Annotated in this window: 55 protein-coding genes (1 of these 55 only partly in view); 26 read left to right on the forward strand and 29 right to left on the reverse strand. The window is 65.9% G+C overall.

Annotation, left to right across the window (positions count from 1 at the left end):
- Positions 1-37: 37 nt before the first annotated feature.
- From OIN59_RS18100 to OIN59_RS18140, 9 genes are all read left to right on the forward strand, one after another.
- Complete coding sequence (locus tag OIN59_RS18100) at positions 38-901, forward strand: segregation and condensation protein A (RefSeq protein WP_407655119.1); 864 nt, start codon at positions 38-40, stop codon at positions 899-901.
- Positions 902-967: 66 nt separating this feature from the next.
- Positions 968-2557, forward strand: coding sequence for an L-aspartate oxidase (gene nadB / locus OIN59_RS18105; RefSeq protein ID WP_274112458.1), 1590 nt, complete (start codon positions 968-970; stop codon positions 2555-2557).
- Positions 2554-3189, forward strand: a complete 636-nt coding sequence (gene queE / locus OIN59_RS18110) for a 7-carboxy-7-deazaguanine synthase (RefSeq protein ID WP_274112459.1) — start codon at positions 2554-2556, stop codon at positions 3187-3189. The genes nadB and queE overlap by 4 nt, the downstream gene beginning before the upstream one ends.
- Before the next feature lie 23 nt (positions 3190-3212).
- Positions 3213-3587 carry a 6-pyruvoyl trahydropterin synthase family protein gene (locus tag OIN59_RS18115; protein WP_274112460.1) on the forward strand — a complete coding sequence of 125 codons (375 nt, stop codon included), beginning with the start codon at positions 3213-3215 and terminating at the stop codon, positions 3585-3587.
- A 64-nt stretch (positions 3588-3651) separates the two neighbouring features.
- Positions 3652-4032, forward strand: coding sequence for an aspartate 1-decarboxylase (gene panD / locus OIN59_RS18120; RefSeq protein ID WP_274112461.1), 381 nt, complete (start codon positions 3652-3654; stop codon positions 4030-4032).
- A gap of 5 nt (positions 4033-4037) precedes the next feature.
- Positions 4038-5366, forward strand: coding sequence for an adenosylmethionine--8-amino-7-oxononanoate transaminase (gene bioA, locus OIN59_RS18125; protein WP_274112462.1), 1329 nt, complete (start codon positions 4038-4040; stop codon positions 5364-5366).
- A complete protein-coding gene (gene bioD / locus OIN59_RS18130) occupies positions 5363-6034 on the forward strand; it encodes a dethiobiotin synthase (protein ID WP_274112463.1) in 672 nt (223 codons plus the stop codon). Before bioA ends, bioD begins: the two co-directional genes overlap by 4 nt.
- Positions 6031-7251 carry an 8-amino-7-oxononanoate synthase gene (gene bioF / locus OIN59_RS18135; RefSeq protein ID WP_274112464.1) on the forward strand — a complete coding sequence of 407 codons (1221 nt, stop codon included), beginning with the start codon at positions 6031-6033 and terminating at the stop codon, positions 7249-7251. The genes bioD and bioF overlap by 4 nt, the downstream gene beginning before the upstream one ends.
- A 76-nt stretch (positions 7252-7327) precedes the next feature.
- The gene (locus OIN59_RS18140) at positions 7328-7687 is read left to right on the forward strand and encodes a 5-carboxymethyl-2-hydroxymuconate Delta-isomerase (RefSeq protein WP_274112465.1); all 360 of its coding nucleotides are present in this window, start codon (positions 7328-7330) and stop codon (positions 7685-7687) included.
- Positions 7688-7752: 65 nt separating this feature from the next.
- Here the strand turns inward: OIN59_RS18140 and OIN59_RS18145 are convergent, their stop codons facing one another.
- From OIN59_RS18145 to nadC, 3 genes are all read right to left on the reverse strand, one after another.
- Complete coding sequence (locus OIN59_RS18145) at positions 7753-9558, reverse strand: chorismate-binding protein (RefSeq protein WP_274112466.1); 1806 nt, start codon at positions 9556-9558, stop codon at positions 7753-7755.
- Between the two features lie 74 nt (positions 9559-9632).
- Complete coding sequence (gene nadA, locus OIN59_RS18150) at positions 9633-10766, reverse strand: quinolinate synthase NadA (RefSeq protein ID WP_274112467.1); 1134 nt, start codon at positions 10764-10766, stop codon at positions 9633-9635.
- Positions 10763-11611: a carboxylating nicotinate-nucleotide diphosphorylase gene (nadC, locus tag OIN59_RS18155; RefSeq protein WP_274112468.1), complete on the reverse strand. Its 849-nt coding sequence runs from the start codon at positions 11609-11611 to the stop codon at positions 10763-10765. The genes nadA and nadC overlap by 4 nt, the downstream gene beginning before the upstream one ends.
- 165 nt (positions 11612-11776) lie before the next feature.
- On the opposite strand from nadC, the gene panB reads away from it, so the two are divergent.
- A complete protein-coding gene (panB, locus tag OIN59_RS18160; RefSeq protein WP_274112469.1) occupies positions 11777-12658 on the forward strand; it encodes a 3-methyl-2-oxobutanoate hydroxymethyltransferase in 882 nt (293 codons plus the stop codon).
- A gap of 38 nt (positions 12659-12696) precedes the next feature.
- Entirely contained in the window at positions 12697-13536 is an 840-nt protein-coding gene (panC, locus tag OIN59_RS18165) for a pantoate--beta-alanine ligase (protein ID WP_274112470.1), read from the forward strand.
- Positions 13537-13606: 70 nt separating this feature from the next.
- Here panC and OIN59_RS18170 read toward each other — a convergent pair whose 3' ends face one another.
- Positions 13607-14329: an alpha/beta fold hydrolase gene (locus OIN59_RS18170; protein ID WP_274112471.1), complete on the reverse strand. Its 723-nt coding sequence runs from the start codon at positions 14327-14329 to the stop codon at positions 13607-13609.
- A 191-nt stretch (positions 14330-14520) separates the two neighbouring features.
- Between OIN59_RS18170 and OIN59_RS18175 the strand changes: the two genes are divergently transcribed.
- The 3 genes from OIN59_RS18175 (at position 14521) to OIN59_RS18185 (ending at position 21810) form a co-directional block, all read left to right on the forward strand.
- Positions 14521-18018 (forward strand): transglutaminase family protein, encoded by a 3498-nt coding sequence (locus OIN59_RS18175; protein WP_274112472.1) that lies wholly within the window; start codon positions 14521-14523, stop codon positions 18016-18018.
- 166 nt (positions 18019-18184) lie between these two features.
- The gene (locus tag OIN59_RS18180; RefSeq protein ID WP_274112473.1) at positions 18185-20830 is read left to right on the forward strand and encodes a circularly permuted type 2 ATP-grasp protein; all 2646 of its coding nucleotides are present in this window, start codon (positions 18185-18187) and stop codon (positions 20828-20830) included.
- A gap of 2 nt (positions 20831-20832) precedes the next feature.
- A complete protein-coding gene (locus tag OIN59_RS18185) occupies positions 20833-21810 on the forward strand; it encodes a transglutaminase family protein (RefSeq protein WP_274112474.1) in 978 nt (325 codons plus the stop codon).
- Here the strand turns inward: OIN59_RS18185 and OIN59_RS18190 are convergent.
- The 6 genes from OIN59_RS18190 to OIN59_RS18215 all read right to left on the reverse strand — a co-directional run bounded on the left by OIN59_RS18190 (position 21776) and on the right by OIN59_RS18215 (position 27122).
- Complete coding sequence (locus tag OIN59_RS18190) at positions 21776-22735, reverse strand: alpha-E domain-containing protein (protein WP_274112475.1); 960 nt, start codon at positions 22733-22735, stop codon at positions 21776-21778. The two genes, OIN59_RS18185 and OIN59_RS18190, sit on opposite strands and share 35 nt — an antisense overlap.
- 143 nt (positions 22736-22878) lie before the next feature.
- Positions 22879-24054: a zinc-binding metallopeptidase family protein gene (locus tag OIN59_RS18195; RefSeq protein WP_274112476.1), complete on the reverse strand. Its 1176-nt coding sequence runs from the start codon at positions 24052-24054 to the stop codon at positions 22879-22881.
- Between the two features lie 171 nt (positions 24055-24225).
- The gene (locus OIN59_RS18200; RefSeq protein WP_274112477.1) at positions 24226-24543 is read right to left on the reverse strand and encodes a BON domain-containing protein; all 318 of its coding nucleotides are present in this window, start codon (positions 24541-24543) and stop codon (positions 24226-24228) included.
- 176 nt (positions 24544-24719) lie between these two features.
- The gene (locus tag OIN59_RS18205; RefSeq protein ID WP_274112478.1) at positions 24720-25121 is read right to left on the reverse strand and encodes a hypothetical protein; all 402 of its coding nucleotides are present in this window, start codon (positions 25119-25121) and stop codon (positions 24720-24722) included.
- A gap of 78 nt (positions 25122-25199) precedes the next feature.
- Positions 25200-25364 (reverse strand): DUF1328 domain-containing protein, encoded by a 165-nt coding sequence (locus tag OIN59_RS18210; RefSeq protein WP_010463174.1) that lies wholly within the window; start codon positions 25362-25364, stop codon positions 25200-25202.
- Positions 25365-25715: 351 nt separating this feature from the next.
- Positions 25716-27122, reverse strand: coding sequence for a sensor histidine kinase (locus OIN59_RS18215; protein WP_274112479.1), 1407 nt, complete (start codon positions 27120-27122; stop codon positions 25716-25718).
- Positions 27123-27244: 122 nt separating this feature from the next.
- Here OIN59_RS18215 and OIN59_RS18220 point away from each other — a divergent pair, with 122 nt between their 5' ends.
- Positions 27245-27877: a response regulator gene (locus tag OIN59_RS18220; RefSeq protein WP_056065924.1), complete on the forward strand. Its 633-nt coding sequence runs from the start codon at positions 27245-27247 to the stop codon at positions 27875-27877.
- Between the two features lie 131 nt (positions 27878-28008).
- Here the strand turns inward: OIN59_RS18220 and OIN59_RS18225 are convergent, their stop codons facing one another.
- The 4 genes from OIN59_RS18225 to gpmA form a co-directional block, all read right to left on the reverse strand.
- Positions 28009-28446: a response regulator gene (locus OIN59_RS18225; protein WP_274112538.1), complete on the reverse strand. Its 438-nt coding sequence runs from the start codon at positions 28444-28446 to the stop codon at positions 28009-28011.
- A gap of 112 nt (positions 28447-28558) precedes the next feature.
- A complete protein-coding gene (locus OIN59_RS18230; protein ID WP_274112480.1) occupies positions 28559-29308 on the reverse strand; it encodes a HesA/MoeB/ThiF family protein in 750 nt (249 codons plus the stop codon).
- Positions 29309-29413: 105 nt separating this feature from the next.
- Positions 29414-30850 carry a S41 family peptidase gene (locus tag OIN59_RS18235; protein WP_274112481.1) on the reverse strand — a complete coding sequence of 479 codons (1437 nt, stop codon included), beginning with the start codon at positions 30848-30850 and terminating at the stop codon, positions 29414-29416.
- A 123-nt stretch (positions 30851-30973) separates the two neighbouring features.
- Positions 30974-31717: a 2,3-diphosphoglycerate-dependent phosphoglycerate mutase gene (gpmA, locus tag OIN59_RS18240; protein ID WP_274112482.1), complete on the reverse strand. Its 744-nt coding sequence runs from the start codon at positions 31715-31717 to the stop codon at positions 30974-30976.
- 87 nt (positions 31718-31804) lie between these two features.
- Between gpmA and OIN59_RS18245 the strand changes: the two genes are divergently transcribed.
- From OIN59_RS18245 to OIN59_RS18260, 4 genes are all read left to right on the forward strand, one after another.
- Positions 31805-32212, forward strand: coding sequence for a rhodanese-like domain-containing protein (locus OIN59_RS18245; protein WP_274112483.1), 408 nt, complete (start codon positions 31805-31807; stop codon positions 32210-32212).
- 78 nt (positions 32213-32290) lie between these two features.
- Positions 32291-32548 carry a glutaredoxin 3 gene (gene grxC / locus OIN59_RS18250; protein WP_274112484.1) on the forward strand — a complete coding sequence of 86 codons (258 nt, stop codon included), beginning with the start codon at positions 32291-32293 and terminating at the stop codon, positions 32546-32548.
- Positions 32549-32656: 108 nt separating this feature from the next.
- Positions 32657-33115 carry a protein-export chaperone SecB gene (secB, locus tag OIN59_RS18255; protein WP_060985051.1) on the forward strand — a complete coding sequence of 153 codons (459 nt, stop codon included), beginning with the start codon at positions 32657-32659 and terminating at the stop codon, positions 33113-33115.
- Between the two features lie 52 nt (positions 33116-33167).
- The gene (locus OIN59_RS18260; RefSeq protein WP_274112485.1) at positions 33168-34181 is read left to right on the forward strand and encodes an NAD(P)H-dependent glycerol-3-phosphate dehydrogenase; all 1014 of its coding nucleotides are present in this window, start codon (positions 33168-33170) and stop codon (positions 34179-34181) included.
- A gap of 329 nt (positions 34182-34510) precedes the next feature.
- On the opposite strand, the gene lysA is transcribed toward OIN59_RS18260, so the two are convergent.
- Positions 34511-35755, reverse strand: a complete 1245-nt coding sequence (lysA, locus tag OIN59_RS18265) for a diaminopimelate decarboxylase (protein WP_274112486.1) — start codon at positions 35753-35755, stop codon at positions 34511-34513.
- 112 nt (positions 35756-35867) lie between these two features.
- Here lysA and OIN59_RS18270 point away from each other — a divergent pair, with 112 nt between their 5' ends.
- Complete coding sequence (locus tag OIN59_RS18270; protein ID WP_274112487.1) at positions 35868-36806, forward strand: LysR family transcriptional regulator; 939 nt, start codon at positions 35868-35870, stop codon at positions 36804-36806.
- A gap of 116 nt (positions 36807-36922) precedes the next feature.
- Here OIN59_RS18270 and coaD read toward each other — a convergent pair whose 3' ends face one another.
- The 4 genes from coaD to OIN59_RS18290 form a co-directional block, all read right to left on the reverse strand.
- Positions 36923-37429, reverse strand: coding sequence for a pantetheine-phosphate adenylyltransferase (coaD, locus tag OIN59_RS18275; RefSeq protein ID WP_274112488.1), 507 nt, complete (start codon positions 37427-37429; stop codon positions 36923-36925).
- 132 nt (positions 37430-37561) lie between these two features.
- On the reverse strand, positions 37562-38269 hold the full coding sequence (gene rsmD, locus OIN59_RS18280) for a 16S rRNA (guanine(966)-N(2))-methyltransferase RsmD (RefSeq protein ID WP_274112489.1): 708 nt from the start codon (positions 38267-38269) through the stop codon (positions 37562-37564).
- The gene (locus OIN59_RS18285; RefSeq protein WP_274112490.1) at positions 38266-39624 is read right to left on the reverse strand and encodes a M16 family metallopeptidase; all 1359 of its coding nucleotides are present in this window, start codon (positions 39622-39624) and stop codon (positions 38266-38268) included. Before OIN59_RS18285 ends, rsmD begins: the two co-directional genes overlap by 4 nt.
- Positions 39625-39646: 22 nt before the next feature.
- The gene (locus OIN59_RS18290; RefSeq protein WP_274112491.1) at positions 39647-41080 is read right to left on the reverse strand and encodes a M16 family metallopeptidase; all 1434 of its coding nucleotides are present in this window, start codon (positions 41078-41080) and stop codon (positions 39647-39649) included.
- Positions 41081-41108: 28 nt separating this feature from the next.
- Between OIN59_RS18290 and ftsY the strand changes: the two genes are divergently transcribed.
- The 5 genes from ftsY (at position 41109) to OIN59_RS18315 (ending at position 48808) form a co-directional block, all read left to right on the forward strand.
- Positions 41109-42554: a signal recognition particle-docking protein FtsY gene (gene ftsY, locus OIN59_RS18295; RefSeq protein WP_274112492.1), complete on the forward strand. Its 1446-nt coding sequence runs from the start codon at positions 41109-41111 to the stop codon at positions 42552-42554.
- A gap of 112 nt (positions 42555-42666) precedes the next feature.
- The gene (locus tag OIN59_RS18300; RefSeq protein ID WP_274112493.1) at positions 42667-45315 is read left to right on the forward strand and encodes an EAL domain-containing protein; all 2649 of its coding nucleotides are present in this window, start codon (positions 42667-42669) and stop codon (positions 45313-45315) included.
- Between the two features lie 129 nt (positions 45316-45444).
- Positions 45445-46527 (forward strand): hypothetical protein, encoded by a 1083-nt coding sequence (locus OIN59_RS18305; RefSeq protein WP_274112494.1) that lies wholly within the window; start codon positions 45445-45447, stop codon positions 46525-46527.
- A gap of 186 nt (positions 46528-46713) precedes the next feature.
- Positions 46714-47655 carry an RNA polymerase sigma factor RpoH gene (rpoH, locus tag OIN59_RS18310; protein WP_274112495.1) on the forward strand — a complete coding sequence of 314 codons (942 nt, stop codon included), beginning with the start codon at positions 46714-46716 and terminating at the stop codon, positions 47653-47655.
- A gap of 115 nt (positions 47656-47770) precedes the next feature.
- A complete protein-coding gene (locus tag OIN59_RS18315) occupies positions 47771-48808 on the forward strand; it encodes a Bug family tripartite tricarboxylate transporter substrate binding protein (protein ID WP_274112496.1) in 1038 nt (345 codons plus the stop codon).
- Positions 48809-48861: 53 nt separating this feature from the next.
- On the opposite strand, the gene OIN59_RS18320 is transcribed toward OIN59_RS18315, so the two are convergent.
- Genes OIN59_RS18320 through OIN59_RS18340 form a run of 5 tightly spaced genes read right to left on the reverse strand, consistent with a single transcriptional unit; the run spans position 48862 to position 53044 of the window.
- Positions 48862-49476, reverse strand: a complete 615-nt coding sequence (locus tag OIN59_RS18320; protein ID WP_274112497.1) for an SCO family protein — start codon at positions 49474-49476, stop codon at positions 48862-48864.
- A 5-nt stretch (positions 49477-49481) separates the two neighbouring features.
- Entirely contained in the window at positions 49482-50384 is a 903-nt protein-coding gene (gene cyoE, locus OIN59_RS18325; protein WP_274112498.1) for a heme o synthase, read from the reverse strand.
- Entirely contained in the window at positions 50381-51562 is a 1182-nt protein-coding gene (locus OIN59_RS18330; RefSeq protein ID WP_274112499.1) for a COX15/CtaA family protein, read from the reverse strand. The genes cyoE and OIN59_RS18330 overlap by 4 nt, the downstream gene beginning before the upstream one ends.
- On the reverse strand, positions 51559-52314 hold the full coding sequence (locus OIN59_RS18335; protein ID WP_274112500.1) for a hypothetical protein: 756 nt from the start codon (positions 52312-52314) through the stop codon (positions 51559-51561). Before OIN59_RS18335 ends, OIN59_RS18330 begins: the two co-directional genes overlap by 4 nt.
- Positions 52256-53044, reverse strand: coding sequence for an SURF1 family protein (locus tag OIN59_RS18340; RefSeq protein ID WP_274112501.1), 789 nt, complete (start codon positions 53042-53044; stop codon positions 52256-52258). The genes OIN59_RS18335 and OIN59_RS18340 overlap by 59 nt, the downstream gene beginning before the upstream one ends.
- Before the next feature lie 15 nt (positions 53045-53059).
- On the opposite strand from OIN59_RS18340, the gene OIN59_RS18345 reads away from it, so the two are divergent.
- Positions 53060-53281, forward strand: a complete 222-nt coding sequence (locus OIN59_RS18345) for a twin transmembrane helix small protein (RefSeq protein ID WP_015015500.1) — start codon at positions 53060-53062, stop codon at positions 53279-53281.
- Positions 53282-53405: 124 nt separating this feature from the next.
- Here the strand turns inward: OIN59_RS18345 and OIN59_RS18350 are convergent, their stop codons facing one another.
- The 5 genes from OIN59_RS18350 to ctaD form a co-directional block, all read right to left on the reverse strand.
- On the reverse strand, positions 53406-54287 hold the full coding sequence (locus OIN59_RS18350; RefSeq protein WP_274112502.1) for a cytochrome c oxidase subunit 3: 882 nt from the start codon (positions 54285-54287) through the stop codon (positions 53406-53408).
- 118 nt (positions 54288-54405) lie between these two features.
- Positions 54406-54633: a DUF2970 domain-containing protein gene (locus tag OIN59_RS18355; RefSeq protein WP_274112503.1), complete on the reverse strand. Its 228-nt coding sequence runs from the start codon at positions 54631-54633 to the stop codon at positions 54406-54408.
- The gene (locus OIN59_RS18360; protein WP_274112504.1) at positions 54630-55265 is read right to left on the reverse strand and encodes a cytochrome c oxidase assembly protein; all 636 of its coding nucleotides are present in this window, start codon (positions 55263-55265) and stop codon (positions 54630-54632) included. The genes OIN59_RS18355 and OIN59_RS18360 overlap by 4 nt, the downstream gene beginning before the upstream one ends.
- A gap of 17 nt (positions 55266-55282) precedes the next feature.
- The gene (locus OIN59_RS18365) at positions 55283-55393 is read right to left on the reverse strand and encodes a cytochrome oxidase small assembly protein (RefSeq protein WP_274112540.1); all 111 of its coding nucleotides are present in this window, start codon (positions 55391-55393) and stop codon (positions 55283-55285) included.
- Between the two features lie 11 nt (positions 55394-55404).
- Positions 55405-56438, reverse strand: the 3' portion of a protein-coding gene (gene ctaD / locus OIN59_RS18370; RefSeq protein WP_274112506.1) for a cytochrome c oxidase subunit I. 598 nt of this gene lie beyond the right edge of the window; the window shows 1034 of its 1632 coding nt (coding positions 599-1632); its start codon lies off the right edge, out of view — the gene reads right to left on this strand; the stop codon is at positions 55405-55407.

The raw sequence follows: 56438 nt of genomic DNA on the forward strand, positions 1-56438 counted from the left end.
CATAAAGCGCTATTAGCTCATTTTTTAATAGCAAACAATGACCACTGCGAAAGCAGCCAACGTGGCCGATTCGCCTGACCTGTCCGCGCTGGATGCGGCGGGCATGCCCGTGGTGGTCGATCAGGTGGCGCTGGCGCGCCTGTACGGCGAGCCGCTGTTTGCGCTGCCCACCGACCTGTACATTCCGCCCGACGCGCTCGAAGTCTTCCTCGAAGCCTTTGAAGGCCCGCTCGATTTGCTGCTGTACCTGATCCGCAAGCAGAACTTCAACATCCTCGACATCCCCATGGTGGGGGTGACCAAGCAGTACCTGGCGTATGTGGACGAGATCCGCAGCCGCAACCTGGAGCTGGCGGCCGAGTATTTGCTGATGGCGGCGATGCTCATCGAGATCAAGTCGCGCATGCTGCTGCCGCCCAAAAAGCAGGCCGAGGGCGAGGAGCCCGAAGACCCGCGCGCCGAGCTGGTGCGCCGCCTGCTCGAATACGAGCAGATGAAGATGGCCGCTGCCCGCCTGGGGCAGTTGCCGCAATACGGGCGCGACTTTTTGAAGGCCCAGGTCTATATCGAGCAAAGCCTGCAGCCGCGCTTCCCGGACGTACATGTCGTGGAGCTGCAGGACGCGTGGCGCGATATCTTGAAGCGCGCCAAGCTTGTGCAGCACCACCGGATCACCCGCGAAGAGCTGAGCGTGCGCGAATACATGAGCATGGTGCTCAAGACCCTGCAGGGCCGCCGCTTTGTGGAGTTTGAAGAACTCTTCGAGCCCGAAAAAGGCAGCACCGTGCTGGTGGTGACCTTCATCGCCCTGCTGGAACTGGCCAAAGAGACGCTGATCGAGATCACGCAGGCCGAGGCGTTTGCGCCCATCTACGTGCGCCTCGCTTACACGCCGGTCTAGGTCGGCCCCGCTGTTCACCGCCCTGGCCGGTGGCCTTGGCTCACACCCTTTCCTCACCCGCAAGCCATGGCATCCCACGACTTCGACGTTCTCATCGTAGGCAGCGGCCTCGCAGGCCTCTCGGCCGCCCTTCACCTGGCGCCCACGCACCGCGTGGCCGTCATCACCAAGCGCACGCTGCAAGATGGATCGAGCGGCTGGGCCCAGGGCGGCATTGCCGCCGTGCTAGCCGACGATGACAGCTTTGCCGCCCACATTGAAGACACGCTGGTGGCAGGTGCAGGCCTGTGCGACCTGGCCACCACACGCTTTGTGGTGGAGAACGCCCCCGCATCGATCGCCTGGCTGCGCGAGCTGGGTGTGCCCTTCACGCTCGAAGGCGACCAGCTGCACCTGACGCGCGAAGGCGGCCACAGCGCGCGTCGCATTGCCCATGTGACCGACGCTACCGGTGCGGCGGTGCAGCGCACGCTGATCGACGTGGTGCGCGCCACGCCCGGCATCACGCTGTTCGAGCAGCACACGCTGGTGGACCTGATCACCACGCGCAAGCTGGGTTTGCCCGGTAACCGCTGCCTGGGCCTGTACGCGCTGGACAGCGACACGGACGAGGTCGTCACCTTCCGCGCACCGCAAACCATTTTGGCCACGGGCGGCGCGGGCAAGGTGTACCTGTACACCACCAACCCCGACACCGCCACGGGCGACGGCATTGCCGCCGCCTGGCGCGCGGGCTGCCGCGTGGCGAACATGGAGTTCATCCAGTTCCACCCCACGGGCCTGTACCACCCGCACGAAAAGTCTTTCCTCATCAGCGAGGCGGTGCGGGGCGAAGGCGGGCAACTCAAGCTGCCTCCTTCAGCCGGTGGCACGCGCTTCATGCTGGACCACGACCCGCGCGCCGAGTTGGCCCCGCGCGATGTGGTGGCCCGCGCCATCGACTTCGAGATGAAAAAGCACGGGCTGGACTGCGTGCACCTGGACATCTCGCACCAAAGCCCTGCGTTTTTGCAAGAACACTTTCCCAACATCCTCGCGCACTGCGCATCTTTGGGCATCGACATCACGAAGGAGCCTATCCCTGTGGTGCCCACCGCGCACTTCACCTGCGGCGGCGTGCTGACCGACCTGGCCGGCCGCACCGACTTGCCAGGCCTGTACGCCGTGGGCGAGGTGGCCTGCACCGGCCTGCACGGCGCCAACCGGCTGGCCAGCAACTCGCTGCTCGAATGCATGGTGTTTGCGCGCGCCGCAGCACAGGCTATCGCAGCAGCCCCGACCACAGAACTGCCCGCCGTGCCCGCGTGGGACGACAGCCGCGTGACCGATGCCGACGAGTCCGTCGTCATCTCGCACAACTGGGACGAGCTGCGCCGCTTCATGTGGGACTACGTGGGCATCGTGCGCACCAACAAGCGGCTGGAACGCGCCGCCCACCGCATTGCCATGCTGCAGGGCGAGATCAACGAGTTCTACGCCCACTTCCACGTCACACGCGACCTGCTGGAGCTGCGCAATCTGGTGCAGGTGGCCGACCTGATCGTAAAAAGCGCGCAACTGCGACGCGAAAGCCGGGGCCTGCACTACAGCCGCGACTATCCCGACATGGCCGCCCCGGCTGCCCCTACCCTTCTCGTACCACCGGTGCCCCGATGACCTACAGCGTCAAAGAAATTTTCTACACCCTGCAAGGCGAAGGCGGCCAGGCGGGCACACCCGCTGTGTTCTGCCGCTTTGCGGGCTGCAACCTCTGGACGGGCCGCGAACAAGACCGAGCGCAGGCCATCTGCCAGTTCTGCGACACCGACTTTGTGGGCACCGACGGCACGTTAGGCGGCAAGTTTGAGACGGCTGCCGCGCTGGCCGAATTGATCGCCGCGCAGTGGCCTGCAGGCGCGGGCCACCGGCTGGTGGTATTGACGGGCGGCGAGCCCCTGCTGCAGGTCGATGCAGCACTCATCGACGCACTGCACGCCCACCAGTTCCGCATCGCGGTGGAAAGCAACGGCACCGTGGCTGCGCCCGAGGGCATCGACTGGCTGTGCATCAGCCCCAAGGCGGGCGCCCCCTGGGTGCAACGCAGCGGGCAGGAGTTGAAGCTCGTCTGGCCCCAGCCTGGGTTTGACCTGCAGGCGCTGGAGCAGGACACCCAGTTCACCCACCGCTTTCTGCAGCCCATGGACGGTCTGCTGCAGCGCCAGAACACCGCCACCTGCATTGACGCCTGCCTGGCCCACCCCGCATGGCGATTGAGCCTGCAAACCCACAAGCTCACCGGCATCCGGTGAGCCGTTTTCCTTCTGGTCCCCGTATGTTGTTCACCATTTCCCAGCGTTTCTTTTTCGACGCTGCCCACACCCTGCGCCGCGAGATCGAGGCCGAAGGCAGCCGCCGTGTGCACGGCCACACCTACCACGCCGAAGTGTTCTTGACCGGCCCGCGCAACCCCGCCACCGGCATGGTGCTGGACCTGGGCCTGCTGCGCCAAGGCCTGGCCGTGGTGCGCGAGCAGCTGGACCACCACATGCTCGACGAAGTGCCCGGCCTGGGCACGCCCACACTGGAGAACCTGTGCGTCTTCATCGCCCACGCGCTGCCTGCCGACCTGCGCGCCAGCGTGAGCCGCGTGCGCGTGTGGCGCGAGGCGCTGGGCGACAGCTGCGTGCTGGACTTTCCACAGCCCTGACCGGCCCTGACCCTGCCACCGGCAGGCCCCCCCAAAGTTCACAGACTTCATCCAAGGAAGCCCGATGTTCCGCACCCTGCTCAAATCCAAGATCCACCGCGTGGCCGTGACCCAGTGCGAGCTGCACTACGAAGGCTCCTGCGCCATCGACGAAGACCTGCTCGATGCCGCCAACATTGCTGAGAACGAGCAGATCCACATCTGGAACATCAACAACGGCGAGCGCTTCATCACCTACGCCATCAAGGGCCAGCGCGGCAGCGGCATGATCTCGGTCAACGGATCGGCAGCACGCCGTGCCGCTGTGGGCGACCTCATCATCATCGCGGCCTTCGCCCAGGTGCATGAAGACCAGGTGCCCACCCACCAGCCCCAACTGGTGTTTGTGGACGATCACAACCGCCAGACCGAACTGCGCCACGCGGTGCCCACCCAGGCCCTGTGACGAACATGCAGCCCCCACACGACGGCCTGGCCGCCCGCAGCCTCGCCAGCGTCTGGCACCCCTGCACGCAGATGAAGCGGCACGAGGCCCAGCCGCCCGTGGCGATTGCCCGCGCACAAGGCCCGTGGCTGTATGGCACGGACGGCCAGCGTTATCTGGACGGCATCAGCTCATGGTGGGTCAACCTGTTTGGCCACAGCCACCCCCACATCCAGGCCGCGCTGGTGGACCAGTTGGGCCAACTGGACCATGTGATGCTGGCGGGCTTCACGCACGCGCCCGTGGTGGAACTGTCGGAGCGCCTGGCCGCGCTCACCGGCTTGGGCCATGCGTTCTATGGCAGCGACGGTGCGGCAGCCACCGAGATCGCGCTCAAGATGAGCGCGCATTACTGGCGCAACACCGGTCGCCCCGCCAAGAGCCGCTTTGTGGGCCTGGCCGGGGGCTACCACGGCGAAACCGTGGGCGCACTGGCCGTGACCGACATCGCCATCTTCCGCGAGGCCTATGCCCCACTGGTGCGCCTGGCCGATACCGTGCCCAGCCCCGATGCACGCGGCGCCCGGCCTGGCGAGACGGCGGAAGACGTGGCCCGCCGTGCCGCTGCAGCGCTGGAAAGCTGGCTGCAGGAGCACCACACCACCACGGCGGCCTTCATCGTCGAGCCGCTGGTGCAGTGCGCTGCTGGCATGGCCATGCACGACCCCGAATACCTGCGACTGGCCCGCGCGCTGTGCAGCCGCTACGAGGTGCACCTGGTGGTGGACGAGATCGCGGTGGGCTTTGGCCGCACGGGCACGATGTTCGCGCACCAGCTGGCGGGCATCCAGCCGGACTTCATTTGTCTTTCGAAGGGCCTCACGGGCGGCACGCTGCCCCTGTCGGCGGTGCTGACCACCGACACGGTGTACGCCGCGTTCTACGACGACGATGTGGCGCGTGGCTTTTTGCACTCGCACTCGTACACCGGCAACCCACTGGCCTGCCGCGCGGCATTGGCCACGCTGGAGCTGTTTGAGCAGCTGGATGCCCTGAACGCGAACACTGCGCTGGCGCTGCGCATCGACGCGGCCTGCGCGCCACTGGCCCACCACCCCCGCGTGCGCCACGCAAGGCGGCTGGGAATGATCTGGGCCTGGGACATAGACACCACCCTGCCCGACTTTGCGCGCCGCTACCACCAGCACGCCATGGCGCGCTCTCTGGTGCTGCGTCCTATCGGCCACACGCTGTACGCCATGCCGCCCTACGTGCTCGACGACGAAGCGGTGCAGTGCCTGGCCAGCGGCGCGCTCGACGCACTGAACGCCACGCTGCAAGAGGAGACCCCATGATTGGATGTTTTGTGACCGGCACCGACACAAGCGTCGGCAAAACGCTGGTGTCTGCGGGCCTGCTGCGCGCATTGGCAGCCCACCATCCCCGCGTGGTGGGCATGAAGCCCGTGTCGGCGGGCGTGGTGCCCTGGGGGGACGATTGGGCCAGCGAGGACGCGATTGCGCTGCGCTCCGCATCCACCCTGGCGGTGCCCCCCGAGCTGGACAACCCCGTGCTGCTGCTCGACCCGCTCTCGCCCCACATCGCGGCAGAGCGGGCCGGAGTGCAGATCGACATTGCCGCCATCGTGCGCAGCTACCACGCACTGGCCGCCCAGGCCGACGCGGTGGTGGTCGAGGGTGCGGGCGGCTTTCATGTGCCACTCACCGACACCCAGACAGGTGCCGACCTCGCCCAAGCCCTGGCCCTGCCCGTGGTGCTGGTGGTGGGGTTGCGGCTGGGCTGCCTGAACCATGCGCTGCTGACGGCAGAGGCCATCCGCGCACGGGGCCTCACGCTGGTCGGCTGGGTGGCCAACCGTGTGGACCCCGACATGGAGGCGGTGGAGGACAACATCGCCTACCTGCGCGCACGGCTGGGTGCACCGCTGCTGGCCGATGTGCCGTACCAGGAGCTGCCTGAACCCGGCAGCCTGGTGTTTGATTTGCCGAAGGACTGGCGATGACAGGCGCTACCCCCCCGCAGACGTCATGGCTCGACGAGATCCCCGCGCGCCTGGCCGACATCGAACGCGCCCACCTGCTGCGCCGCCGCCGCGTGGTGCAACCCGCTGGCGGTGCACGCCTGCTGGTGGACGGCCAGCCCATGCTGGCCTTTTGCAGCAATGACTACCTGGGCCTGGCCAGCCACCCCGCGCTGGCCGAGGCCGCACGGGAGGCCACGCGCACCTTTGGCGTGGGTTCTGGAGGCTCGCCGCTGGTCAGCGGCCACAGCGCCGCCAACGACGCGCTGGAGCACGAGCTGGCCGCCTATGTGCAACTGCCCCGCGCGTTGTACTTCTATGCGGGCTACGCCACCAACACCGGCATCATCCCCGCGCTGGTGGGCGATGGCGATGCGCTGTTCTCCGACGCGCTCAACCATGCCTGCCTGATCGACGGCGCCCGCCTATCGCGTGCCACCATCCACCGCTACCCCCACACCGACCTGGCCACACTGGAAGCACAGCTCGCTGCCAGCCCCGCACGGCGCAAGCTGGTCATCAGCGATGCGGTGTTCAGCATGGACGGCGACCTCATCGACATCCCTGCGCTGCTGGCGCTGTGCGAGCGCTACGACGCACTGCTGTTGCTGGACGACGCCCACGGTTTTGGCGTGCTCGGCCCCCAAGGGCGCGGCAGCCTGGCGCAGGCGGGGCTGACGGGCGCCAACGCATCGCGCCGCGTGCTCTACATGGCCACGCTGGGCAAGGCGGCGGGCGTGGCGGGCGCCTTTGTGGCGGGTGATGCCGCCCTCGTCGAATGGCTGCTGCAAAAAACGCGCACCTACATCTTTGCCACCGCAGCCCCGCCGCTGCTGGCCAGCGCGCTGCGGCAGAGCCTGCAGCTCATGGCGGCCGCCGATGACCGGCGCGCGCACCTCGCGGCCCTCATCGCCCAATTGCGTACCGGGTTGGCCAACCTGCCCGAGGCCCTGGGCTGGCACCTGCTGCCATCGCACACGCCTGTGCAGGCCCTGGTGATCGGCAGCAACGAAGCCGCACTGCACGTGATGGATGGCCTGCGCGCCCAAGGCCTGTGGGTGCCCGCCATCCGCCCGCCCACCGTGCCAGCGGGCACGGCACGGCTGCGCATTGCGCTGTCGGCCGCGCACACCACCGACGACGTAGCGCAGTTGTTGGCCGCGCTGCATGCGCTGGCAACGCCGTTGGCATGCCCTTGATGGGCCGCAGTACCATGCACAGCCCAGGCGACCTGCCCGCGCAGGCCCTCCCCCATCCTTTCAGCGAGACGATTCCATGCCCCACCTCACCATCGAATACTCGGCCAATCTGCCCCACTACCCCGAGGCCGAAACGCTGACCGCCCTGAACGCCACCCTGTGCGCCCACCCCCAGGTGCAGGACGAGGCGGACCTGAAGACCCGCTTCATCGTGGCGGACAGTTTCGAGATCGGTATCGCGCCCGCCAACCGCGCCTTTGTGCATGCCCAACTGCGCCTGCTGTCAGGCCGCACGCCCGAGGCCAAGAAGGAGCTGTCCGACCGCATCGCCGCCGTGCTGCGCGAGCGCACGCCGCGCCCCCAGGGCGTGCTGGTGCAGTTGAGCGTGGAGATCGTGGACATGGACCGGGGTTCGTACGCCAAAGAGCGGCTGTAAACCGGCGATGAACCCGGCGCCTGCCCCACAACATGCGGGGCGCTGGCGCATGGTCAGGTGCGCGGTCAGGTGTCCAGCGTGGCCGTCAACCAGCCCCGCAGGCTGTTGATGAACGCCCAGCCCTGCACGCGGGGCACATCGGCCACGCGCAGCACGGCCTCTACCACGCGGCCCTCGCGCAGCGCCACGGCGCGGCCCACGCCGGGCAGCAGGCCGCAGGACAGGGGCGGCGTCACCCACCGGCCGTCGATGAGCGCCGCGATGTTGCCGAAAGTGCCCTCGGTGATCTCGCCCGCCTCGTTCCACAGCACCGTGTCGAACACACCGGGCGTGGTGGGGGCAAACGCTGCGTAGTGCGCGCGGCGCGTGGTCTTGTAGCGCACAAACTCGCTGCGGGCCGCCGTAAAGGCCCGCGTGGCCAGTTGCAGGCGCACGGGCTTGGCCGTGGGCTGCAGGGCAAAGGCCTCGGCCCGGGGCGTGCCCGTGGCGTCCAGCAGCAGGCGCACGCGCCATGCGCCTTCGGCATGGTCTGCCGCCAGTGCCTGCAGGCGCTGCGATACCACCGCCCCATCCCAGGGCACGCCAAAGTGTGCTGCCGCCGACTGCAGGCGCGCCAGGTGCTCGTCCCGGTGCCGAAAGCGGCCCTCCTGCAACGCCAGGGTTTCGAGCAGGTCAAACGGCTGGCTCGCACGCTCGACAAATGCGCGCTTGTGCTGCCACTCGCTCCACTCAGCATCGGCCTGAGCGCCCGAGGTGATGCCACTGCCAATGCCACAGGTGGCGCGGGTCAGCCCCCCCTCGGCGCGCAGCACCACGGTGCGGATGGGCACATTGAAGGTCGCAGCCACGGCATGGTGGCCCTGCGCGTCGGGCGGGCCCGCCGGGCGCACCACGCCCACGGCGCCACAGTACACGCCGCGTGGCGTGGGCTCCAGCGCGCGGATCATCTGCATGGCGCGCACCTTGGGCGCACCCGTGACGGAGCCGCAGGGGAACAGCGCCGCAAACACATCCGTCAGCGTGGTGCCGGGCCGCGTGCGCGCTGTCACGTCCGAGGTCATCTGCCACACCGTGGGCAAGGCCTGCGTGGCAAACAGTGCAGGCACCTGCACGCTGTGCGGCAGCGCAATGCGCGACATGTCGTTGCGCAACAGGTCCACGATCATCACGTTCTCGGCACGCTCCTTGGGGGCCGTGCGCAGATGCTCGGCCTGCTGCGCGTCCTGCTCAGGGGTAGCGCCGCGTGGGGCCGTGCCTTTCATGGGCCGGGCCAGCAGGGTGCCGCCCTCCGGGACATCTTTCCAGTCAAAGAACAGCTCGGGAGACACCGACAGCACCTGCTCGTCTCCGGCCTGAAGGTGTGCGGCATACCCCCCGGGCTGGGCGCGCAGCAGCGCGGCAAACAAGGCCTGCGGCGGGCCCTGCAGGGTGCCGCGAAAGGGCGCGGTGTAGTTGACCTGGTACAGCTCGCCCGCCGCAATCGCCTGCTGGATCTGCGCCAGTGCGGTGTCGAACTTATCGCGCTCGGGGCTGTCATCCCACACCACCTGGGCGGGGGCTGCCGCTGCCCCGGCATCCTCAGCGTCGTCGGTCCAGGGCAGGGGGGCGTCATACACGGCAAACCAGGCCAGCGGGCCGTCGGCCGCATGGGTCTGCAACGCCGCATCGAAGGCAGCGGCCGCCTCGTAACGCACATGGCCCACGCACCAGCGGCCTTGCTGTGCGGCAGCAAACACGGCGTCGAGCACGCCGCGCACCTCATGCAGCGCATGGGCCACCAGCACCTCGCGCGGCGCCTCGAACCGGTGGCGCAAGCGCGCAGCGCCCGTACTCAGCGGCTGGGTGAAGTCGATGCAGCAATTATTGGTCAAAATAGGCAGTAGCGCAGGTGGACTATGCGCCAATAGCTATCAAAATATGAGCAAATAAGGAATACCGAGCACGCTCAGGCGGCACCCAGGTGCGGCACCAGTGCGCCCGTGGGCTGGCCATTCTTGAGCGCCGCCGTGAAGGCCAGCATGCGATCAATCGGCTGGCGTGCACGCGGGATCAGCGCCGGGTTCACATGGATCGCGTTGGCGCCGGTTTCCAGCACCCGCGCCACGTCGGCCAGGCCGTTCATCGCCATCCAGGGGCAGTGTGCGCAGCTCTTGCAGGTGGCGCTGTTGCCTGCGGTGGGCGCTTCGTAAAACGTCTTGCCGGGGTTGAGCGTGCGCAGCTTGTGCATCATGCCGTTGTCGGTGGCCACGATGAACTCGGTGGCGTCCATCTCGCGCGCGGCCTTGAGGATGGCGCTGGTGGAGCCCACGGCGTCGGCCAGGGCCACCACGTCGGCGGGGCTTTCGGGGTGCACCAGCACCTTGGCGTGGGGGTGCTGTTTTTTGAGCAGCTCCAGCTCCAGCGCCTTGAACTCGTCGTGCACGATGCAGGCGCCGTTCCAGAACACCATGTCGGCGTCCGTCTCGCGCTGGATGTAGGCGCCCAGGTGGCGATCGGGCGCCCACAGGATCTTTTGCCCTGCAGCCTTGAGCGCTCCAACGATGTCGAGTGCGCAACTCGATGTCACCAACCAGTCCGCGCGCGCCTTCACGGCTGCGCTGGTGTTGGCATAGACAACCACGGTGCGGTCGGGATGCTGGTCGCAGAACGCGCTGAATTCGTCGATGGGGCAGCCCAGGTCCAGGCTGCAGGTAGCGTCCAGGTCAGGCATGAGCACGGTCTTTTCCGGGCTCAGGATCTTGGCGGTTTCGCCCATGAAGCGCACGCCGCTCACCACCAGGGTCTGCGCCGCATGGTCGCGGCCAAAGCGGGCCATCTCCAGCGAGTCGCTCACCAGGCCACCGGTTTCTTCGGCCAGGTCCTGCAGGTCCGGATGCACGTAGTAGTGCGACACCATCACCGCATTTTTTTCTTTCAGCAGGCGGCGAATCTTGTCCTTGAGCGCCGCGCGCTCGGCCTGTGAAGGCTCGGGCGGCACGCGGGCCCAGGCGTGTTTGGTGGAGCAGACAGCGCCTGTTGCAGCCTCGTCGGGCTGCTCGTACTCCACGTCAATGCGGTTCAACACGGCGATAGTGCTCATGACAGCTCCTGCAGGCGCATCGAAAAATCGGTGGCCTTTACGTCCTTGGTCAGTGTGCCGATGGAGATGCGGTCCACGCCGGTGTCGGCCAGTTCGCGCAGCCCATCGAGCGTGACGCCGCCGGAGATTTCCAGAACGGCGCGACCGGCATTGATACGCACGGCTTCGCGCAGCATGGGCAGAGGCATGTTGTCCAGCAACACCATCTTGGCACCGGCATCCAGCGCCTCGGCCAGTTGCTCCAGCGTCTCCACTTCGATCTCGATGAATTGGGCCTGCGACGCTACCTTCTCGGCGGCACGCAGCACGGCGGTCACACCACCCGCTGCGGCAATGTGGTTCTCTTTGATGAGCACGGCATCGTGCAGGCCAATGCGGTGGTTGGTGCCGCCACCCACGCGCACGGCGTATTTTTGCGCCAGGCGCAGGCCGGGGATGGTCTTGCGCGTGTCCACGATGTGGGCGCGGGTGCCAGCCACCACATCCACATAGGTGCGGGTCTTGGTGGCCACAGCCGACAGCAGTTGCAGAAAGTTGAGCGCCGTGCGCTCGGCGCTGAGCAGTGCGCGGGCATTGCCCGTGAGCTCCAGCACCACCTGGTCTGGGGCGCAACGCTGGCCCTCTTGCACATGCCAGGTCATCTGCACGGTGGGGTCCAGCGCACGCAAGGCGGCTTCGGCCCAAGGGGCGCCGCAGATGACGGCGGACTCGCGCGCCAGGATGCGTGCGCGGGCGCGGCGGGTGGGGTCAATCAGCCCGGCCGTGAGGTCGCCAGCGCCTACGTCTTCGGCCAGGGCGCGGGCCACGTCGGCCTGGGCCAGGGCCATTACTTCGGTGTCTCTCATGGGGGTGTTCGCGGGGTGTAACGCTGCAGTCATGGGCCGCGAGCATACCGGGAACGCAAAGGCCACTGCGCCAGCGCAGGCCACTTCTCCCCAGGCTGAAAACCAATAAGTACACCCAGTATTGGTCGCATAGACTCGCGGCAATTTTTTGCCCATGGAGGCCCGATGACCGCCGCCAGCACCGCCACCGCCACGCCTTACGGCACCCTGCCCCCCGCATCGCCCCTGCCCCAGCGCCGCCCCGTGAGTCTGCCGCGCCTGGCGCAGATGCGCGCGGCGGGCGAGAAGATCACCATGCTCACCGCCTACGACGCCACCTTTGCCGCTGTGGCCGATGCGGCGGGGGTGGAATGTATTTTGGTGGGGGATTCGCTGGGCATGGTGTGCCAGGGCCTGCCCAGCACCGTGGGCGTGACGCTGGACACCATGGCCTACCACACGGCCAGCGTGGCGCGGGGCCTGCACCGCGTGCAAGGCACGGCCTGGCTGGTGGCCGACCTGCCTTATGGCACCTATGCCGAAAGCCGCGAGCAGGCGCTGCGCAGCGCCTGCGTGCTGATGCAGGCGGGTGCGCACATGGTCAAGCTCGAAGGTGGGGGCTGGACGGCGCCCACGGTCGATTTTTTGGTGCAGCGCGGCGTGCCGGTGTGCGCCCACCTGGGCCTCACGCCGCAAACGGTGCACGCGCTGGGCGGCTACCGCGTGCAGGGCAAGACCGACGATGACGCCCGCACCCTGAGCAAAGAGGCGCATGAGCTGCAGGACGCAGGCGCCGCCATGCTGGTGCTGGAGATGGTGCCCGCCGTGCTGGCCGCCGACCTGACAGCCGAGCTTCTGCACTGCCACACCATCGGCATCGGCGCAGGCAACGGCACCGCCGGCCAGGTGCTGGTGTTGCACGACATGCTGGGCATGAACCTCGGGAAGATGCCGAAGTTCGTGCACAACTTCATGCAAGACGCGGGCAGCGTGCGCGGCGCCATGAAGGCCTATGTGCAGGCCGTCAAGCAAGGGCGCTTTCCGGACAACGCCCAACACGCCTGGTAAGCCCTTCCACCGATTTCTCTTCGACTCTTTCCCGCCCCATGCTGATTGCCCACTCCATTGCCGACCTGCGCCAGGCCCTGGCCCCCTACCGCCGCCCAGCCTTTGTGCCCACCATGGGCAACCTGCACGACGGGCACATTGCCCTGGTGCGCCAGGCCAAGCCCCTAGGCGATGTGACGGTGGCCAGCATCTTTGTGAACCGCCTGCAGTTTCTGCCGCACGAAGACTTTGACAGCTACCCGCGCACCTGGGAGGCCGACTGTGCACAGCTGCAGGCCGCAGGCTGCGACGTGTTGTTTGCGCCGCGCGAGACAGACCTCTACCCCGAGCCACAGACCTTCAAGGTGCACCCCGACCCGGCACTGGCCGACATGCTGGAAGGCCACTTTCGCCCCGGCTTTTTTGTGGGCGTGAGCACGGTGGTGATGAAGCTGTTTGCCTGCGTGCTGGGCCAGACCGGCGGCACAGCAGTGTTTGGCAAGAAGGACTACCAGCAGTTGATGGTGATTCGCCACATGGTGCGGCAGTTTGCGCTGCCCATCGAGATCGTGGCGGGCGAGACCTGCCGCGCGGCCGATGGCCTGGCGCTGAGTTCGCGCAACGGCTACCTGGGCCTGGAAGAGCGCCAGGAGGCCGTAGCCCTGTCGCAGGCCCTGAAGCGGCTGGCGCAGCAGTGGCTGGACGCCAGTGACCACAGCACGCTGGAGGCCCAGGCGCAAGACGCACTGCGCGCGCGGGGCTGGGCGCCCGACTACCTCACGGTGCGCCGCCGGGCCGACCTGCTGCCCGCCACGGCCGACGATGCGGCAGGCTCGCTGGTGGCGCTGGGCGCTGCGCGGCTGGGAAACACGCGGTTGATTGACAACCTGGAGTTCTGATTAGCTATTATTTTCATAGCTACCAAGGCATATCCAACAAGCACCATCTGCCAAAAACCATCCAATCTTTTCAAATCCATCCGTTGCGGGCCAGCCACGGCACCAGCAAGCGGGTCACCACCTCGGGCTGCTCCATGGTCAGCATGTGGCCGCTGTCCGGCAGCAAGTAGTGCTCGGCAGCGGGCACCAGCGCCGCAATCTCCGCAGAACATTCGGGCGGCGTGAGCCGGTCGGCCGCGCCACACACCACCAGCACGGGGCAGGCCACCTGCGGCAGATGCACCCGCGCATCGGGCCGATGGATCACGGCGCGGTTCTGGCGCACCAGGTGGTCGGGGCCAGCGTCCAGCACAAAGTCCAGGTAGGCCTGCACCAGCTCCGCCTTGGCGGCGTTCACGGGGTGGAAGGCCAGGGCCACGTTGGGCTCGATGACCTCGCGCGCCCGGCCCTGTTCAAACAGCTCGATGGCCCCTTCGCGCAGCGCCCGCATGTCGGGCGTCTCGGGCCGCGCGGTGGTGCCCAGCAGCGCGAGCCCTGCGACCCGTTCCGGCGCCTGGCGCGCGGCCTCCATGGCGACCATGCCGCCCATCGACGCGCCCGCCAGCACCAGTGGCCCCGCGTGCTGCTCCAGCAGGCGTGCGGCAAAGTCCTCGATGCGGTGCAGGTTCACATCCTGGTGGGCGGTGGCGACCTCGGGGCGCAGCGCGGCGGGCAGCAGCGGCAGCACGCCGCGCCACATGCGTTCATCGGCGGCCAGGCCGGGCAAGAGCAGAAGTTGGGGGGAGTGAGACATGTTCAACAGGGGTGACAAGGGCATCACCAAGATGGTGCACGATCAGAAGACTGCAGACAGCCCCAGCTGCGGGGCACGAGCGGTGCACAAGCGGGACACAAACCACACATTGTGAACAGCCGATGACCCGTTGTCATCGCCCCCGGAATTGTTGCCCACGATGGCTCAGGACTTGCTAGCATGCCCTGCATATGCCCATCCACGCCGCGCTCCACCACGTCACGCATTACCAATACGACCGGCTGGTAGGCCTCGGGCCACAGACCATCCGATTGCGGCCCGCGCCCCATTGCCGCAGCAACGTCATTTCGTACTCGCTCAAGGTCGAGCCTGCGCAGCACTTCATCAACTGGCAGCAGGACCCGTTTGCCAACTACCAGGCGCGGCTGGTCTTCCCCGAGAAGACGCGCGAGTTCAAGGTCACGGTGGACCTGGTGGTGGAAATGGCGGTGTACAACCCCTTCGACTTCTTTCTGGAGCCCGAGGCCGAGAACATCCCGTTCAACTACAGCAGCGATGTGCAGCAGGAGCTGGCACCGTACCTGGCCACCGACCCGATGACACCGCTGGTGCAGGCCTATCTGGACAAGGTGGACCGCAGCAAGCAACGCACCATCGATTTCCTGGTCAAGCTCAACCAGCAGGTATCACAAGACATCCGCTACCTCATCCGCCTGGAGCCCGGCGTGCAGACACCCGAAGAGACGCTGCAAAAGGCCAGCGGCTCGTGCCGCGACTCGGGCTGGCTGCTGGTGCAGCTACTGCGCCACCTGGGGCTGGCGGCGCGGTTTGTGTCGGGCTACCTGATCCAGCTCACGCCCGATGTCAAGGCGCTCGATGGCCCCAGCGGCACCGACCACGACTTCACCGACCTGCACGCCTGGTGCGAGGTCTACCTGCCCGGCGCAGGCTGGATCGGCCTCGATGCCACCAGCGGCCTGATGGCGGGCGAGGGCCACATACCGCTGGCCTGCACACCACAGCCCTCCGGCGCCGCGCCCATCGAGGGCGGCGTGGACAAGGCCGAGGTGGAGTTCAGCCACGAGATGCGCGTCACGCGCATCTACGAATCACCCCGCGTGACCAAGCCCTACACCGAAGACCAGTGGCAGGCCGTGCTGGCGCTGGGCGAGCAGGTGGACGCTGACCTGGTGACGGGCGACGTGCGGCTGACGATGGGTGGCGAGCCCACCTTTGTGGCCGTGGGCGACCGCGACGCTGCCGAGTGGAACACCGACGCCCTGGGCCCCACCAAACGCGGCTTTGCCACCGAACTCACGCACAAGCTGCGCGCCGAATACGGCCAGGGCGGCTTTCTGCACTTTGGCCAGGGCAAGTGGTACCCGGGCGAGCAGCTGCCGCGCTGGGCGCTGTCGATCTGCTGGCGCGCCGACGGCCAGCCCGCGTGGCAGAACCCCGCGTTGTTTGCCGACGAACGCGACCCCTCGCACTACACCAGCGCCGACGCCGAGCGTTTTGTGCGCCACCTCACGCGCAAGCTGGGCGTGACGGACCGCTACATCCAGCCCGGTTACGAAGACACCTTCTACTACCTGTGGCGCGAGCGGCGCCTGCCGGTCAACGTGGACCCGTTTGATGCGCGCCTGGACGATGAGCTGGAGCGCGCACGCCTGCGCCGCGTGTTCGAGCAAAAACTCGACAGCGTGGTGGGCTATGTGCTGCCGCTGCAGGCAGGCGTAGGCGCGGGCACGCTGGCAGGCAGCGTGTGGAGCACGGGGCCATGGTTCTTCCGCGACGACCGCATGCTGCTGATCCCCGGTGATTCGCCCATGGGCTACCGCCTGCCGCTGGATGCCTTACCTTGGGTGAAGGCATCGGACGCCGAGCACCTCGTTCCACAAGACCCCACCGCGCCCCAGGGCCCGCTGGCTGCCGCCGCCACGCTGCGCGCACGGTATTCGGTTCCATCCGGCCCCGTCACCGGCGACCGCGACCTGCCCTACCTGGCGGGCGCCACCGCCCCTGGCGAGGCACGGCGCATGACGCAGAGCACTGCGGGTGGTGATAACGCGCGCCTGTCCGGTCAGCCCGACCCGCATGCGGGCGTGCAGCCCCCGGGCAAGTTCCAATCGGCCGCAGGCCTGTCGCGCACGGCCCTGTGCGTGGAGGTGCGCGACCCGCGCCGCGCCAGCGGCCCCAAGGCCGAGAAGGTGGGCGAGAAATACGGCGTTTTGTACGTCTTCATGCCGCCCCTGGCGCGCCTGGACGACTACCTGGATTTGCTGGCCGCCATCGAGGCCACGGCCGAAGAGCTGGGCATGAAGATCGTGCTGGAAGGCTACCCGCCGCCGCGCGACGCGCGCCTGAAGGTGCTGGCGGTCACGCCCGACCCGGGCGTGATCGAAGTGAACATCCACCCCGCCAGCCATTGGAAGGAGCTGGTGCAGCACACCGAGTTTCTGTACCAAGCCGCGTGGGAGACGCGCCTGTCGGCCGAGAAGTTCATGACCGATGGCCGCCACACCGGCACCGGTGGCGGCAACCACTTTGTGATGGGCGGCGCCACACCGGCCGACTCGCCGTTCTTGCGCAAGCCTGAGCTGCTGGCCAGCCTGCTGCTCTACTGGCACAACCACCCCAGCCTGAGCTATCTGTTCAGCGGCCTGTTCATCGGCCCCACCAGCCAGTCGCCGCGCGTGGACGAGGCGCGCAACGACCAGTTGTATGAGCTGGAAATCGCGCTGCGCGAGATCGAAACCAACCGCGCGACCTACGGCCAGGACATGCCGCCCTGGCTGGTGGACCGCACACTGCGCAACATCCTGGTGGACGTGACGGGCAACACGCACCGCAGCGAATTCAGCATCGACAAGATGTTCTCGCCCGACAGCAGCACCGGCCGCCTGGGCCTGCTGGAGCTGCGCGCGTTCGAGATGCCGCCCCATGCCCACATGAGCGTGGTGCAGCAGCTGCTGCTGCGCGCCTTGATCGCTCGCTTCTGGAAGACGCCCTACCGCGCGCCCGCCGCCCGCTGGGGCACCGAGCTGCACGACCGCTGGATGCTGCCCACCTTCATCCAGCAGGACATGCACGATGTGGTGGCCGAGATGAACGCCGCTGGCTATGCGTTTGACGCGGCCTGGTTTGCACCGCAGTTCGAGTTCCGCTTCCCCATGGTCGGCACGGTGAAGTCGATGGGCGTGGAACTGACGCTGCGCAACGCGCTGGAGCCCTGGCATGTGATGGGCGAGGAAGGCTCTGCGGGTGGCACCGTGCGCTATGTGGACTCGTCGCTGGAGCGCATCGAAGTGCGCGTGACGGGCATGAACGAAAGCCGCCATGTGGTCACCGTCAATGGCCAGCCGCTGCCGCTGCAAAGCACCGGCACCACCGGCGAATTTGTGGCGGGCGTGCGCTACAAGGCCTGGAACCCGCCCTCGGCCCTGCACCCCACCATTGGCGCCCATGCGCCGCTCACGTTCGACATCGTGGACACCTGGATGAACCGCTCACTCGGCGGCTGCCAGTACCACGTGGCGCACCCGGGCGGGCGCAACTACGACACCTTCCCGGTCAACGCCTATGAGGCCGAAAGCCGCCGCCTGGCGCGCTTCTCGCGCATGGGGCACACGCCGGGCAGGCTGGCGGTGCCGCCTGCGACCATCGAATTGCCGGGCAGCCGGGAGTTTCCGTTCACGCTGGATCTGCGGCGCAAGATGCGGCCGTAGGAAAGCCACCCCCTGAGTCGCCTGCGGCGCCTTCCCCCTTGAAGGGGGACGACGCCCTTGCTGCGGGGCGGCCCTTGCTTGGCGTCTCTGGCATCGGCCCCGCCAGTTTCGACGGTGCGGGTTACCCGCAGAGTGTTGTCGACCAAATGCCCGAAAATCGAGCGCAGTGAACCACCTCAACGACAGCCTCCCCACCCCCGACCCTTCCGACAGCGCGGCCCAATTGGCGGCTGCACTGGCGCCTGCTGCGGCGGCCGGGCATTTTGACGAGTTGCGGGGTGCCAGCGTGGCGGACGCCCCCGGCGCTGCCACTGCACCAGTCACTCCCAAATCAATAGCAAACAAGCCAGATATCACTGGCGCCTGGGGCCAATTCTTTGATCAATTGGGGCCCGAGGGCTTCCAGGACCTGGACCGGCGCATGCAGAGCCTGCAGCGGCAGGTGCGCGACAACGGCATCACCTACAACGTGTATGCCGACGCCGACGGCCCGCAGCGGCCCTGGTCGGTGGACCTGTTCCCGCTGATCCTTTCGCAGGGCGACTGGGCGCACATCGAGCGCGGCGTGCTGCAACGCGCGCGCCTGCTCAACCGCGTGATGGCTGACGTGTATGGCCCGCAGGAGCTGCTGCGCAAAGGCCTGCTGCCCAGCGCGCTGGTGCAGGGCCACCCGGGCTACCTGCGCGCCATGCACGGCATTCAACCCGTGGGCGGCACGCACCTGCACATCGCGGCGTTCGACATGGCGCGCGATGCGCAGGGCGACTGGTGGGTGGTCACACAGCGCACGCAGGCGCCGTCGGGCCTGGGCTACCTGCTGGAGAACCGGCTGCTCATCTCGCGCCTGTTCCCCGAGGCCTTCAGCCAGATGCATGTGCAGCGCCTGGCCGCCACCTACCGCGCGCTGCTCGACGGGCTGCGGCAGATGAGCCCGGGGGGGGCGGATGCGCGCATCGTGCTGCTCACGCCCGGCCCGTACAACGAGACCTACTTCGAGCATGCCTACCTGGCGCGATACCTCGGTCTCACGCTGGTGGAGGGCAACGACCTCACGGTGCGGGATGCACGCCTGTACCTCAAGACGCTGCACGGTCTGCAGCCGGTGCACGGCATCTTGAAGCGCCTGGACGACGAGTTTCTGGACCCGCTGGAGCTGCGCAGCGACTCGCGCCTGGGCGTACCCGGCCTGCTGCAGGCCATCCGCGCGGGCAACGTGCTGGTGGCCAATGCGCCGGGCTCGGCGTTCCTCGAATCGTCGGCGCTGCTGGGCTTCATGCCCGCGCTGTCACGCCACCTGCTGGGCGAAGAGCTGGCCCTGCCGTCGCTGCCCACCTGGTGGTGTGGCGAGCGCTCGGCCATGCAGGCGGTGCTGCCGCAACTCGCGCACAGCGTGATCCGCCCCACCTGGCCCATGGCGCAGCGCGTGCCCGTGCTGGGCGGTGCGCTGTCGGCGCAAGACCTGGCGCAATGGTCCGCGCGCATCGAAGCCCAGGGAGACGAATACACCGTGCAGGCCCACCTGCCGCTGTCGCAAATGCCCACCTGGCGTAGTGAAGCCGCTGAGGGTGCGGGCCAGGGCGGCAGCCCCATCGCCCCCCGCTCGGTGATGCTGCGGGTGTTTGCGGTGTGCGACGGACCCGGCTCGTGGCGCGTGTTGCCGGGCGGGCTGGCCCGCCTGGCCCAGGGCGACAGCGGCATCACATCCATGCAGCGCGGCGGCAGCAGCGCCGATGTGTGGGTGCAGACCGATGGCCCCGTGGACACCACCACGCTGCTGGCCCACAACCAGGCTGCGCCCGCCGTGGTGCACCGCAGCCGCCAGGTCACCAGCCGCGCGGCCGAAAACCTGTTCTGGCTGGGCCGCTACACCGAACGCACCGAGAACGTCACGCGCCTGGCGCGCATCACGCTGCAATGCCTCAACGGTGAAGATCAGACCTCGCAGCCGCTGCTGACCTGGCTGAGCGCCATGGGGGTGAGCCAAGGACTGGTGCTGCCGACCGTGCCTGCGGCCGGGCAGGCACGGCGCGTGTTCGAGCGCTCGTTGATCGCCGGGCTGACGCAGCCCGCGCAGGTGACCAGCGTGGGCTACAACCTGCGCGGTATCCTGGGTGCGGCCTCGGCCGTGCGCGACCGTCTTTCGCAGGAACACTGGAACCTCATCGTGCGCGCCGAGGCGGAGTTTTTTGCACCACGCAGCGGGGCCGAAGAGGACGGCGACTATTCGCCGCTGGACGCGCTGCGCCAGCTGGAAGTGCTGAGCGGCCACACTGCTGCCATGACGGGCCAGCAGACCGACCGCATGACCCGCGACGACGGCTGGCGCCTGCTGTCCATCGGGCGCCATCTGGAGCGCCTGGGCTTTTTGGCATCGGCGCTGGAAAGCGGCTTGCAGACCGGCGCCGTGCACGATGAAGGCGGCTTCGAGGCCATGGTGGCACTGTTTGACAGCACCATCACCTTCCACGCGCAGTACCAGCAGCGGCGTGACATGCCCGCCCTGCTGGACCTGCTAGTGATCGACCGCGACAACCCCCGCTCGCTGGCCTGGGTGGCGCAGACGCTGCGCGGACGCATTGCCAAGATCGAAGCGGCCGCAGGCACGCCCGGAGAGTCGGCCGCCACGGGCATCCCCGAAGCGTCCGACCTGTCGCTGGTGGCCCTGTGCGCGCAAGATGCCGAGGGCCGGTATGCAGCGCTGGAACAGTACCTGGGCCGTTGTGTGCGGGGGGTGATAGGCCTGTCGGATGTGTTGGCCACGCGCTATTTCACCCATTCCGTAGACGCCTTGCGCTACAGCATCGGAGCTTGAGCATGCGATTGCGCGTCATCCACGAAACGGTGTACCAATACAGCCCCGCGGTACAAAACGCCCAGCACATGGCCCATCTGCGCCCGCGCACCGGCATGGTGCAGCGCGTGCTGACCCACAGCCTGCAGGTGGAACCCGCCCCAACACAGTGCGAGATGGTGCAGGACGTGTTTGGCAACACCCGCGCGTTCTTCAGCCTGCCATTCACCCACGAGCAACTGCGTGTGCGCGCCGAAACGCTTCTGGAGACGGCACCACAGCCACCTGCGCCGCCCGGCGAACCCTGGGAGGCCGTGCGCGAGCGCCTGGGCTACCGGCGGGGCCAGCCCTACCACCCTGCCACCGAGTTCAGCTTTGCCTCGGCCTACATCCCCCGGCATGGCGACTTTGTGGCCTATGCGCGTGAGAGTTTTGCGCCCGGCCGCCCACTGATGCAGGCCGCCAGCCACCTGATGTCGCGCATCCATGCCGACTTTGCCTACACCTCCAACGCCACCGATGCGGGCACGCCCGCACTCGAATCGCTGCGGCTGCGCCGGGGCGTGTGCCAGGACTTCGCCCACGTGATGATCGGCTGCCTGCGCAGCCTGGGCCTGGCGGCACGGTATGTGAGCGGCTACCTGCTGACCGAGCCCCCGCCGGGCCAGTCCCGGCTGGTGGGGGCGGACGCCTCGCACGCCTGGGTGTCGGTGTGGTCCCCGGCTACCGCCAAGGACGGAGAAGCGGCAGAAAGCGAGGGGTGGTTTGACCTGGACCCCACCAACAACCGCGCGGCGGGCGAGGACTATGTGACCTTGGCCATTGGGCGCGATTTTTCGGATGTATCGCCGCTGCGCGGCGTGATCCACGGCGGCGACCACCACGTGCTGCAGGTGGGCGTGACGGTAGAGCCCATACCCACCACCACCACCGCCACGTCAGCAGCGGCAGAACCAGCCCCCGCCGTCACACCGCAGAAGGCACCAGAAAGTCCCGGCTGATCCGCGCGCCCAGATCGTTCACCCGCTCCAGAAACTGGGTGAGGTAGGCATGCAGGCCATGGGTCAGGATTTCATCGATGCGCGCAAACTTCAGGTGCGCCAGCAGCCGCCCCGCGTGCCGCTGGGTCTCGGCCGACTGGCTACTGCCCAGCATGTCGAGGTTGCCCAGCACTTCTTTCATGCAGGCGTGCAATGAGCGGGGCATGTCGGCCCGCAGGATCAGCAGCTCGGCCACGCGCTCGGGGGTGATCACGTCGCGGTACACCTTGCGGTAGGTTTCAAAGCCCGACACGCTGAGCAAGATGGCGCTCCAGTGGTAGAAGTCATGGTCTTGGTCCTGTGCGGTGGCCGCACCCATGAAGTCGCTCTGCACCGCGTGAAACTTCACGTCCAGCAGCCGCGCCGTGTTGTCGGCCCGCTCCAGGAAGGTGCCCAGCCGCATGAAGTGCAGCGCCTCGTCCTGCAGCATGGTGCCCACCGTCACACCCCGCGAGAGGTGCGAGCGGAACTTCACCCATTCAAAGAAATGTGCGGGGTCCCGCTCCAGCGCGCCGCTGGCGATCAGGCGGTTGACCTCCAGCCAGGTCTGGTTCTGGATCTCCCAGGCCTCTGTGTTGAGCGCGCCGCGCACGGCCCGCGCGTTCTCGCGCGCGGCCTGCAGACAAGCCACGATGGACGAGGGGTTGGACGGGTCCTTGACCATGAAGTCCAGCACCTTGGCGGGCGTCACCTCGCCATGCTGGGCGGTGTAGGCGGGCAGCAGTTCGCTGATGGACAGCAGCCCCTGCCAACCCAGGATGGCCACCTCGGTCGATTGCGGCAGCAGCGCGCTCTGGTAGTTGACATCCAGCATGCGGGCGGTGTTCTCTGCCCTTTCGGTGTAACGGGCCATCCAGAAAAGATGGTCGGCAGTGCGGCTCAGCATGGTCGCGCCCTCCCTTGGCGTTGTGTGTGGCTCGGTACTGGTGGCACATGGGGATTCAGCATGCCCATGGCAAACACATAGCAAGTTCCAGGCCGCCACCGTTGTAGCCCCTTGCAGCAGGCAAAACCCAATCAAAAGTGGCGCTAGCGCACGTCTCTATTGGTTAGTTTGCTATTTTTTTTGATATTTGATCTGGGAGCCGGTGCGGACTGAGGAGCCGGTGCCACGACTGGGGTGGGTCGCCGGGCGGCTTCGCGCACCACGTCATGCACAAACCGCAGCTTGGCCAGCGCCTCGCCCGCCAGCGCAAACGGATAGGCATCGGGCTGCCCCAGGCTGCGTGTAAGGCTGTTGAGCAGCAGCGTCAGCGGCACCAGGTGTTGCACCATGGACTGAAAGTCAGGCGCCGGGCTGGCAAAGGGGTCGATGGCGCTGCTGCGCTGCGCGCCGTAGAGGCCGGGGATGGTGACCTCGGTGGCATAGCTGGCCGAGGTTTCCAGCAGGTCGATCATGTGCAGGTAGTGGGCCCAGGTTTCGGCCCAGTCTTCCCAGGGGTGGGCGGCAGCGTAGGCACTCACATGGTGGTCGGCCCAGTCACCCAGGTCGTTGCCCCTGGCATAGTGAGCCTCCAGCGCTGCCGCGTAGTCCTGGCGCTCGTCACCAAACATCTGGCGAAATTCATCCAGCCGCCCACCGTCGCGCACTAATTGGTCCCAGTAGAAGTGGCCTGACTCGTGGCGCAGGTGGCCAATCAGGGTGCGGTAGGGCTCACCCAGCGCGATGCGGCGGCGCGCGCGTTCGTCGTCGTCCGCCTCGGCCACGTTGAGCGTGATGGTGCCGCTGTGGTGGCCCGTCAACACCGGCGGGCCGCCCGGCACCTCGGCCAGAAACTCGAACACCGGGCCGGTGCGCCCGGGCGCGGGCTCCAGGCCCAGGCGGGCCAGGCTGTAGAACAGCCGCCGCTTGGCGGCTTCGATCTGCATCCAGCGCCCCATGTTGGCAGGCTCGGACAGGTCAGGCATCACCCGGGTCTGGCGGCACGACACGCAAAGCTCTGCGAAATCGTTGGCGGGTATCGCAAAGTTGCAGGCTTGGTGGTCCGTGTGGTTGCGGCACATGCGGTACAGGCGCCCGCTGTAGTGGGCGCTGCCCTGCCCACCCTGGCGACGCCACAGGTCGGCACCGTCCTGCGGCGCAGGGGCCAGGGCAGCCATGGTCAGCACATCGGGCAAGAAGGCCAGCGCGCTGCCGCAATGCAGGCACTGCACGCTATCGAAAAACACCAGATGACCGCAATGGTCGCAATTGAATACCCGCATGGTGTGGAGCTTATACCCCGTGGGCCGGAGCCATGAGAAGGAACAAAACACAGCCCCTCCGCAAAGCGCCAGGATGAGACCATGAAAAAAAACAGGCCCCGGGACATGCCTGGAGCCTGCTTCAGAGTTGAAGCCGCTGCGCCCAGGGGCGCAGGGCGTCAGCCCCACCGGTCAGGGGCGCACAACGATGCTGTTGCGCACTTCGCGCACATGCTTGGTGTTGCGCGCAATGTTTTCGGCCTGGTTCTTTTCAGCCTGTGACTTGGCAAAGCCCGACAGCTGCACCGTGCCATTGAGCGTTTCCACGCTGATAGAGGTGGCCGATACATTCTTGTCCTCGGCCATCTTGGCCTTCACGGCGGTGGTGATGCCGGCGTCATCGACGTAAGCACCCACGGTTTGTTGTTCGCGGGCCACCGAGCAGCCGGTGGCTGTGACGATGGTGATGCCGGCAACGGCGGCGAAAGCGAGGGCACGTGCGTATTTCATGGTGTTTTCCTTGTTCAAGAATGGTTGGGAACGCGGGTGCTGGGACATGCTCAGTCCACCGGTCTGTTGCACCCTCCGCGACCGGCGGACTGTGGGAAAGGGGCAGCGCTGGCGGGCATCCAGGCGCTGCGGGCTACTGGCAAGGCACTGGCGTGCAAACACCGGTGCGCGAGCCCTCAGTATGCATTGCGCCGACGGGACATCCACATCGCCACGGTCGCCACGGTCGCCAGCAAAGCGCCCGATGCGACGGCGATGGCCAGTGACTTGCCGGGTTGCTCGGCCACGTACTTGCCCGTGACTTCAGCGGCCTGTTGGATCTGGCGGCGTGCACGCGCGCTGGTCTCGGCGCAGTAATCGATGCTGCGCGCTGCCAGGACCTGTGCGCGAGCGGCGAGGTCGTCAATGGCCGGGTCAGCCTGGCGGCGCAGGGCGCGCGCGCTTTCTTCGGCCTTGTCCAGCGACTGATCGGCTGCGGCGCGGGTGGTCTGCACCGCGTCTTGTGCACTTTGCAGCACGTCATCGGCCAGGTTGCGAACACCGTGGGTCACTGTGTCGGTAACGGTCTGAAGACTCATGGGGAAACTCCTTGGGGTGTGGGGTACAGGGGATGCGCGAGGGGGTGAAGGGCAGCAGTCCAGGCGTTACGGCCGGACTCACCCCTTTTTGAGGAGCCCCAGCACAAAGGTGACAACAGCCATGATCACGAACACGAAGAACAGAATCTTCGCAATGCCCACGGCACCGGCAGCGATACCGCCAAAACCGAAGAGGGCTGCAATCAGCGCGATCACCAGAAAAACAACTGCGTAGTGCAACATTTCCATCTCCTTATGGGTGGCCGGCTTGCCGGCAGATCGGGGGCGCCAAAACCTCAACGCCTGGGGCTACTGTAGGCACCACCCCACGCGGCGGATGCCGGTGTGCAGCGCGCTTGCCTGTCGGCGGTGCAGTGGGGGCGATGTAGGACGGCGCGCACTGGCCGGACCGCGTACGCGGTAGCGCGCACGACGGCCGCGGCTCGGGTACCCCACCACGGGGCGCTGGCACCGGGCATGGCGCAACAGCAGCCCGCAGATGTGGCATGTGGCATATGTGGCATGTGGGCCTGCATGCGCTGCGCCCCACAATGCAGCGGGTGAAGGAGAGGCAGTAACGAGGCGGCGTGTGCCTCAGGCGTCGTGCGCAGCGGCGTTGCTGCGCGACTCTGACGAGGTGCGCGGCAGCGGCAACACGGCCGACAACACCGCGCCATCACCAGGCCGCGATGTGAGTGTGAGACGCCCGCCCGCAGCCTCGACCCGGTGGCGCATACCTGCCAGCCCGTGGGAAGTGGGACGTACGGTGGCGGGGTCAAACCCCACACCATCGTCGCGCACCTGCACCGCCACATGCGTGGGGTAGCCATGCACCGACACCAGCACCTTGTTGGCCTTGGCGTACTTGCCAATGTTGGTCAGCGCCTCCTGCACCATGCGGTACACCGTGAGCTGCGAGGCATCGGGCAGTTGCACAGGCTCCAGGCTGGTCTCGACCTCAATGCCTGCACGCTCTGCGTATTCGCGTGTCAGGATCTCCAGTGCAGCCGTGAGCCCCAGGTTCGACAGCGACGAAGGCCGCAGGTCTTCAATGATGCGGCGCTTGAGCGCGATGCCGCTGTTGAGCGTTTCGGTGAGGTGCCTGAGGCGCTCAGCAATGTCGGGCGCGGTGGCATCGATCTTGGACTTGAGGCGCGCCACATCGAGCTTGGCGGCCGTCAGCAGCGCGCCCAGCTCATCGTGCAGCTCACGCGCCAGATGGCCCCGTTCTTCTTCGCGCACCTGCTGCAAGTGGTTGGCCAATTCAGACAGCGTGGCCGTGCGGTCGCGCACCAGGCCCTCCAGTCGGTCGCGCTCGCGTTCCAGCACCTCTTGCTCGCGCAGGTTGACGGACTGCACCGCCTGCGTCTGGCGCAGGTACATATAGAACGCCAGCAGGCCAATAGCGGTCACCGTGGCAATGCCAATGCGCGACAGCATCAGCGACTGTTCGATCTGCTCGCGGCCCTGCTGCAGGCGCCGGTCGCTGCGGGCGATCAGCTCTTGCGTGTGCTGCCGGATCGCCTCCATGTGCTCCTTGCCGACGTCCGTGCTCAAGATGAATTTCCAGGCGTCTTCGTTGCCCTGACGGCGCAGCCGCAGGCTCAGCTCCATCTCGGCCAATTTGCGTGATGTCTGCCGCGAAAGCAGCGCGAACTCCTGCATGTCCTCGGGCGAGCCCGTGAACTGGGTGCGCAGACGGTCCAGGTTGGTTTGCACGGTCGCCACGGCTTTGTCGTAGGGCTCCAGGTAAGTCTCGTTGCCGGTGAGCAGGTAGCCGCGCTGGCCGGTTTCGGCATCCAGCATGCTTTGCAGCAGCTTGTTCACATCGGCCCGCGTGGACAACCCCTGGGCCAGTTGCTCCACCGCGTCCTGCGAGCGCATGTGCCCCGTTTCATTGATGCCCACCAACACCATGGCCGCCAGCAGCGCCATGGGCAGGCTCAGTGCCATTTGGCGGACTTTTGGTAACCACCGCCGGGTGTTTTCTTGGAGATTCATACGCTTATTCTGGATAATGACCAACTACCGTTTTGGCGCCCCTGCCGTGCAGTGACTCGACGGGGCATCTGGACTTCCATACACACTGGGGCACGCGTGCTGCCGACTCGAAAGAAGCATCAATGATCAAGATCGGCATTGTGGATGACCATGCGATTGTTCGTTCCGGGCTGCGGCAGTTCCTGTCCGAGCATGTGGACCTGCGGGTGGAAGGCGAAGCCGCCAACGGCCGCGAGGCCATCGACCTGGTGCGCAACAAGGAAATCGATGTGCTGCTGATGGACCTGTCGATGCCCGGCCAAAGTGGGCTCGATGCCCTGGCCATGCTGCGCGCCAAAGCGCCCGACATGGGCATCCTGATCCTGAGCGGCTACCCCGAAGAACACTATGCGATCAACCTGATCCGCCAAGGCGCGAGCGGCTATCTGAACAAGGAGTGTGAGCCGTCGGAGATCGTGGAGGCCATCCGCACCATCGCGCTGGGCCGCCGCTACCTGACGCCTGCCGTGGCCGAACTGCTGGCGCAGCAACTTAACCGCAAGGACGATGCGCCGCCGCACGAGCAACTGTCGGAGCGCGAATTTCAAGTGTTCCTCAAGCTGGCCAAGGGAGAGACGGCTGGCGATATTGCCAAGTCGTTGTCGCTGAGCGTGAAGACAGTGAGCACGTACCGTACACGCCTGATGGAAAAGATGAGCCTGTCGTCCAACAGCGACCTCACCTACTATGCGCTCAAAAATCGCCTGATCGACTGACATCCAGGGCCCTGCCTGCGCCCAGCGCAGCCGGGCCTGAGCGAACCGCACTGCGGCGGCGCTCCAAAAAAGAGAAGAAGAACAGGTACCCTGACTGCCGCATGCCCTCACGCACGCGGCGGCGGGTTGTGTCACTGGGGTAAGCCCGATGAGGCGGTGGACACACCACCGCTGCTGCCGGTATCCAAGCCGAGGGACGGGCTGCTGTGCTGCACGCAGTAGTCCACCAGCGCGTCGATCTCGTTGGATTTGTCAAACACCGCATCCACACCCAGCTGCGCACAGCGCATGCGCACGTCCGGCGTGGCGTAGTTGCTCAGCACCACCATTTTTTGTCCGGCCCGCCGCGTGCGGCAGGCAGCCAACACACCCAATCCGCTGCCCTGGCGCAAAAACAGGTCGACAATAGCGAGGTCCCATTCCTCGGGGTGTGCGGCCAGCCAGTTCGTGCCTTCGTCTTCGGTTTCTGCCATACCCACTGCCTCCACAGACGCCAACTCCTCCAGAGTTCCGATCAGGTTCTCACGGATGGTCGCGTTGTCTTCAACAATGTAGGTGCGCAGTTTCACGAGCGAGTCCATGTGTGCGGACAGTGCGGGGCACGCTGTCCTAGCCTTGAATTTAAGGCTTCCCTGCGCCGGATTCTGCCAGCCGCAACACGCTGGCCATGTAGGAAAAATCCTACCGCGTAACACACACCGTGCAGTGGGCATGGCGCTGCACGCGCATGGTGCTCCACTCCATGGCTCGGCCATCGAGCATCAACAGCCGCCCCGCCAGCGACTGCCCCACGCCCGCCATCAGCTTGAGCGCCTCGGCCGCCTGCATCGCCCCCACCACACCCACCAGCGGCGCAAACACCCCCATCGTGGAGCAACGCACTTCTTCAAATTCCGCGTCGGGCGGGAAGATGCAGGCGTAGCACGGTGACTGCGCATCGCGCGGGTCCACCACCGTGATCTGGCCGTCGAACTGGATCACCGCGCCCGCCACCAGCGGCTTGGTGTGGCGCACACACGCGGCGTTGACCGCCTGGCGAGTGGCATAGTTGTCACTGCAGTCGAGCACCACGGTGGCGTCGCGCACCAAGCTGTCCAACGCGGCAGCGTCCACCCTAGTTTGCAGTGCCGTGACCCGCACCTCGGGGTTGATGGCAGCCATGGCCTGCGCCGCCGAATCGACCTTGGGACTGCCCACCCGTGCGGTGGTGTGCGCAATCTGGCGCTGCAAGTTGGTCAGGTCCACCACATCGTCATCAACGAGCGTGATGTGACCCACACCCGCTGACGCCAGGTACAGCGCGGCGGGCGACCCCAGCCCGCCCGCGCCGATGATGAGGGCATGCGCCGCCAGCACGCGCTCCTGCCCCTCAATGCCCACCTCGTCGAGCAGGATGTGGCGGGAATAGCGCAAGAGCTGGTCATCGGTCATGGGAGGGCTGGCCCGTAGCGGCCAAAAATTCAACGGTGAAAAAAGCAGACGTGAAAAAGGCTGGATTCCTCGCGAAATCCAGCCCGGGGTCGGAGCGCGAAAAGCTCAATTCTCTTTCTTTTCTTCCTTGCGCTCTGTCAGCGTCTTGCTGACCAGCACTGGGCGGCCCTTGAGCTGGTTGAGGGCCTGCACCAGCTGGAAGTCCTTGTCCGAACCGAATTCGGGCACCTTGCGGTCTGCAGCGGGCTTCTTAGCTTCCTCTTCCAGGCGCTTGCGGGCGTCCTCGCGGGCCTTTTCGCGGGCTTCGTCTTTCTTCTCCTCGCCCTGGCCACTACCCAGGTGTTTGTCGAGGTCGGCCTCGCGCATGCGCAAGGCGGCAAAGATGTTGCCCTCTTCCGACTCATCGATCATCACGTCGGGAACGATGCCCTTGGCCTGGATCGACTTGCCACTGGGGGTGTAGTAGCGGGCGGTGGTCAACTTGATGCCCGTATCAGGGCCCAGCGGACGCACGGTCTGCACCGATCCCTTGCCGAAGGTCTGGCTGCCCATGATGGTGGCGCGCTTGTGGTCCTGCAACGCGCCCGCCACGATCTCGCTGGCTGAGGCAGAGCCTTCGTTGACCAGCACCACCAGCGGCACCGACTTGAGGGACGCAGGCAGGCGTTTGAGCGGGTCACCACCACCCCGGCGCTGGTAATAGTCAGGTGCGGCCTTGTAGGTGGCCTTGCTGTCGGCCAGTTGGCCATTGGTGGTCACCACCGTCACGTTCTCGGGCAGGAACGCCGCCGAGATCGCCACGGCTGCGTCCAGCAGGCCACCTGGGTCGTTGCGCAGGTCCAGCACCAGGCCCTTGAGGTTGGGCTCCTGCTTGTAGACTTCTTCCACCTTGCGCACGAAGTCGTCCACCGTGCGTTCCTGGAACTGCGACAGGCGGATCCAGCCGTAGCCGGGTTCAATCACCTTGCCCTTGACGGACTGGGTCTTGATTTCTTCGCGCGTGATGGTGACGGGGAAGGTGCGGTTCTCGTCCTTGCGGAAGATGGTGAGCGTGACCTTGGTGCTGGGCTCGCCACGCATGCGCTTGACGGCGTCGTTGAGCGCCAAGCCCTTGACGGCGGTTTCGTCGATCTTGGTGATCAGGTCGTTGGTCTTGAGGCCGGCACGGAAGGCAGGCGAGCCTTCAATGGGCGACACGATCTTGATCAGGCCGTCTTCCTGCGTGATCTCGATGCCCACGCCCACAAAACGCCCCGAGGTGCCCTCGCGGAATTCCTTGAAGGACTTCTTGTCGAAATACTGGGAGTGCGGATCCAGGCTGGACACCATGCCGGAGATGGCGTCCGTGATGAGCTTTTTGTCATCCACCGGCTCGACGTAATCGGTCTTGACCAGACCGAACACAGCGGACAGTTGCTGGATTTCTTCGAGCGGCAACGGCGTCATGGCGCCGCGCGCCACCGTTTGCAGTGACACCGTGGTGAGCGCACCCGCCACCACGCCTACCGACACCCATCCTGCAATCTTGAGTTTGTGGCCCATACAACACCTTTTACCGCTTCAAAACCAATATACACCTTGGAAGGGGCCAAACCCGCCGCAGTTCCGCATGGATGCTCACTTTGGCGGGGATCAGCGGGGTTTTCCCCGCTCTTTACCTGCTATTTACGCTTTGCCCTGCGACGCCACGGCGGCTGCGGCTCTGGCTGCCGCTTCGGCATCGCCCAGATAGTAGTGACGGATGGGTTGGAGGTCGGCATCCAGTTCGTATACCAGTGGAATCCCGTTGGGAATGTTCAGGCCCACGATATCGGTCTCGGAGATGTTGTCCAGGTACTTCACCAGCGCACGAATGGAGTTGCCGTGCGCAGCCACCACCACCCGCTTGCCCGAACGGATGGCAGGCGCCATGGCCTCGTTCCAGAACGGCAACACGCGGGCCACAGTGTCTTTCAGGCACTCGGTCAGGGGCACGTTCTCGGCCGCCACACCGGCGTAGCGGCGGTCGGCACGCTCGCTGCGGGGGTCGGCAGCCTCCAGCGCTGGCGGGGGCGTGTCATAGCTGCGGCGCCACACCAGCACCTGCTCGTCACCGTACTGCTTGGCCATGTCGGCCTTGTTCAGGCCCTGCAGGGCGCCGTAGTGGCGCTCGTTCAGGCGCCAGTCCTTGACCACGGGCAGCCAGGTGCAGTCCATTTCGTCCAGCGTGTACCAGAGGGTGTGGATGGCGCGTTTGAGCACGCTGGTGAACGCCAGATCGAACTCGTAGCCCTCAGCCTTGAGCAGCTTGCCGGCCGACATGGCCTGGGAGACGCCGGTGGGCGTGAGATCCACATCGGTCCAGCCGGTGAAGCGGTTTTCAAGGTTCCAGGTGGATTCGCCGTGGCGGATCAAAACGAGCTTGTACATGGTTTCCCCAGGAAATACGGGCTAAAGAAAAAGCAGACCAAACCCGGCATTTTAGAATTACGCTGTTCGCCAACCCAAGGAAACTTCGTGAAATTCATTATTGATAACTGGTATCTGTTCCTCGTTGCACTGGCTTCGGGCAGCATGTTGCTGTGGCCGGTCCTCAAGAACGCCAGTGGCGGCTCGCTGACGCCAGCGCGCGCCGTGCAGCTCATCAACCGCGAAAAAGCGGTGGTCATCGACGTGTGCGAGACCGAAGAATTTGCCGCTGGCCACGTGAATGGCGCCAAGAACGTGCCCCTGGGCCAGCTCGAAGAGCGCCTGCCCACCTTGGTCAAGAACAAGGCCCTGCCCGTGGTGCTGGTCTGCGCCAGCGGCGCCCGCTCCAACCGCGCCGTCGCTATTGCCAAGAAGCTGGGCTACGAAAACGCCCAGTCCCTGGCCGGTGGCCTCAAGGCCTGGCGCGAAGCCAGCCTGCCTGTGGAAAAAGCCTGATCCGCCCCCAGTTATTCGGTCAGCGCTAGTCTTGCGACTGGTTTTTCAGCCCCACAGGAAGAAAGAGGAAGGTCCGCCATGCAACCCGTGAAGATGTACACCACTGCCGTCTGCCCCTACTGCATCCGGGCCAAGCAGATCCTCAAGTCCAAGGGTGTGGAGCAGATCGAGGAGATCCGCATCGACACCGACCCCGCCGCGCGCAACCAAATGATGGAAATCACCGGCCGCCGCACGGTGCCGCAGATTTACATCGGCGACACCCATGTGGGCGGCCACGATGACCTGGTGGCGCTGGACAGCCGTGGCGAGTTGATGCCTTTGCTGGGCGCCTGACCCCCTCTCCGGGCGCTGCATAATGCAGCCCCATGTGCCCGCTGCGGGAGCTTCTCCCCGGCGGGTTTTGTTTTGCTAGCAATTTCGTAAGAGCAAAGAGACTTCACCATGGCCGACCAAGAAAACCCCGTGTTCCAGATCCAGCGCGTCTACCTCAAGGACATGTCGCTGGAGCAGCCCAACTCCCCCGCCATCCTGCTCGAACAAGAGCAGCCCAGCGTGGACATCCAGCTGGGCGTGGAAGCCACTCCCGTGGCCGAAGGCATCTTTGAAGTGGCCGTGACCGCCACCGTGCAGACCAAGATCAAGGACAAGACCGTGTTCCTGGTCGAAGCCAAGCAAGCCGGCATCTTCGAAATCCGCAACGTGCCTGAAGACCAGATGGGCCCCATCATGGGCATCGCCTGCCCCCAGATCGTGTACCCCTACCTGCGTGGCAATGTGGCCGACCTGATCAACCGCGCTGGCTTCCCACCCGTGCACCTGGCCGAAATCAACTTCCAGGCCATGTACGAGCAGCAGCAAGCCCAGGCCGCCGGCCAGGCCTCGCCCATCATCACGCAGTAAGCATTTACAGGCATTTCTGCCTGTAGTGCTGGATGAATAAGCGCATACAGCTATGAAAATCATAGTATTGGGCGCTGGAGCCTGGGGGACGGCCGTGGCCATGAGTGCCGCCCAGCACCCCGCAGGCCATGCCGTCACCCTGTGGGCGCGCGATGCCGCCCAGGCGGACCAGATGCGCGCCGAGCGGCAGAACACGCGTTATCTGCCCCGCATCCCCCTCCCTCCTTCCCTCACCGTGGCCGATGGCGCCTTTGCCACGCTGTGGCCGGGTGCCGACCTCGTCATTGTGGCCACGCCCATGGCGGCGTTGCGCGGCATGCTGCAAGCCCTGCGTGGCTGCGCTGCACCCGTGGCCTGGCTGTGCAAGGGGTTTGAAGCGGCAGCCGCTGGCAGTTCAGATACTTTTGGGCTGCTGGCGCATGAGATACAAGCCCTGGTAGCTCCTGAACTGATAGCAGGCGTGTTCAGCGGCCCCAGCTTTGCACAAGAAGTGGCGCTGGGCCAGCCCACCGCACTGGTGGCTGCCAGCGCGCACGCCAAGGTGCGTGACGCACTGGTCAGCGCCTTTCATAGCCCCAGCGTGCGCGTGTATGCCAATGAGGACATCGTGGGCGTGGAGGTGGGTGGCGCGGTGAAGAACGTGCTGGCCATTGCCACCGGCCTGTGCGACGGGCTGGAACTAGGCCTCAATGCCCGTGCAGCGCTGATCACGCGCGGCCTGGCCGAGATGACGCGGCTGGGCCTGGCCCTGGGCGCACGGCCCGACACCTTCATGGGCCTGTCGGGCCTGGGCGACCTGGTGCTGACGGCCACGGGTGACCTGTCGCGCAACCGGCGCGTGGGCATGCTGCTGGCCGAGGGCAAAACCCTGCAGCAGGCCGTCGAGTCACTGGGCCACGTGGCAGAGGGCGTGTACAGCGCCCGCACCGTGGCGCAGCGGGCGGCTGCGCTGGGCGTGGACATGCCCATCACCCGCGCAGTGGTGGCGCTGCTGGATGGCCAGCTCACCCCATCCGATGCGGTGGTCACCCTCATGGGGCGCGGACCCGCGTCCGAGCTGATGTGAACTGATGATTCGCTCAAGAAAAAAGGCCCCTGCGGCATGCCGCAGGGGCCTTTTGTTTTGACGCTGCCAGCGGGATGCTGTCAGCGGACTGTGTTCAAAACACCCCGAACAACATCAGCAGCAAAACAACCGACAGCGGGACGCCAAGTAGCCAGGCAATCAGAGGCATGGAAATCTCCTTGATAGGGTGAGACGCTCAGGTGTTTTCACTGTATTTCTCACCCCGCAGCGCCGTTGTCCGGCATAACAGCGCCTGCCCGTAGGCCCCCACCTACCCTGCCGACTCCGGCTGGCAGCCACGCACCAAGCGCGTAGCCCCCCAACCGGGCTTACAGACCCAACTCCAGCGCCAGCAGCTCGTCCACCGTCTGGCGGCGGCGGATAAGGCGGGCCTGGCCGCCGTCCACCAGCACCTCGGCAATCAAAGGCCGCGTGTTGTAGTTGGAGGACATGCTGGCGCCATATGCACCCGTGTCGTGAATCACCAGCAGGTCGCCCACCTGCGCGGCGGGCAGGTCGCGCGGCAGCACCACGCCACCATCGCCCTGGGTGAACACGTCGCCAGACTCGCACAGCGGCCCCGCCACCACCGTGGGCTGCGCTGCCGCCGTGGAGCCGTCGCGGCGCAGCACGCTCATGGCGTGGTAGCTGCCGTACATCGACGGGCGCATGAGTTCGTTGAAGCCGGTATCGACCAGCACAAAGTGGTTGTTGCCCGCGTTCTTGCTGGCGCGCACCTGGCCCAGCAGCACGCCGGACTCGGCCACCAGATAGCGGCCGGGCTCAATCTCCAGGCCGAGCTTGTGACCCACGATGGCCTCGGCCTGCTGGCGTGCGGCGTCCCACAGGCCGTGGTAGTGCTGGGTGTCGACCACCGGGTCGCCGCTGCGGTAGGGGATGGACAGGCCACCACCCGCCGAGATGGCGTGCAGGTCATGCCCCGCTGCATGGGCCGTGCGCACCAGGTTGACCATCGCGCCACACACCTCCTGCAAGTGGCTGTAATCGACGCCCGAGCCGATGTGCATATGCAGGCCCACCAGCTTCAGGCCATGCTGCGCGATGGCTGCCAGCGCAGCGCCCAAATCGGTGTGCCAGATGCCGTGCTTGCTGTGCTCACCGCCGGTATTCGTCTTGTTGCTGTGGCCGTGGCCAAAACCTGGGTTGATGCGCAGCCACACGGCATGGCCGGGCGAGCGCGCACCCAGCTGGTGCAGCATGTCGATCGAGCCTGCGTTGACCGGCACGCCGTGCTCCACCACGCAGTCCAGCGTGGCGGCGTCGAACAGGTCGGCAGTGAAGACGATCTCGGAGGGCTCGCCACCCGCCACATAGCCCGCCGCCAGCGCGCGCAGGATCTCGCCGCGCGAGACAGCGTCCACCTTCACACCCTGCTCGCGCATGAGCTTCAGGATATGGATGTTGGAGCAGGCCTTCTGCGCAAAACGGATGGTCTCGAAATTGGACACCTGCGCAATGCGCTGGCGGATGGTGGCCGCGTCGTACACCCACAGCGGGGTGCCGAACTGGTCGGCCAGGGACCACAGCTGGGCGGGCGAGAAGGGATTGGACATGGGGACTCCGAAGGCACAAAGACTGAATGGAAGCGCGGATGATGCCCGCTCCAAGGTATTTGGTCGAATGCTTTGATATTCATCACCCATTCAATATGGATATGCTTCACGCATGACCGACCTCGCCTTGACCCACCGCATCACCCACCGGCACATCGAGGTGTTTCGCGCCGTGATGACGGCAGGCAGCGCCACCGGCGCGGCCGACCTGCTACACAGCTCGCAACCCACCGTGAGCCGCGAACTGGCCCGGCTCGAATCGCTGCTGGGCTATGCGCTGTTCGAACGCGTGCAGGGTCGGCTGCGGGCCAACGCGCGGGCGCTGGCGCTGTGGGACGAGGTGCAACGCTCCTGGCAGGGGCTGGAGCGCGTGGTGGACCGGGCGGTGGCGCTGGGCCGGTCGGGCGCGGTGCAACTGTCAGTGTTGTGCCTGCCTGCGCTGGCCCATGCGCTGCTGCCCGGCGCGGCGGCAAAACTGATGCAGTCACAGCCCGAGGCGCGCCTTTCGGTCACGCCGCAGGAGTCGCCGCTGCTCGAAGAATGGATGAGCGCCCAGCGGTTTGACCTGGGCCTGTGCGAGCAGACCACCGCCCCGCCAGGCACGCGGGCCGAGGTGCTGCTCACCCTGGACGAGGTGGCCGTGCTGCCAGCCCACCACGCCCTGGCCCGCCAACCGGTGCTGCAACTGGGCGACTTTGTCGGCGAATTTTTTGTGAGCCTGTCGGCCGACGACCCCTACCGCCGCCTCATCGACGCCCGGTTTGCAGAGGCGGGCGTGGCGCGCACCCTGCGCGTGGAAACTCACAGTGCTGCGGCGGTGTGCGCCATGGTCGAACAGGGCCTGGGCATTGCCATCGTCAACCCGGTCACGGCCCTGGCCGCCGCCAGCGAGCGACTGGTGCTGCGGCGCCTGGCGTTTTCTATCCCTTTCAGCGTGACGGCGCTGCTACCGCTGTACCGCCCACCCCTGCCCGAGGTGGTGCCCATGCTGGAGGCCTTGCGCGAACAGGCCCACACCATTGCGGCACAGTTGCCGCCCGGCAGGGACTGATGCCCCGATGGAATGCTACCATTTTGATAGCTGTTTGCGCTTATGGCATAAGCGCCATCGGCACAAAAGTGCCCAGACCTGGGCCCCGCACGCGTTCTGCGTTCTGGCGGGCGCGCTCAGCCGCCCGGCGCCGCCAGGCTACGCACCTTTACCGCCAGGTGCTCCTCGACCGAGGGCGACACGAACTTGGTCACCTCGCCACCCAGCACCGCAATCTCGCGCACAAAGGTGCTGCTGATGAACTGGTATTTGTCGCTGGGGGTAAGGAACACCGTCTCCACCTGGGGCATGAGGCTGCGGTTCATGCCAGCGAGCTGGAACTCGTAGTCAAAGTCGGTCACGGCGCGCAGGCCGCGCACCATGGCCTTGCCGCCGCGCGACACCACAAAGTCACGCAACAAGCCTGAAAAGGGCTCGACCTGCACCTGGGGATACATCTTGACGGCCTCGCGCACCATGTCGATGCGCTCTTCCAGCGAGAACAGGGTCTTCTTGTGGTGGCCCGCCGCCACGGCCACGATCACACGTTCGAACAACTGGGTGGCCCTGCGCACCACGTCTTCATGGCCCAGCGTGATGGGGTCGAAGGTTCCGGGGTACACGGCGAGCACGTTCTGGGCCATGGCTGGTTGTCTCCTGTCTGGCTGTATGGACGTTGGCCCGGGCCCGAGGAGCGGGTGAACCACCCGTTCTACAGGGCCTGCGGGCCGCGTGCGCGCATTATGCAGTGCAGTGCAACATGAACCGGTGTCGGCTCATTCTGTGGCGGCTGCCACAGGGCGCAGCAGGTGCGCATGCACGGCGCCAGCCTTCAGATGCCGGTACACGGCCAGGCCACTCGCAGCCAGTTCATCGTCCGTCCAGGCGCGGGGGGCTTCGAGGTAGATGAATCCTTGAGCAGCCACGGCCTTGGCAGCGGCCTGCAGGGCGGGTGCAAACAGGTCGCCGTCAAACGGCGGGTCCAGCAGCACCAGGTCCACACTGGCGGGTGTGGCCTGCTTCAGGGCGGCCACGCCGTCGCCGCGCTGCACGCGCACGGCACTGGCCTGCAGCTTGGCCTGCAGCACCTGCAGCTGGGCCACCAGCGCGGCGTCACTCTCCACCAGTTGCACCGACGCGGCACCGCGCGAAGCGGCTTCGAGCCCCAGCGCACCCGTGCCCGCAAAAGCGTCCAGGCAGCGCCAGCCACTCAAGTCCTGGCCCAGCCAGTTGAAGAGCGTTTCGCGGACGCGGTCGGGCGTGGGACGCAGGCCGGGGCGCTGGGCCACGGGCAGGCGGGTGCGCTTCCATTGCCCGCCGATGATGCGGATTTCGCCCACGCCCTTGGGGGCAGCAGCCGCGGCAGCTTTGTCCTTGGCGCTTTTCTTGGAGGCCTTGGGATCTACAGGGGCTGCGGCTGCTGCAGCCTGGGCCTTGCGGATTTCGGCGGTGATGGCGCTGCCGCGCAGGGTGGATCGGCTCATGGCTGTTTACCTCCTACCACCACGGTCACCATGCGCTCGGGCTGCAGCTTCTGGGCCATGGCCGTGCGCACGTCGGCCACGGTCAGGGCTTCGACCTTTTTGGCCCACTGGTCCAGGTAGTCCAGCGGCAGGTCGTTCCAGGCGATGTTGGCCACGTTGCCCAGCAGCTTTTTGTTGCTGTCGATGCGCAATGCAAAGCCGCCGATGAGGTTGTCCTTGGCGGCACGCAGCTCGGCCTCGGTAGGGCCTTCGGCCACAAAGCGGGCAATCACATCGCGGGACACCTTCACGGCCTGCGCGGCCTGGTCGGGGCGGGTCTGCAGGCCCACCGTGAACGCGCCCGCATGCAGGCCGGAGGCGAAGTAGCTGTACACGCTGTAGGAGAGGCCGCGCTTTTCACGCACCTCATGGGTCAGGCGCGAGACAAAACCGCCGCCGCCCAGAATGTGGTTGCCCACCAGCAGCGCCAGAAAGGCGGGGTCGCGGCGCTGGAAGCCCGGCTGGCCAATCAGCACATGGGCCTGGGCCGAGGCAAACGGAATGGTCTTGTCGGCAGGAGCCGTCAGCGCCGCCACTTCGCCCACGGGCGGCAGCGGTGCGCAGCCTGCAGTGGCAGGCAGGCGCGACAGCAGCGTGGCCACCAGCGTCTGCGCCTGGGCGCGAGAGACGGCACCCACGATGCTGACCTTGGCGCGGCAAGCGGCGACATGCTGCGTGTGAAAGGCCTGCATGTCGGCCACGCCAACGCGCGCCAGCGTCTCTTCGGTGGTGCGCACGCCGTAGGGGTGGTTGCCATACACCGCAGCGGCAAACGCATGGTTGGCCACGGTGGCGGGGCGTGTGTTGGCCTCTTTCAGGCTGGCGCTCCAGCGGGCGCGGTCGCGCTGCCAGACGTCTTCGGTCGTGACGGGTTCGGCGATCTGGCGCGCCGCCAGACGCGCTGCGCGGTCCAGCAGCGGTGGGTCGGTCAGCGAGCGCAGCACGTAGTGCAGCGTGTCGTTATCGGCATTGGCCTCAAAGCTAGCGCCTAGGTCGGCCCAGGCCTCGCCCAGGCCGTTTTCGTCCAGCGCGGGTTCGGCGCTGGCGTCGCGCCCTGCCTTCACGCCCTTGCTGGCCATGGCGGCAACAGCATTGGCCAGGCCGGACTGGCCCGCCGGGTCGCGGCGCGTACCCGCGTCAAAGTCGATCTGCACGTCCACCATGGGGATGACCGGGCTTTCGACCAGATAGACCTTGGCGCCGTTGGGCTCCGTCCAGTGCTGGATGGGCAGCAGCGCCCAGGCCGAATTAGAAGAAAAAAGGGCGATAGCGCCGGTGCACAATGCACGAGCAGCTATGTTTTTGATAGTAATCATGGGCAGTGTCCGCAGGGCGGGTTCAGCGGATGGCAGCGCCCGGGGGCAACTGGGGACGGGCGCGGGGAGCGTCCAGGGGCTGGGGCAGCAGCGTGGCCACGGTGAGCTGGTCGTCACCAAAATATTGAGCAGCCACCGCCTGCACCTGCGCCGGGGTCACGGTGCGCAGCAGGGCCAGCAGGCGCTCGTTGGCATCCAGCGGAAAGCCCTGCACCCAGTTGCCGCCCAGCTCCTGCGCCTGGCTCATCACCGAGTCGCGCTCGTACACGGTCGAGGCAATCCATTGCGTCTTCACGCGGTTCAGCTCGGCCTCGCTCACCCCATCCTTGGCCACGCGGGCCACCTCGGCGCGCAGCGCGTCTTCGACTTGCTGGGCGGTCTTGCCCGCAGCAGGCACGCCGCTGAGCATGAACAGGCTGGGGCCGCGCCCCGTGACCATGGCGGAGCTGCTGGCGCTGTCGGCCACGCGGTTGGGCCCCTGGGTCAGTGCGCGGTCCAGCCGTGCACCGTCATAGCCGTTGAACACGGCCGACAGCACCATCAGCGCGAGGGCGTCGCGGTCTGGGTCAGTGAGGTTGTCCACGCGGTCCAGGCTGGGCGCGCGGAAGGCCAGGGCCACATAGGCCTGCTCTGCCGGGGCCTTGACGGCGATGCGGCGCAGGCCCTTCTGCTCAGGCTCGGTGCGCGGCTTGCGCGCGGGCAGCGCATGCACGGGCAGGCTGCCGTAATACTTTTCGGCCAGCGCGCGCACCTGGGCCACATCCACATCGCCCGCCACCACCACCGCGGCGTTGGTGGGGGTGTACCACTGGCGGTGGAAGGCGCGCACGTCATCGGGCGTCATCGCGTCCAGGTCGCTCATCCAGCCCACGATGGGGCGGCGGTAGGGCGACGCGTTGAAGGTGGCGGCAAACAATTGTTCGGCCAGCACGGCCCGGGGCTGGTCTTCGGTGCGCAGGCGGCGCTCTTCCTTGACGACCTCGATCTCTTTCTTGAACTCCTCGTCGGGCCAGTGGTTGTTGGCAAACCGGTCCGATTCGAGCTTCATCACATCCTCCAGCCGGTTGGACGGAATCTGCTGGTAGTAGCCGGTGTAGTCGCGGCTGGTGAATGCATTCTCCCGCCCGCCCAGCGCCGCCACGCGGCGCGAAAACTCGCCCGGCGGCAAGGTTTTGGTGCCCTTGAACATCATGTGCTCCAGCGCATGGGCCACGCCCGAGGTGCCGTCCACCTCGTCCATCGAGCCCACACGCACCCAGACCATGTGCACCGCAGTCGGGGCGCGGCGGTCGGGCTGCACGATGAGTTGCATGCCGTTCTTGAGCGTGAACTGCTGCGCGCCAGAGGCCGTGGCGAACGGCGTGGTGGAGGGTTGAGACACCGGGGTGGTTGCCGCAAAGGCAGCCCCGGACGAGAGGCAGGCCAGCAGGCCCAGTAGGGTGAAAGCGCGTTTCATAGAATGGGGTGATTCTAAGAACCCGCCAATGTTCAGTTTTTTCAAGAAAAAGCCCGCTCCTTCGCCAGCCCCCACCGATGCGCCCGCCCCGGCCCAGCCGGTAGGCACTCAGGCGCCCGCCGTCGGTGCGCCTGTGGCACCGCCCCCTCCCGCCACGCCCCCCGTGGCTACCCCCACCGCGCCTGCGCCGGTCACCGCGGCTCCCGTGCCAGCACCTGCCCCTGCAGGCTTTGGCTGGCTGCGCAACCCGTTTGGCAGCAAAGCCCCTGAGCCCGCCACACCGCCCCCCGCTGCGCCCGCAACCGAGCCCGCTCCAGCGCACGTGGCAATGCCCCCTGCGGCGCCCGCCACGGAACCTGCCGCAGCGCCTGCAGCCGCCGCAGTTGCCCCAGTGCCCGCCACCGCTCCTGCGGCGGCGAGCCCTGCATTGCCGCCCGTAGCGCCTCCGGCGCCCATCGCCGCGCCCGCACCAGCTCCCGTTGCGCCCCCGACACCTATCACGCCTCCACCACCGCCTCCACCACCGCCTACACCAGTGGCTGCGGCTGTGACTGCGCCTCTCGCCCCGGCACCAGAGCGCAAAGGCTGGTTGGATCGCCTCAAAGCCGGCCTGCGCAAGACAGGCAGCAGCATTGCCACCGTCTTTACCGGCACTCAGATTGACGATGCGCTGTATGAGGAGCTGGAAGAGGCCCTGCTGATGGCCGACACCGGCGTGAAGGCCACCACGCACCTGCTGACGGACCTCAAGCGCCGCGTGAAAGACAGCAAGACCACCGACCCCGCAGCAGTCAAAGGCCTGCTGGCCGATGCGCTGGCCGACCTGCTGCGCCCGCTCGAAAAAGCCCTGGTCATTGGCGAGCACACGCCCACCGTGATCATGGTGGCGGGCGTGAACGGTGCGGGCAAGACCACGTCCATTGGCAAGCTCACCAAGCACCTTGCAGGCGAAGGTGCAGCCGTGTTGCTGGCGGCTGCCGACACCTTCCGCGCCGCTGCGCGCGAGCAGTTGGGCGTCTGGGCCGACCGCAACACGGTCGAGATCGTGAGCCAGGAAGGCGGCGACCCAGCCGCCGTGAGCTTTGATGCCGTGACTGCTGGCAAGGCGCGTGGCAAGGACGTGGTGCTGGTGGACACCGCTGGCCGCCTACCCACGCAGCTGCACCTGATGGAAGAGCTGAAAAAGATCCGCCGCGTGGTGACCAAGGCCGACGCCACAGCCCCGCACGAGGTGCTGCTGGTGATCGACGGCAACACCGGCCAGAACGCGCTGGCCCAGGTGCGCGCGTTTGACGACGCGCTTCAGCTCACCGGCCTGATCGTGACCAAACTCGACGGCACGGCCAAGGGCGGCGTGCTGGCCGCCATTGCGCAGGAGCGGCCGGTCCCGGTGTATTTCATCGGCGTGGGTGAAAAGCTCGAAGACCTGGAAACCTTCAACGCCCGAGAGTTTGCGCAGGCGTTGCTGAGCTGAGCCCCAGGCTCTGCCCCCCCTTGAGCAACGGCCCGTTCGAGGCCATTTACACGTTTACGGATCGCAACGTTTCCTCCATCATGGGCTTTCCCCTCGGAAAGCACGGAGGCCCATGTTCATTGAGCTGGTCAAAGGCGTTGCGCTGCTGCTGGCGCTGTGCTTTCTGCATGGTTTCAACATCCGCGTCTGGCGCCAGCACCCGTGGGTGGGCCAGGTCTTTTCGGGGTTGATCTTCGGCGGCATCTGTGTGGTGGGCATGCTCACCCCCGTGGTGCTGATGCCGGGCGTGATCTTTGATGCACGCTCGGTGGTGCTGAGCATGGCAGGCCTGTTTGGCGGCCCGCTGGTGGCTGGCATTGCAGCGCTGATGGCCGCCACCGGCCGCCTGTGGCTGGGTGGCGCGGGCGCCGAAGTAGGGCTGATGGTGATCGTGCTGTGCACTGCCATGGGGCTGGTGTACCGCGAGGGCCGCGCCCGGGGGCGGCTAGGGGTGGAGCCCATCACCCTCGCGCTGTTCGGGCTGTTGCTGCACACAGCGGTGGTTGCCCTGTTTCAGCTGCTGCCTGCCGAGGCCGTGCAGCGCATCAACCAGACGCTGGCCCTGCCCTATCTGCTGACCTTCACCCCCGCCACCGTGGTGCTGGGCTTGCTGCTGCACGACGTGGAGCAGCGCATGGCCACCGAGCGGGCACTGACCGGCACGGCAGCGCGCCTGCATGCCATCACGCAGGCCATCCCCGATGTGCTGCTGGTGCTGGACGCCCAAGGCCGGTATGTGGAGGTGCTGTCTCCCAACGATGCCGCGCTGGTCGCCAGCACCCGGGAGCTCGTGGGCAAGCGACTGCACGACGTGCTGCCCGCCGAGCAGGCCGACCGGTTCATGGCACTGATCCGGGAGACGCTGCGGTCCGGCCAGACCCACAGCGTGGAGTACGAGATGCAGACCCTGTCGGGGCTACGCCAGTTCGAAGGGCGCACCCAACCCCTGGGCGTGCAGGTGGGCGGCCAGGCGGCGGTGGTTTTCCTGGCCCGCGACATCACCAAGCGCAAGCAGGCCGAGAGCGCGCTGCGCGAGTCCGAGCTGCGCTTTCGCTCGCTGCTGCGCAACATTCCGTCCATCTCGGTGCAGGGTTACCTGCAAGACGGCTCCACCAGCTACTGGAACCAGGCGTCCGAGCAGCTGTACGGCTACACCGCCGAAGAAGCCCTGGGCAGCAACCTGCTGGACCTCATCATCCCCCCGCCCATGCGCAACGACGTTAGGGCCCACATGCAGCACATGTTCGCCACTGGCGAGGCCATCCCGGCGGGCGAGCTGCAGTTGCAGCGCAAGGACGGCACGCCGGTGCATGTCTTCTCCAGCCACGCCTACATCCAGGTACCCGGCCACCCGCCGGAGATGTTCTGCATCGACATCGACATCTCGGGCCGCAAGGCCGCCGAGGACGAGGCCCGCTACCTGGCGTTCTACGACGCACTCACCCAGTTGCCCAATCGCCGCCTGCTGGTGGACCGGCTGCAGCAGGTGCTGGTCAACGGCGCGCGATCCGGCCTGACCACGGCCGTGCTGTTTGTGGACCTGGACAACTTCAAGACCTTGAACGACACCCGAGGCCACGAGGTGGGCGACCTGCTGCTCAAGGACGTGGCCCAGCGCCTGCGCGGTTGCGTGCGCGAGCAGGACACCGTGGCCCGACTGGGCGGTGACGAGTTTGTGGTGGTGCTGCAGAACCTGAGCAGCGACGCCCCCGAGGCCGCCGCACAGGCGCGCACGCTGGGCGAGCTAATCCTGGCGCAGCTGCGCCTGCCCTACGAACTGGCGGGGCACGAGCACCACTTCTCAGCCAGCATTGGCGTGACGCTGCTTAACCACCAGCGCGACTCGGTGGACGAGGTGCTCAAGCAGGCCGACATGGCCATGTACCGCGCCAAAGACGCAGGGCGCAACACGCTGCGTTTTTTTGATCCCGACATGCAGCAGGCCGTGAACCGCCGCGCGCTGCTGGAGACCGAACTGCACAACGGCCTGCGCCGCGCGCAGTTCCTGCTGCTGTACCAGCCGCAGGTGGACAGCCAGGGCCGGGTGACCGGCGCGGAGGCCTTGGTGCGCTGGCAGCACCCCGTGCAGGGCATGGTGCCGCCGTCGGAGTTCATCCCGCTGGCCGAAGAATCGGGCCTGATCCTGCCGCTGGGCCAATGGGTCATGGAAACCGCCCTGCGCCAGCAGGCCCGCTGGCAGCAAGACCCGCTGTTTGCGCACCTGAGCCTGGCCATCAACGTGAGCGCGCGCCAGTTCTTGCAGGACGACTTTGTGGCCCGGGTGCTGGCGCTGGTGCAGCAGACCGGCACCAACCCCGCACAGATCAAGCTGGAACTGACCGAAAGCCTGCTGCTGGACAACGTGGACAGCGTGATTGCCACCATGCGCGCCCTCAAGGCCCATGGCCTGGGGTTTTCGCTGGATGACTTTGGCACGGGCTACTCGTCGCTCAGTTACCTCAAGCGCCTGCCGCTGGACCAGATCAAGATCGACCAGGGCTTTGTGCGCGATGTGCTGCTGGACGCGAGCGACGCCGCCATCGCCCGCTCCATCATCGCGCTGGCTGGTAGCCTGGGCCTGGCCGTGATCGCCGAGGGGGTGGAGACCACCGCCCACCACCAGTTTCTGCTGACCCATGGCTGCCAGGCCTTCCAGGGCTACCTGTTTGGCCGCCCGCTGACGCTGGAAGATTTTGAAAGCCGGGTCCGGCAGGGCATGTAGCGCGGGTGGGTGCCGTCACTGCTCAGTCCATCAGGCAACAAGGGGAAAAGGGGAAAAGGGGAAAAGGCAGGATTCAAGTTCTGGGCCCGGGGCGTCGATATCTCTCTGTGGAAACCGTGGAGGTGTCCCATGAAGATTGAATCGTCCGCCCTGCAAATGCAGGCCCAGCACGTGGCCAGCCGCGTGCACACCCAAAGCAGCCGCTTCGAAGCCTGGGTGGGCGACCGCCGCCCCGCCAGCCCTCCCGGCCTCGCCCGAGCGGCCCCGGCCGTACAGATCTCCAACGCCGCGCGCCTGGCCCGCGCCGCCCAGGAGGCCAGCGACCCCACCCACGCCACAGATGCCGTGTCTGACAGCAGCCCCGACGACGGCCTGACGCCCCAGCTGGCCATGATCCGCGACCTCATCACCCGCATGACAGGCGTGCAGGTGCGGGTGTACACCGGCCAGACTGCACCCGCACCGTCAACATCCGCCACACCCGCAAGCCGCCCGGCCACAACACCCCCGGCCGATGCAGGCCGTCCCCGTGCCGGGTGGGGTCTGCTGGTGGAGCAACGCGAGGTGGTCGTAGAAACCGAAAGCACCCAGTTCGCCGCCCAAGGCGTCGTGCGCACCGCCGATGGGCGGGAAATCCGCTTCAGCCTGCAGTTGGACATGCAGCGCAGCTACCGCCAGGAGTCTTCGTTCAGCCTGCGCCTGGGGGATGCTGCGGCGGTAGACCCACTAGTCATCAACTTCGATGGATCGGCCGCGCAATTGCAGGACCTGCGCTTTGCGTTCGACCTGGACAGCGACGGCCAGACCGAAAACGTGCCCCTGCTCGCAGGCAACCGGGGCTACTTGGCCCTGGACCTGAACCACAACGGCCGCATCGACAACGGCCGGGAGCTGTTTGGCCCTGGCACCGGCAACGGCTTTGCCGAACTGGCCGCGCACGACAGTGACGGCAACGGCTGGATTGATGAGGCGGACCCGGTCTTTCAGCAACTGCAGGTGTGGACTCCATCGGTGGATGGAGCCGAGGGGGCAGGCAGCCTGCGCCCCCTGGCCGACGTGGGCGTGGGCGCACTGTCCACCAACGCCGTCGCCACCCCGTTTGCCCTGCGCACCGCCGACAACACCAGCCTGGGCACTGTGCGCTCCACCAGCGCCTACCTGCGAGAAAACGGCAGCGTGGGCACGGTGCAGCAGGTGGATCTGAGCGTCTGACGCGATGTATCGGCAAGCAATTACTATATTTTTTATAGCTACAAAGGTATGCTAGATAGGCACAAGATAGCAATTTTGCTCAAATCATGTCAAACGGTGCCGATGGGCAACCCGACGGGAACTCCGGGCTTAGCACTCAATCAGAGAGAGTGCTAATATCATGGCTTAGAGGAAAGGATTCCCGGAATGAACATTCAATCTGGAACCGCGACGATGTCTCTGGCACCCGCCAACCCTTGGGCGCTGGTGCCCCCGCTGGGCAACCTGGACGCCTACATTTCGGCCGTCAACCGCCTGCCCCTGCTCACGCACGAAGAAGAGCAGACCTACGCGCGCCAGCTCAAGGAAAACAACGACCTGGACGCCGCCGGTCGGCTGGTGATGTCGCACCTGCGCCTCGTGGTTTCGATTGCACGCCAGTATCTGGGCTACGGCCTGCCCCATGGCGACCTGATCCAGGAAGGCAATGTGGGCCTGATGAAGGCCGTCAAGCGCTTTGACCCCGATCAGGGCGTGCGCTTGGTGAGCTACGCCATGCACTGGATCAAGGCCGAGATCCATGAATACATCCTGAAGAACTGGCGCATGGTCAAGGTGGCGACCACCAAGGCGCAGCGCAAGCTGTTCTTCAACCTGCGCTCCATGAAGCAGGGCTTCAAGGCCGACGCCTCGGCTGCGGACGCGGCCACGCACCGCGACACCTTGTCTGACCACGAGATCGACGCCGTGGCCACGCAACTCAATGTGAAGCGCGAAGAAGTCATCGAAATGGAAACCCGCATGGCGGGTGGCGATGTGCTGCTGGACCCGGCTCCGTCTGACGATGGCGAGCAGGCGTTTGGCCCCATTGCCTACCTGGCAGATGCTTCGCACGAACCCACGGCCATGATCGAGTCGCGCCAGCGCGACGCTCTGGCCACCGACGGTATTGCCAACGCCCTAGCCAGCCTGGACGACCGCAGCCGCCGCATCGTGGAAGAACGCTGGCTCAAGGTCAACGACGACGGTACCGGCGGCATGACGCTGCACGACCTGGCCGCTGTCTATGGCGTGAGCGCCGAGCGCATTCGCCAAATCGAAGTGGCTGCCATGAAGAAGATGAAAAAGGCGCTGGCTGAATACGCCTGAATGGGACAGACCGTGGGGTTAACATCCCCGGCTGCAGAAGTTGCCTCACGGGGCCCCAGTTCTGGGGCCCCGTGTCGTTTTGGCCCCCAAATATTCTTCAAGGAGATTGCACCCTATGCCATCACGTCCCGCCCTCTCTGGTCGTGTTTCCCGCCGTGCTTCGCTGCTGATTGCGCTGGCAGCCGCGTCCCCCTGGGCCCTGGCGCAGAACACCGGCAAGACCGCCGCAGCGCCCGCACCGCTGGCCTGGCCCACCAAGCCCCTGAAGATCATCGTGGGCTTTCCGGCAGGCTCATCGCCCGACCTGACTGCGCGCACGTTCTCGGAGCCCCTGTCCAAGGCCCTGGGCCAGCCCGTCATCGTGGACAACAAGGTGGGCGCGGGCGGAAACATTGGTGCCGATGCAGTGGCCAAGGCCCGTGACGACCACACCATCGGACTGATGATCAACGGCAACATGACGATTGCCAAGCTGCTGAACCCGGCCGTGCCGTATGACCCCATCAAAGACCTGGCACCGCTCAGCCTGATTGGCACCTCGCCGCTGATCCTGACGGCGCCCGTCAACCAGCCTGGCGTGCCTGCCAACGTCAGCGCCCGCGACTTCTTTGTGGCGGCGCGCAATGGCGGCGACAAGTGGAGCTATGGCACGCCGGGCGTAGGCACGGTGGGCCACATCGGCACCGAGCTGCTCAAGGCGCGCAGCAACATCAACCCCGTGCATGTGCCCTACCCCGGCTATCCACAAGTGGCCAATGCGATGCTGGGTGGCCAGTTGCAGATGGCGCTGCTGCCCCCCGCTCTGGCCCAAGCCCAGATGCGTGCGGGCAAGCTGCGTGCGATCGGTGTGACGTCCTCCGGGCGCAGCCCGTTGGCGCCCGAAGTCCCCAGCCTGGCTGAGGCAGGCATCAGCAACTTCAACCTGGAGATCTGGAACGCGTTTGCCGCACCCTCCACCATGCCCAAGCCCATCCAGGCCAAGCTGGCCGCACTGATCAGCGAGATTGCGCGCAGCGAAGAGGTGCGCGGCAAGTTGTTCCAGCAAGGGTGGCAAACGGTAGGTTCGTCGCCCGAAGGCCTAGCCAACCGCATCAAGGCCGACACCAACCTGCTGGGCGGCGTGATTGCGATGCGCGGCATCAAGGTCGAATAAACCCAGAGGCCGCTGGGCCTATCGCAGCGCCCAGGTCGCCAGTGGCCTGGGCTCTAGCCCCCGGCCTCAGCCAACAACACCTTCACATCGGCCGCCAGGGCCTGCGCACCGCTGCCATAGCGGTTGTAGACCCGCAGGCGCCCTGCGGGGTCGTACACGTAGCTGCCTGCCGAGTGGTCCATGGTGTAGCTGGTGGGCGTTTTGCCATCGACCTTCTTGTAGTAGATCTTGAAGTCCTTGGCGACTGCGGCCAGCTGCTCGGGGGTGCCATGCAGCGCCAAAAAGCTCGGGTCGAAGTTGGCCATGTAGGCCTTGAGCACCTCGGGCGTGTCGCGCTCTGGGTCCACCGTCACAAAAATGCCCTGCAGGCGGCCGCCGTCCTTGCCCAGCATCTGCTTGACCTCGGCCAGCTCCTGCATCGACGTGGGGCATACGTCTGGGCATTGGGTGTAGCCGAAGAACACCACCACCACCTTGCCGGCGAAGTCCTTAATGTGGCGTGGCTGGCCGTTGTGGTCGGTCAGGGGAATATCGCGGGCGTATTCGGCGCCTGTGACATCCACCCCCCGGAACTCGGCCTTTTTCTCGGAACATGCGCCCAAGAGGCCTGTAGCGCATACGGATATTGCGCCAGCAGCTATCAATTTAAGAGCGTTTCGTTTCTGCATGGAGATCACAGCACATAGTGGTCCACCAGCAGCGCAGCAAACAGCACGCTCAGGTGGATAAGGGAAAAGCGGAAGGTCTTGCGGGCCAGGGCGTCCGAATAATTGCGCCACAGGGCAAACGCATACCCACAAAAACCCAAGCTCAGCAGCACGGCCGCGACCAGATAGATCCAGGAACTCATGCCGTAGATGAACGGCATCATGCACCCGGCCAGCAGGATCAGGGTGTACAGGAAGACCTGCAACCGCGTGAACTCGTTGCCATGCGTGACGGGCAACATAGGCAGGCCGGACTTGCGGTAGTCCTCCACCCGGTACAAGGCCAGCGCCCAGAAATGCGGCGGCGTCCACAAAAAGATGATGAGGAACAGGATGAGCGCCTCTGGCCCCACATCGTTGGTCATGGCTGCCCAGCCCAGCACCGGCGGCATGGCCCCCGAGGCGCCGCCGATCACGATGTTCTGGGGTGTCAATGGTTTGAGGATCACGGTGTAGACCACCGCGTAACCCACAAAGGTGGCGAACGTCAGCCACATGGTCAGCGGGTTGATCCACACATACAGCAGCACAGAGCCTGCGGCACACAACACGGCCGAGAACAGCAGGGTCTGCGCGTTGGACAACTCGCCCTTGGCCGTGGGGCGCCAGGCGGTGCGCTTCATCTTGGCGTCGATGCCTTGCTCGACGATGCAGTTGAACGCGGCGGCAGCACCCGCCACCAGCCACACACCCAGGCTGGCCACGGCCATGTGGCCCAGCTGCGCAGCGTTGGGCAGACCAGGCACGGCCAGCACCATACCGATCAGCGCACAAAACACGATGAGCTGCACCACGCGGGGCTTGGTCAGCGCATAAAACTGCTGAAACCGCGAAGGCGGCGCAGCAACGGCGGATGGGGCAACACTCATGCAGATACTCTCGATGCGCCCGTGGGCGCGGAAAACTCTCGGGGCGCGGGCACCGCGCGGCTGGACACCAGGGCCCAGGTCAACACCACCACCAGGGCTGCGGCACCACCGGTGTGCAGCACTGCCGCCACCAGAGGCCAGTCCAACACCACATTGGACAAGCCCGTCACCAGTTGCAGCAAGGCCAGCCCGGCGAGCCAGCGTGTCTGCGCGGGCAACACGCCGCTGCGGTGAAAACGCCAGGCCACCAGGCCCAGCGCCAGCAGCACCAGATAGGCCATCAGACGGTGTACATAGTGGATGGCAGTGAGCGCGGCAAAGCTGATGTGGCTGCCGTCTTGCAGCATGCCCAGCTTGCGCCAGATTTGAAACCCCTGGGCAAAGTCCATGGCGGGCCACCAACTGTCCTGGCACGTGGGGAAGGTGGTGCACGCCAGCACGGCGTAGTTGGTGCTGACCCAGCCACCTAGCACCACCTGGAAGGCCAGCAGCAGCGCGGTGACCACCAGCCCCCAGCGCAGCGCTGGCGACAAGACCACCGATGGGCGCCCCTGGGCGCTGTGGGTGTGGCGCACCGCCTGCACACACAGCAGTGCCAACAGCACCAGGCCACCGATCAGGTGCAGGGTGACGATGGCGGGAAAGAGCTTCATGGTCACAGTGAGTGCGCCAAACGCACCTTGCAGGCACACCCACAACAAGGTCACCGTGGGCCACCAGGGGCTGAGCGGTGGCGCTTGCCCGCCATCTCGCCGGGCACGCCGTTGCTGCACCCAGGACGACACGGTCAGCACAATGATCAGCACCCCCACGCCCGTGGCGAGGTAGCGGTGGATCATCTCGACCCAGGCCTTGCCATGGGTCACCGGACCCGTGGGCATGGCCTCTTGGGCGGCCGAAATTTCGGCACGGGCGCCCACCGGGCTGGCACTGCCGTAGCAGCCGGGCCAGTCAGGGCAGCCCAGCCCCGAGTCGGTCAGGCGTGTGAAGGCGCCGAACAGCACCAGGTCAAACGTGAGGAACAGCGTCAGCACCGTGAGCGCCTGCAAGCGCCGCATGGGCGAGCTGCGGCGATTGCGCCCCCACACCCAGGCAAGCGGCCCCAGCGCAATCACCAGTCCCAGCAGCATCAATTCGAGCACTGGGGCCAGGTCGTACAACGGTTGGGGGTTGGTCATGGCTTGACCGGCCGCCCCGGCTCGTCCCACGAAGACGAAGCGCGCAGCAGGCGCTCCAGGTCACGCTTGGCCTTGGCAGCGCCACCGGTATCCATGGCTGCCGGAAAGCGCATCATCCAGTTGCCCATCGGGTCCACGACGTAAAGGTGGTCCGCCAGTTGCTGGCCTGGTGCTGGTTCCAGCCAGGCCTTGAGCGCATCAGGCTCCATCCGCAACACGGTCGCTTGTTGCAGGGCGGGTGCCAGGGCGGGCGGTGGCAGGGCGTTGTCGTTGATCAGCCAGACCCAGTCCACGCGGTCCTTTTCCTTGCCCAGGCTCTCGCGCAACTGGCGCTGCAGATACAAATGCTTCTGACAGGCCGTGTCACAGTCGCCCCCGGCCACGCTCACCAGCAACCACTGGCCCTTGAGGGACTCCAGCCGGGTTGCCCCACCACTGAGTGTGGAGGCCGTGAGCGCTGGCACCGTGCGCTGGGGATGGATCAGCTCGCCATAGTTGCGTCGGCCCTCGGGACGGATCACGTAGTAGGTGAAATACGAGGCGACCACCGGCGCAGCGCAGATCAGCAGCACGCCCAGCATCTTCCAGCGCCCGTGGCGCGCACGCTGCACGGTGGCGACGGCGTCCCCCGCCTCGGGCAGGGTGTGTACGGTCAGCCCCAGCGGGTGCTCCGCACGGGCACCAGCCTGGGAGTCAGGCGGCAGGCTGGCTGCGCGGGCGAATGAACCGTCGGACGATTTGGAACCAGACATAAAGGAGTGCTATCAGGCCGCAGAGCCCGAACCATTGAAATGCGTAACCGTAGTGTTTTTCGACGCCTGCGCCGACCACAGGCCAGTCGCGTTGCAGGCCATCGCCTGCGTCGCCCACTGAACCCGTCTGTAACACCGTGAAGGGGGCGAGCGCCAGACCGGTTTCGGTGCGGAACGCTGCCAGGTCGAGATTTTGCCGGATGCGGGAAGACCCCAGTGCGCTATCGCCCCCCTGAAACTCGTACAAACGCGATGGAGCGAGGGCCACACGGCCTTGCACGCGCACTTCGGTGTCAGCCGGTGTGTTCACCGAGGGCAACTGCGTACGGTCCTGAAAATTGCGAGCCACCCACCCGCGCTGCACCAACACCACCCCGGTACCCGCTCCGGCGAGTTGCAGCGGCGTGAGCACAAAGAAGCCAGGGCGCCCCTGCATTTGGCGGTTGTCCAAGTACACCGTATGTTCGGGCAGCCAGCGCCCCTGCAGCACCACGGCGCGGTGTACCAGGGCCTGCTGCGCCTCGGACGCTGTGCTGGCAGGGTCTGTCAGCGTGCGCCCATCGATCGCGGGCAAGGTGGCGCGGGTGTCGAGCGTCGCCTGCAGCGACTCCTTCTGTGTGGCACGTGACAGCTGCCAGCGCCCCAGCGAAGCGGTGACCAGCATGCCCACCACAGCAGCCAGGGTAATGAGCCAAAAACGCAGGCCCACAGGACGGCGAAGGGGGGTCACGGGATAATGTGCTCCATGAAATACCTCGTAGTGCTGGCGTTCATCGCCATTTTGGCCAGCCTGGCATCAGCTCTGTTCTTCATGATGCGCAATGGACGCGACGACAAGAGCAAGGGCAACCACATGGCCAAGGCGCTGGCAGTGCGTGTCGGGCTGTCCATCGTGCTGTTTTTGTGCATTCTGGTGGCCTGGCAACTGGGATATATCCAACCCACCGGCCTGCCCGCCACACGTTGATCTGGGCTCCTGTCCGCGCCCCCTGGGGGGCTGAGCCTTCCGAGGGCCACCGCAGATCGCCAACCGCAGGATGGAACAAAAAAAGCGCCGCGAGGCGCTTTTTTCATGGCGTCTGGGGCCTGGTTTACATCCAGTACACCAGCACGTACAGACCCAGCCAGACCACGTCCACAAAGTGCCAGTACCAGGCTGCACCTTCAAAGCCAAAGTGCTTGTCAGCCGTGAAGTGGCCCTTTTGCAGGCGCAGCGTAATCACCAGCAGCATCAGCATGCCCAGGAACACGTGGAAGCCGTGAAACCCGGTGAGCATGAAGAACGTGGAACCGAACACGCCCGAGCTGAGCTTGAGGTTCAGGTCGGTGTACAGGTGGTAGTACTCATAGCCTTGCACCAACAAGAAGACAAAACCCAGCAGCACCGTGGCCCACATGAAGCCGATGGTCTTGCCACGGTGGTTCTCACGCAGGGCGTGGTGGGCGATGGTCAGCGTCACACCCGAGGTCAGCAGCAGCGCTGTGTTGATGGTGGGCAGCCAGAAGGGGCCCACGGTCTGGAAGGGCTCGATGATGCCCGCTGGCGAAGCGGTGACACCTGCAGCCAGGCTGGGCCACACGGCCTTGAAGTCAGGCCACAACAGCGCATTGTCCAAGCTGCCCAACGCAGGCACCGAGTGCGCGCGCGCCCACCACAAGGCCGTGAAGAACGCGCCGAAAAACATCACCTCGGAGAAGATGAACCAGCTCATGCTCCAGCGGTACGACAGATCGATCTTGTGACCATACAGGCCACCCTCGCTCTCGCGCACTGCGTCGCCAAACCATTGGTACAGCGTGAACAGCCACCACACCAGCCCCACGGCCAGGGAATATTTACCCCAGTCATGGCCATTGACCCATTGGCCTGCGCCCAGGATCACAAAGAACAGACCGGCCGCGGCCATCACCGGGTGACGGGACTCGGCGGGCACATAGTAGTACGGGGTTCCGCCGTGGGTTGATGCACTCATTTCAGCTCCTGACTCTCAAAATCTTTGTTTTCAGTATTTGTTCGCACGAACCAGCCAACACAGACATTCATTCACTCACTTCACTCAACCGGCCCAGATCCATCCATTGGCCAACCGGTCACACCACCCAATTCACCAGCCCGATCAGGCCGATCACCAGGAAGAAAACCGCGATCAATCCCACCACAATGATGTGAATCGGATTGAGCTTTTCGACATCTTGCTGGTACTCGCTGCCTTTGCGCAAGCCAATCAACGACCAAGCCACCGCACGTACCGTGCGCAGCAACGATCCCTTGCGGTTCACGGGCTTGACGTCTGCCGACGACTCCAGCGGCGCGCTCATGACCCCGCTCCTCGCACGTCCGGCGAAGCGAGTCCAGGCAACACCGCAGCCGCCGTCGATTCAGGTGCCGCCGGCGTCTTGCCACCCACCTCGAAGAAGGTGTACGACAGCGTGATGGTGGTGACGTCTTTGGACAATTTCGGATCAATCACAAACGCCACTGGCCAGGTTTTCTTTTCACCCGGCTCCAGCGTGTACTGGTTAAAGCAAAAACATTCCAACTTGTTGAAATGCGCAGCAGCCTGGCGGGGCGCATAGCTAGGGATTGCCTGAGCGGCCATGCGGCGGTTCTGTACGTTCTGAAACTCGTACATCACCGTCGTCAATTCGCCCGGATGCACCTGCACGGAACGCTGCGCCGGCTTGAAGTCCCACGGACCACGCGAGTTTGCGTCAAACTCCACCGTGATGGTGCGCGACTTATCCACCTGCGTGTTGGCGGGTACCCGCACGTCCTGGCCCGCTACGCCATTGCCAGGCACCTGCCGCTCCGACAGCGACAAAATGTTGATGCCCGTCATTTCGCAAATGTGCTTGTAGATCGGGATCAGCACGTAGCCAAAGGCAAACATGCCAGCCGCGATCACGACCAGCTTGCCGACCATCTTGGCGTTTTCGCGGTGCAGGCTCATGGAGTTGGCCGGTGGCTTCAGCGGGACAGCATCACCACCTTGACCATGAACCCGACAAAAAACACCACCGCCACGGACGCCAGGATCAGCGCCAGCCGCAGGTTGCTCTTTTTTTGCTCGGGGGTCATGGACATGGTGTTCAGCCAATCACGCGGGTTGCGGTAGCGTCCAGCTTGGGAGGATTCTCAAACGTGTGGAAAGGCGCTGGGGAAGGCACTTCCCACTCCAGCCCTTCGGCACCGTCCCATGGCTTGGCAGGGGCCTTGGCACCCTTGCCACGCATGGCGGGAACTACCACGGCCAGGAAGAAAAACACCTGCATCAGACCGAAGCCCAAGGCACCCACCGAAGCAATCGCGTTGAAGTCTGCGAATTGCATGGGGTAGTCGGCGTAGCGGCGGGGCATGCCAGCCAGGCCCAGGAAGTGCATGGGGAAGAAGGTGATGTTGAAAGTGATCAGCGAACCCCAGAAATGGATCTGGCCACGCGTTTCGGAATACATCACGCCCGTCCACTTGGGCAGCCAGTAGTACACGCCAGCGAACATGGAGAACAGCGAACCAGCCACCAGCACGTAGTGGAAGTGGGCCACCACGTAATAGGTGTCTTGCAGCTGAATGTCGATGGGAGCCATGGCCAGGATCAGGCCGGTGAAACCACCCATGGTGAACACGAAGATGAAGCCCACAGCAAACAGCATGGGGGTTTCAAACGTCATGGAGCCGCGCCACATGGTGGCAACCCAGTTGAAGATCTTCACGGCCGTGGGCACGGAGATCAGCATGGTGGCATACATGAAGAACAGCTGGCCGGTCACAGGCATACCGGTCGTGAACATGTGGTGGGCCCACACAATGAACGACAGGATGGCGATGGACGAGGTGGCGTACACCATGGAGGCGTAGCCAAACAGCTTCTTGCGGGCGAACGCAGGCACGATCTGGCTGATGATGCCGAAGGCCGGCAAGATCATGATGTACACCTCGGGGTGGCCGAAGAACCAGAAGATGTGCTGGTACATCACCGGGTCACCGCCACCGGCGGGGTTGAAGAAGCTGGTGCCGAAGTGGCGGTCCGTCAGCGTCATGGTGATGGCGCCAGCCAGCACAGGCATCACGGCGATCAGCAGGTAGGCGGTAATGAGCCAAGTCCACGCAAACATGGGCATCTTCA

The sequence above is a fragment of the Acidovorax benzenivorans genome, assembly GCF_028680575.1.
GTDB lineage: Bacteria > Pseudomonadota > Gammaproteobacteria > Burkholderiales > Burkholderiaceae_C > Acidovorax > Acidovorax benzenivorans.

Coding starts and splice junctions, on each gene's coding strand:
- OIN59_RS18260 (WP_274112485.1), top strand. CDS start 33,168: ATGAAAATCATAGTATTGGGCGCTGGAGCCTGGGGGACGGCCGTGGCC.
- rpoH (WP_274112495.1), top strand. CDS start 46,714: ATGAACATTCAATCTGGAACCGCGACGATGTCTCTGGCACCCGCCAAC.
- secB (WP_060985051.1), top strand. CDS start 32,657: ATGGCCGACCAAGAAAACCCCGTGTTCCAGATCCAGCGCGTCTACCTC.
- grxC (WP_274112484.1), top strand. CDS start 32,291: ATGCAACCCGTGAAGATGTACACCACTGCCGTCTGCCCCTACTGCATC.
- bioF (WP_274112464.1), top strand. CDS start 6,031: ATGACAGGCGCTACCCCCCCGCAGACGTCATGGCTCGACGAGATCCCC.
- OIN59_RS18300 (WP_274112493.1), top strand. CDS start 42,667: ATGTTCATTGAGCTGGTCAAAGGCGTTGCGCTGCTGCTGGCGCTGTGC.
- OIN59_RS18205 (WP_274112478.1), bottom strand. CDS start 25,121: ATGAGTCTTCAGACCGTTACCGACACAGTGACCCACGGTGTTCGCAAC.
- lysA (WP_274112486.1), bottom strand. CDS start 35,755: ATGTCCAATCCCTTCTCGCCCGCCCAGCTGTGGTCCCTGGCCGACCAG.
- OIN59_RS18365 (WP_274112540.1), bottom strand. CDS start 55,393: ATGACCCCCGAGCAAAAAAAGAGCAACCTGCGGCTGGCGCTGATCCTG.
- OIN59_RS18215 (WP_274112479.1), bottom strand. CDS start 27,122: ATGAATCTCCAAGAAAACACCCGGCGGTGGTTACCAAAAGTCCGCCAA.
- OIN59_RS18330 (WP_274112499.1), bottom strand. CDS start 51,562: ATGACCAACCCCCAACCGTTGTACGACCTGGCCCCAGTGCTCGAATTG.
- panC (WP_274112470.1), top strand. CDS start 12,697: ATGCTGATTGCCCACTCCATTGCCGACCTGCGCCAGGCCCTGGCCCCC.
- bioA (WP_274112462.1), top strand. CDS start 4,038: ATGCAGCCCCCACACGACGGCCTGGCCGCCCGCAGCCTCGCCAGCGTC.
- OIN59_RS18360 (WP_274112504.1), bottom strand. CDS start 55,265: ATGAGCCTGCACCGCGAAAACGCCAAGATGGTCGGCAAGCTGGTCGTG.
- OIN59_RS18140 (WP_274112465.1), top strand. CDS start 7,328: ATGCCCCACCTCACCATCGAATACTCGGCCAATCTGCCCCACTACCCC.
- OIN59_RS18285 (WP_274112490.1), bottom strand. CDS start 39,624: ATGATTACTATCAAAAACATAGCTGCTCGTGCATTGTGCACCGGCGCT.
- OIN59_RS18115 (WP_274112460.1), top strand. CDS start 3,213: ATGTTGTTCACCATTTCCCAGCGTTTCTTTTTCGACGCTGCCCACACC.
- OIN59_RS18210 (WP_010463174.1), bottom strand. CDS start 25,364: ATGTTGCACTACGCAGTTGTTTTTCTGGTGATCGCGCTGATTGCAGCC.
- OIN59_RS18190 (WP_274112475.1), bottom strand. CDS start 22,735: ATGCTGAGCCGCACTGCCGACCATCTTTTCTGGATGGCCCGTTACACC.
- coaD (WP_274112488.1), bottom strand. CDS start 37,429: ATGGCCCAGAACGTGCTCGCCGTGTACCCCGGAACCTTCGACCCCATC.
- OIN59_RS18195 (WP_274112476.1), bottom strand. CDS start 24,054: ATGCGGGTATTCAATTGCGACCATTGCGGTCATCTGGTGTTTTTCGAT.
- OIN59_RS18200 (WP_274112477.1), bottom strand. CDS start 24,543: ATGAAATACGCACGTGCCCTCGCTTTCGCCGCCGTTGCCGGCATCACC.
- OIN59_RS18270 (WP_274112487.1), top strand. CDS start 35,868: ATGACCGACCTCGCCTTGACCCACCGCATCACCCACCGGCACATCGAG.
- OIN59_RS18235 (WP_274112481.1), bottom strand. CDS start 30,850: ATGGGCCACAAACTCAAGATTGCAGGATGGGTGTCGGTAGGCGTGGTG.
- OIN59_RS18170 (WP_274112471.1), bottom strand. CDS start 14,329: ATGTCTCACTCCCCCCAACTTCTGCTCTTGCCCGGCCTGGCCGCCGAT.
- OIN59_RS18315 (WP_274112496.1), top strand. CDS start 47,771: ATGCCATCACGTCCCGCCCTCTCTGGTCGTGTTTCCCGCCGTGCTTCG.
- OIN59_RS18230 (WP_274112480.1), bottom strand. CDS start 29,308: ATGACCGATGACCAGCTCTTGCGCTATTCCCGCCACATCCTGCTCGAC.
- rsmD (WP_274112489.1), bottom strand. CDS start 38,269: ATGAGCCGATCCACCCTGCGCGGCAGCGCCATCACCGCCGAAATCCGC.
- nadC (WP_274112468.1), bottom strand. CDS start 11,611: ATGAGAGACACCGAAGTAATGGCCCTGGCCCAGGCCGACGTGGCCCGC.
- queE (WP_274112459.1), top strand. CDS start 2,554: ATGACCTACAGCGTCAAAGAAATTTTCTACACCCTGCAAGGCGAAGGC.
- OIN59_RS18175 (WP_274112472.1), top strand. CDS start 14,521: ATGCCCATCCACGCCGCGCTCCACCACGTCACGCATTACCAATACGAC.
- panB (WP_274112469.1), top strand. CDS start 11,777: ATGACCGCCGCCAGCACCGCCACCGCCACGCCTTACGGCACCCTGCCC.
- OIN59_RS18335 (WP_274112500.1), bottom strand. CDS start 52,314: ATGTCTGGTTCCAAATCGTCCGACGGTTCATTCGCCCGCGCAGCCAGC.
- OIN59_RS18290 (WP_274112491.1), bottom strand. CDS start 41,080: ATGAAACGCGCTTTCACCCTACTGGGCCTGCTGGCCTGCCTCTCGTCC.
- OIN59_RS18100 (WP_407655119.1), top strand. CDS start 38: ATGACCACTGCGAAAGCAGCCAACGTGGCCGATTCGCCTGACCTGTCC.
- cyoE (WP_274112498.1), bottom strand. CDS start 50,384: ATGAGTGTTGCCCCATCCGCCGTTGCTGCGCCGCCTTCGCGGTTTCAG.
- OIN59_RS18185 (WP_274112474.1), top strand. CDS start 20,833: ATGCGATTGCGCGTCATCCACGAAACGGTGTACCAATACAGCCCCGCG.
- OIN59_RS18355 (WP_274112503.1), bottom strand. CDS start 54,633: ATGAGCGCGCCGCTGGAGTCGTCGGCAGACGTCAAGCCCGTGAACCGC.
- nadA (WP_274112467.1), bottom strand. CDS start 10,766: ATGAGCACTATCGCCGTGTTGAACCGCATTGACGTGGAGTACGAGCAG.
- ftsY (WP_274112492.1), top strand. CDS start 41,109: ATGTTCAGTTTTTTCAAGAAAAAGCCCGCTCCTTCGCCAGCCCCCACC.
- nadB (WP_274112458.1), top strand. CDS start 968: ATGGCATCCCACGACTTCGACGTTCTCATCGTAGGCAGCGGCCTCGCA.
- OIN59_RS18320 (WP_274112497.1), bottom strand. CDS start 49,476: ATGCAGAAACGAAACGCTCTTAAATTGATAGCTGCTGGCGCAATATCC.
- panD (WP_274112461.1), top strand. CDS start 3,652: ATGTTCCGCACCCTGCTCAAATCCAAGATCCACCGCGTGGCCGTGACC.
- OIN59_RS18305 (WP_274112494.1), top strand. CDS start 45,445: ATGAAGATTGAATCGTCCGCCCTGCAAATGCAGGCCCAGCACGTGGCC.
- gpmA (WP_274112482.1), bottom strand. CDS start 31,717: ATGTACAAGCTCGTTTTGATCCGCCACGGCGAATCCACCTGGAACCTT.
- bioD (WP_274112463.1), top strand. CDS start 5,363: ATGATTGGATGTTTTGTGACCGGCACCGACACAAGCGTCGGCAAAACG.
- OIN59_RS18350 (WP_274112502.1), bottom strand. CDS start 54,287: ATGAGTGCATCAACCCACGGCGGAACCCCGTACTACTATGTGCCCGCC.
- OIN59_RS18345 (WP_015015500.1), top strand. CDS start 53,060: ATGAAATACCTCGTAGTGCTGGCGTTCATCGCCATTTTGGCCAGCCTG.
- OIN59_RS18220 (WP_056065924.1), top strand. CDS start 27,245: ATGATCAAGATCGGCATTGTGGATGACCATGCGATTGTTCGTTCCGGG.